The 57,671-nt window shown below is 58.4% G+C and carries 35 protein-coding genes and 12 pseudogenes; 18 read left to right on the plus strand and 29 right to left on the minus strand.

What is annotated here, in order from left to right; genetic code table 11:
* Positions 1–284, plus strand: a pseudogene (locus VSR68_RS39355) (DDE-type integrase/transposase/recombinase); the annotation flags it as partial.
* 115 nt (positions 285–399) lie between these two features.
* Here the strand turns inward: VSR68_RS39355 and VSR68_RS42965 are convergent.
* Positions 400–573, minus strand: a pseudogene (locus tag VSR68_RS42965) (IS6 family transposase); the annotation flags it as partial.
* A gap of 431 nt (positions 574–1,004) precedes the next feature.
* On the opposite strand from VSR68_RS42965, the gene VSR68_RS39360 reads away from it, so the two are divergent.
* Together VSR68_RS39360 and VSR68_RS39365 are read left to right on the plus strand one after the other, a co-directional pair.
* Positions 1,005–2,276, plus strand: coding sequence for an acyl-CoA dehydrogenase family protein (locus VSR68_RS39360; protein ID WP_342944912.1), 1,272 nt, complete (start codon positions 1,005–1,007; stop codon positions 2,274–2,276).
* 234 nt (positions 2,277–2,510) lie between these two features.
* Positions 2,511–3,536: an aldo/keto reductase gene (locus tag VSR68_RS39365; protein WP_342937565.1), complete on the plus strand. Its 1,026-nt coding sequence runs from the start codon at positions 2,511–2,513 to the stop codon at positions 3,534–3,536.
* A gap of 1,002 nt (positions 3,537–4,538) precedes the next feature.
* Here VSR68_RS39365 and VSR68_RS39370 read toward each other — a convergent pair.
* Positions 4,539–5,338, minus strand: a pseudogene (locus VSR68_RS39370) (IS5 family transposase); the annotation flags it as partial.
* Between the two features lie 885 nt (positions 5,339–6,223).
* Between VSR68_RS39370 and VSR68_RS39375 the strand changes: the two are divergent.
* A complete protein-coding gene (locus VSR68_RS39375; protein WP_342944913.1) occupies positions 6,224–7,039 on the plus strand; it encodes a class I SAM-dependent methyltransferase in 816 nt (271 codons plus the stop codon).
* Positions 7,040–7,096: 57 nt separating this feature from the next.
* Here the strand turns inward: VSR68_RS39375 and VSR68_RS39380 are convergent.
* Positions 7,097–7,324: pseudogene (locus VSR68_RS39380) on the minus strand (IS256 family transposase); the annotation flags it as partial.
* Here VSR68_RS39380 and VSR68_RS39385 point away from each other — a divergent pair.
* A pseudogene (locus VSR68_RS39385) lies at positions 7,314–7,510 on the plus strand (HU family DNA-binding protein); the annotation flags it as partial. The pseudogenes VSR68_RS39380 and VSR68_RS39385 overlap by 11 nt on opposite strands.
* 587 nt (positions 7,511–8,097) lie before the next feature.
* Here the strand turns inward: VSR68_RS39385 and VSR68_RS42970 are convergent.
* From VSR68_RS42970 to VSR68_RS39395, 3 genes and pseudogenes are all read right to left on the minus strand, one after another.
* Positions 8,098–8,209 (minus strand): annotated as a pseudogene (locus VSR68_RS42970) (IS6 family transposase); the annotation flags it as partial.
* Between the two features lie 47 nt (positions 8,210–8,256).
* Positions 8,257–10,464, minus strand: coding sequence for a type II secretion system secretin GspD (gspD, locus tag VSR68_RS39390; RefSeq protein WP_342944914.1), 2,208 nt, complete (start codon positions 10,462–10,464; stop codon positions 8,257–8,259).
* A gap of 1,203 nt (positions 10,465–11,667) precedes the next feature.
* Positions 11,668–11,844: a DDE-type integrase/transposase/recombinase gene (locus tag VSR68_RS39395; RefSeq protein ID WP_342944915.1), complete on the minus strand. Its 177-nt coding sequence runs from the start codon at positions 11,842–11,844 to the stop codon at positions 11,668–11,670.
* An 886-nt stretch (positions 11,845–12,730) separates the two neighbouring features.
* Here VSR68_RS39395 and VSR68_RS39400 point away from each other — a divergent pair.
* From VSR68_RS39400 to VSR68_RS39420, 5 genes and pseudogenes are all read left to right on the plus strand, one after another.
* Positions 12,731–13,139: pseudogene (locus VSR68_RS39400) on the plus strand (transposase); the annotation flags it as partial.
* Positions 13,140–13,398: 259 nt separating this feature from the next.
* A complete protein-coding gene (locus tag VSR68_RS39405; protein WP_342944916.1) occupies positions 13,399–14,412 on the plus strand; it encodes an IS110 family transposase in 1,014 nt (337 codons plus the stop codon).
* 424 nt (positions 14,413–14,836) lie between these two features.
* Positions 14,837–15,046 (plus strand): hypothetical protein, encoded by a 210-nt coding sequence (locus tag VSR68_RS39410; RefSeq protein ID WP_342937689.1) that lies wholly within the window; start codon positions 14,837–14,839, stop codon positions 15,044–15,046.
* 3 nt (positions 15,047–15,049) lie between these two features.
* A pseudogene (locus VSR68_RS39415) lies at positions 15,050–15,250 on the plus strand (transposase); the annotation flags it as partial.
* A gap of 1,484 nt (positions 15,251–16,734) precedes the next feature.
* On the plus strand, positions 16,735–18,423 hold the full coding sequence (locus VSR68_RS39420) for an NAD(P)/FAD-dependent oxidoreductase (protein ID WP_342937690.1): 1,689 nt from the start codon (positions 16,735–16,737) through the stop codon (positions 18,421–18,423).
* Positions 18,424–18,727: 304 nt separating this feature from the next.
* Here the strand turns inward: VSR68_RS39420 and VSR68_RS39425 are convergent, their stop codons facing one another.
* From VSR68_RS39425 to VSR68_RS39460, 9 genes and pseudogenes are all read right to left on the minus strand, one after another.
* Positions 18,728–19,108 carry a hypothetical protein gene (locus tag VSR68_RS39425; RefSeq protein WP_342944917.1) on the minus strand — a complete coding sequence of 127 codons (381 nt, stop codon included), beginning with the start codon at positions 19,106–19,108 and terminating at the stop codon, positions 18,728–18,730.
* A 134-nt stretch (positions 19,109–19,242) separates the two neighbouring features.
* Positions 19,243–20,277, minus strand: a complete 1,035-nt coding sequence (locus VSR68_RS39430; RefSeq protein WP_342944918.1) for an IS630 family transposase — start codon at positions 20,275–20,277, stop codon at positions 19,243–19,245.
* 1,010 nt (positions 20,278–21,287) lie between these two features.
* Positions 21,288–21,500: pseudogene (locus tag VSR68_RS39435) on the minus strand (IS6 family transposase); the annotation flags it as partial.
* Between the two features lie 192 nt (positions 21,501–21,692).
* A pseudogene (locus tag VSR68_RS42975) lies at positions 21,693–22,083 on the minus strand (transposase); the annotation flags it as partial.
* A 207-nt stretch (positions 22,084–22,290) separates the two neighbouring features.
* Positions 22,291–23,277, minus strand: a complete 987-nt coding sequence (locus VSR68_RS39440; RefSeq protein WP_090872363.1) for an aromatic/alkene monooxygenase hydroxylase subunit beta — start codon at positions 23,275–23,277, stop codon at positions 22,291–22,293.
* A 12-nt stretch (positions 23,278–23,289) separates the two neighbouring features.
* Positions 23,290–23,604: an MmoB/DmpM family protein gene (locus tag VSR68_RS39445; protein WP_090872397.1), complete on the minus strand. Its 315-nt coding sequence runs from the start codon at positions 23,602–23,604 to the stop codon at positions 23,290–23,292.
* Positions 23,605–23,623: 19 nt separating this feature from the next.
* Positions 23,624–23,959: a Rieske 2Fe-2S domain-containing protein gene (locus VSR68_RS39450; protein WP_028371286.1), complete on the minus strand. Its 336-nt coding sequence runs from the start codon at positions 23,957–23,959 to the stop codon at positions 23,624–23,626.
* Between the two features lie 7 nt (positions 23,960–23,966).
* Positions 23,967–24,227 carry a toluene-4-monooxygenase system B family protein gene (locus VSR68_RS39455; RefSeq protein ID WP_015004451.1) on the minus strand — a complete coding sequence of 87 codons (261 nt, stop codon included), beginning with the start codon at positions 24,225–24,227 and terminating at the stop codon, positions 23,967–23,969.
* Between the two features lie 24 nt (positions 24,228–24,251).
* On the minus strand, positions 24,252–25,754 hold the full coding sequence (locus VSR68_RS39460) for a toluene monooxygenase (RefSeq protein ID WP_342944919.1): 1,503 nt from the start codon (positions 25,752–25,754) through the stop codon (positions 24,252–24,254).
* A 705-nt stretch (positions 25,755–26,459) separates the two neighbouring features.
* Here VSR68_RS39460 and VSR68_RS39465 point away from each other — a divergent pair.
* Complete coding sequence (locus VSR68_RS39465; RefSeq protein WP_342937468.1) at positions 26,460–27,134, plus strand: sel1 repeat family protein; 675 nt, start codon at positions 26,460–26,462, stop codon at positions 27,132–27,134.
* 36 nt (positions 27,135–27,170) lie between these two features.
* Here VSR68_RS39465 and VSR68_RS39470 read toward each other — a convergent pair.
* Positions 27,171–27,391, minus strand: a pseudogene (locus VSR68_RS39470) (hypothetical protein).
* 205 nt (positions 27,392–27,596) lie between these two features.
* Between VSR68_RS39470 and VSR68_RS39475 the strand changes: the two are divergent.
* Positions 27,597–28,991, plus strand: a complete 1,395-nt coding sequence (locus tag VSR68_RS39475) for a hypothetical protein (RefSeq protein ID WP_342944920.1) — start codon at positions 27,597–27,599, stop codon at positions 28,989–28,991.
* A 582-nt stretch (positions 28,992–29,573) separates the two neighbouring features.
* Here the strand turns inward: VSR68_RS39475 and VSR68_RS39480 are convergent.
* The 11 genes from VSR68_RS39480 to VSR68_RS39530 form a co-directional block, all read right to left on the minus strand.
* Positions 29,574–32,735 (minus strand): AAA family ATPase, encoded by a 3,162-nt coding sequence (locus tag VSR68_RS39480; RefSeq protein ID WP_342944921.1) that lies wholly within the window; start codon positions 32,733–32,735, stop codon positions 29,574–29,576.
* The gene (locus tag VSR68_RS39485) at positions 32,732–33,379 is read right to left on the minus strand and encodes an ABC-three component system middle component 1 (RefSeq protein WP_342944922.1); all 648 of its coding nucleotides are present in this window, start codon (positions 33,377–33,379) and stop codon (positions 32,732–32,734) included. The genes VSR68_RS39480 and VSR68_RS39485 overlap by 4 nt, the downstream gene beginning before the upstream one ends.
* Positions 33,366–35,789 carry an ABC-three component system protein gene (locus VSR68_RS39490; protein ID WP_342944923.1) on the minus strand — a complete coding sequence of 808 codons (2,424 nt, stop codon included), beginning with the start codon at positions 35,787–35,789 and terminating at the stop codon, positions 33,366–33,368. The genes VSR68_RS39485 and VSR68_RS39490 overlap by 14 nt, the downstream gene beginning before the upstream one ends.
* 949 nt (positions 35,790–36,738) lie before the next feature.
* Positions 36,739–36,939: a hypothetical protein gene (locus tag VSR68_RS39495; protein ID WP_342937461.1), complete on the minus strand. Its 201-nt coding sequence runs from the start codon at positions 36,937–36,939 to the stop codon at positions 36,739–36,741.
* Positions 36,940–37,261: 322 nt separating this feature from the next.
* Positions 37,262–40,723, minus strand: coding sequence for an ATP-binding protein (locus VSR68_RS39500; RefSeq protein ID WP_342944924.1), 3,462 nt, complete (start codon positions 40,721–40,723; stop codon positions 37,262–37,264).
* A 3-nt stretch (positions 40,724–40,726) separates the two neighbouring features.
* Positions 40,727–41,983 (minus strand): DNA repair exonuclease, encoded by a 1,257-nt coding sequence (locus tag VSR68_RS39505; RefSeq protein ID WP_342937459.1) that lies wholly within the window; start codon positions 41,981–41,983, stop codon positions 40,727–40,729.
* A 535-nt stretch (positions 41,984–42,518) separates the two neighbouring features.
* Positions 42,519–42,779, minus strand: a complete 261-nt coding sequence (locus VSR68_RS39510; RefSeq protein WP_090872349.1) for a hypothetical protein — start codon at positions 42,777–42,779, stop codon at positions 42,519–42,521.
* Between the two features lie 15 nt (positions 42,780–42,794).
* The gene (locus VSR68_RS39515) at positions 42,795–43,112 is read right to left on the minus strand and encodes a hypothetical protein (RefSeq protein WP_090872347.1); all 318 of its coding nucleotides are present in this window, start codon (positions 43,110–43,112) and stop codon (positions 42,795–42,797) included.
* 1,328 nt (positions 43,113–44,440) lie between these two features.
* A complete protein-coding gene (locus tag VSR68_RS39520; RefSeq protein WP_342944925.1) occupies positions 44,441–46,375 on the minus strand; it encodes a helix-hairpin-helix domain-containing protein in 1,935 nt (644 codons plus the stop codon).
* Positions 46,375–47,145: a PP2C family serine/threonine-protein phosphatase gene (locus VSR68_RS39525; protein ID WP_342944926.1), complete on the minus strand. Its 771-nt coding sequence runs from the start codon at positions 47,143–47,145 to the stop codon at positions 46,375–46,377. Before VSR68_RS39525 ends, VSR68_RS39520 begins: the two co-directional genes overlap by 1 nt.
* A complete protein-coding gene (locus VSR68_RS39530; protein ID WP_090872341.1) occupies positions 47,142–47,822 on the minus strand; it encodes a vWA domain-containing protein in 681 nt (226 codons plus the stop codon). Before VSR68_RS39530 ends, VSR68_RS39525 begins: the two co-directional genes overlap by 4 nt.
* Before the next feature lie 473 nt (positions 47,823–48,295).
* Here VSR68_RS39530 and VSR68_RS39535 point away from each other — a divergent pair, with 473 nt between their 5' ends.
* The 3 genes from VSR68_RS39535 (at position 48,296) to VSR68_RS39545 (ending at position 51,284) form a co-directional block, all read left to right on the plus strand.
* Positions 48,296–48,859, plus strand: coding sequence for a hypothetical protein (locus tag VSR68_RS39535; RefSeq protein ID WP_342944927.1), 564 nt, complete (start codon positions 48,296–48,298; stop codon positions 48,857–48,859).
* A gap of 391 nt (positions 48,860–49,250) precedes the next feature.
* A complete protein-coding gene (locus VSR68_RS39540; protein WP_342944928.1) occupies positions 49,251–49,865 on the plus strand; it encodes a hypothetical protein in 615 nt (204 codons plus the stop codon).
* A 345-nt stretch (positions 49,866–50,210) separates the two neighbouring features.
* Positions 50,211–51,284, plus strand: a complete 1,074-nt coding sequence (locus VSR68_RS39545; RefSeq protein ID WP_342944929.1) for an IS110 family transposase — start codon at positions 50,211–50,213, stop codon at positions 51,282–51,284.
* A gap of 329 nt (positions 51,285–51,613) precedes the next feature.
* Here the strand turns inward: VSR68_RS39545 and VSR68_RS39550 are convergent, their stop codons facing one another.
* Both VSR68_RS39550 and VSR68_RS39555 read right to left on the minus strand, forming a co-directional pair.
* Positions 51,614–52,633 carry an IS110 family transposase gene (locus tag VSR68_RS39550; RefSeq protein WP_342944930.1) on the minus strand — a complete coding sequence of 340 codons (1,020 nt, stop codon included), beginning with the start codon at positions 52,631–52,633 and terminating at the stop codon, positions 51,614–51,616.
* A gap of 442 nt (positions 52,634–53,075) precedes the next feature.
* The gene (locus tag VSR68_RS39555) at positions 53,076–53,747 is read right to left on the minus strand and encodes a hypothetical protein (RefSeq protein WP_342944931.1); all 672 of its coding nucleotides are present in this window, start codon (positions 53,745–53,747) and stop codon (positions 53,076–53,078) included.
* A 266-nt stretch (positions 53,748–54,013) separates the two neighbouring features.
* On the opposite strand from VSR68_RS39555, the pseudogene VSR68_RS39560 reads away from it, so the two are divergent.
* From VSR68_RS39560 to VSR68_RS39570, 3 genes and pseudogenes are all read left to right on the plus strand, one after another.
* Positions 54,014–55,186 (plus strand): annotated as a pseudogene (locus VSR68_RS39560) (D-amino acid dehydrogenase); the annotation flags it as partial.
* A gap of 98 nt (positions 55,187–55,284) precedes the next feature.
* Positions 55,285–56,355, plus strand: coding sequence for an alanine racemase (gene alr / locus VSR68_RS39565; protein WP_342944932.1), 1,071 nt, complete (start codon positions 55,285–55,287; stop codon positions 56,353–56,355).
* A gap of 182 nt (positions 56,356–56,537) precedes the next feature.
* Positions 56,538–57,494 carry a LysR substrate-binding domain-containing protein gene (locus VSR68_RS39570; RefSeq protein WP_342944933.1) on the plus strand — a complete coding sequence of 319 codons (957 nt, stop codon included), beginning with the start codon at positions 56,538–56,540 and terminating at the stop codon, positions 57,492–57,494.
* The last annotated feature ends 177 nt before the right edge of the window (positions 57,495–57,671 follow it).

Here is a 57,671-nt window from a genome sequence, read left to right on the forward strand (position 1 = left end):
CCTTTTTCAGGAAGGCAATCAGACTTCAGGGCCAGCCACCGAAGACCATCACGCTTGATGGCTATGCAGCCTCGCACCGCGCCGTGCGCGAGATGAAGGCCGATGGCTTGCTGCCTGAGGACACGAAAGTCCGATCCTCGAAATATCTCAATAATCTGGTCGGGCAGGATCACCGCAACATCAAGTCCCGGACGAAAGTCATGCTCGGCTTCAAACGTTTCAGGAACGCAGCGATCACGCTCTCAGATATTGAGTTGGTACATCGTATTCGCAAGGGCCAATTCGGCCTCGCGAAGCTCGGCCTCAAAGATACCACTGCGCCCGCAGCCTGGGAGGCCGCCCTGTCTGCTTCATTAGACATCCTCTATATAACAACAATCTCGTGCAGACCGCCTATTTGCACCAGAGCCTTGCGCACCGACTCGTAGGTGACACACTCACCCCGCGCTCGAGCAGCAGTTCCCTCAATGTCGCGCAGGCTCAGGGGTTGAGCCGGTGATACCAGTGTACCGCGAAGCTGATGACCGCTGCCGGAAAACGAAAACCGTGATCGGGCGACTCGATCTTCTTCATGCCCACATTTTACTGCACGCATCAACTTGACATTGCCCTTGACAGATCCCCTTGCATGGGTCGAACCGAAGACAGGGTCCCGACCTGTCCGTGCGGCCTTCGGGCGCCTCGTACCAACATCAATATATTTGATGCTCTTCTTCTGGCAGCGATACTCGACCGCGTGGCATCATCAAGTCCATGCACAGAGTAAAGAGGATGCTTTACGGCGGGCTGCTGACCGCTATGCTAAAGGGGGTTGCCGCACAGCCTGCTGCCGCAGGCGACTATTGCACGTACCAGAGAATGAAGAAGCTTCTCCGTCCCGAGGCTGCGGCGGAAGCCGCGTGTGCCGCGCGATCAAAATAGCGACGTAAGGCGCGCAACTAACCACCGCCGCACTGCATCTGTCACAGGCAGACGGCATGTGCACTCCTTAAATAATTAGACACATGCAGAAACTGATGAAGCAAAGTGATGCTTTACACGGGCCAAATCGTCCGGCGCACAGGGGACATCAAACGGCAACTCAACCTCCGTCTGGCAAAGAGAGCCCGGGGCGTTCGGCTGTTGCAGCCGGGCGGATCCTCGACGCGATTCGCGATCTTGCTCCTGCCGTTGTCGCGCGTGCAGCCGAGATCGAAGCGGAACGCCGCATGCCGTCCGACCTTATCGAGAAGTTGCGATTGATCGGAGTGTTCCGCATGTTCGCGCCGCACAGCCGTGGCGGACTAGAGCTAGATTTACCTTGGGGAATGGAGGTGATCAGCGCGTTGGCTCGGATCGACGGCTCAGTCGGCTGGACCGCGATGATCGGCAGTTCATCTGCCATTATCAGTCCTCGATTGCCGAGACAGACTTACGATCTGATGTACCAGGACAAGTCGGACCTCATCATAGCTGGTGTCACCACGCCAGGAGGCACCGCCGAGAGAGTGGCAGGTGGGTGGCGGGTCAGCGGCCGTTGGCCGTTCGCCAGTTGTTGCCACAACGCCGACTGGATGATGGCTCTCTGTGTCATGTCGGAAGCCGGAAAACCACTCTTTGGACCGGCAGGGGATGCCGGCCCACCGTTGGTCCGGTGTGTCGCCTTGCCGGCATCGGCTTGGCAGATTGAAGACACTTGGCACGCCTCCGGCCTCAGAGGTACCGGCAGTCACCACATAGCCCTTCAGAACGTACTCGCGCCGGAGACCAATTTCTTCGACTTTCCAGCTGGAGCATCATGCGAACCGGGACCACTATATCAAGCTTGGCGGCACCTTCAGTCGGTGCTTCTCGGAGCTGTCTGCGTGGGCATCGCCGAGGGTGCGTTATCGGATGTTACCGACCTCGCCCGCAGCGGCCGGCAACAACTTCGAGCGCCGGCTCCTATGCGCAACTCAGAAATGGTCCAGGCCGAGTTGGGTCGAATTGAAGCAGATGTGCGTGCAGCGCGGGCGGCCATGCAGGTTCAGGCGGAGAGTCATTGGCGGCACGCCTTGGCCGACACGCTGAATGGCCAGGCTCTGTACACCCAGGGCATACAGACCGGAATCTGGATTGCGACGATCTGTGCCAGCGCAGCACATGCCTGCTTTACCCTTGCCGGCGGTGCCGCAGTGTATGAATCTTCACCTCTTCAGCGGCGGCTGCGCGATCTGCAGGCGGCGGCGCAACACGCCATGGTCCAGCAGCGGCACTATGCTGAAGCTGGCCGTCTGCTGCTGGAACGGGTCGTATGAACATCAAGATCGGACACATGGCCATAGAGCGGGGCGGGAACCGCAGGAAGCTTAGAAGTGTCGTGCGTACCACGCGCCTTCCGCATCGTTATGCTCGGCGGATTCTATGCGCACCAACCTGCAGATCGGCCTCCTATATGCTTAGTTTTCCGATCGGAATAGTCCGTTCCGGTTTAGCCGCTTCGCAACCATAGCGGGACCGCACCATGATGACTGTTATAAGGCATAGTAAAGATGCAGAGATTCCAGCTTGCTCCAAACTACGAGATCTCGCGTGTGATCCACGGGGGCTGGCAACTCGCGAGCGGCCACTGCACGGCCCGAAGCGAAGACCCCGTAGCCGACTTGGTGGCCTTCGCGGATGCGGGAATAACCACCTTCGACTGTGCCGACATCTATACCGGGGTCGAAGAGCTGATCGGCCATTTCAGAAGGCGCTATCGCGATCTGCGCGGGGAGCAGGCGCTCACCCGGATCAAGGTCCATACCAAATTTGTGCCGCACTTCGGCATACTGCCGCGCATCAGCAAGTCTTATGTCGAGAGGGTGATCGACCAGTCGCTGCGACGCCTCAACCAGGAGCGGCTCGACCTCGTACAACTCCACTGGTGGGAATACCGAGAGCCTCGTTGGCTCGAGGCAGCGCTGTGGCTCGACGATCTTCGGCGCACCGGCAAGATTGATAAGATCGGCGGCACGAATTTCGACACTTACCATATGCTGGAGATCGTGAATGCAGGCGTGCCGCTTTCCTGCATGCAGGTGCAGTATTCGCTACTCGACCGCCGTCCGGCGCGGCGAATGGCTGCGGCGGCGGTCGAGTACGGTATCCCGCTCCTGTGCTATGGCACCGTGGCTGGCGGCTTCCTCGGCGACAGATGGTTCGGCGCACCGGAACCGACAGAGCAGCTTGAGAACCGTTCGTTGGTCAAATACAAGCGGATTATCGACGACGTCGGCGGCTGGGACCTGTTCCAGGCCCTTCTGACCATCCTTCGCCAGATCGCGGACCGGCACGGGACCGACATCGCCACGGTCGCCAGCGCTGCGATGCTCGAACGACCGGGTGTGGCGGCCGTCATCATCGGCGCGCGCGACCGCTCTCATCTGACCTCGAACGTCGCCATCTCCGGTCTCGCCCTGACCGCCAAGGATCTCGACCTCATCACCGGAATGCTGGCGGAAGCGAAGGAGCTTGAGGGGGATGTCTATGGGCTGGAGCGAGACGACCACAATGGAAATCGCACCCGCAAATCGTGATTAACTTCAATCAAGGCCGGCACCCGGATGTAAGTTGGAGAAAGTTGAGTGAAAAACTTCTTATCTTCTAAGAGGCCAGTTCAAGTGCGACGCGTGTCGCCGTCCGCCGGACGTAAATCGGCAGCGTAGTGGATGACAAAGCTCTTCTCTGCCTTGTCACATTCAACAACCCGAATATCGGAGATTGAAGCTGTGACCTGCTGTACGACCAGCAGTTGCCTAGTCGGACGTGCGCGATCGGTAACGGTCGGGTTCGAAGCTCCGGCGACAACGTACCCTCTCTCTGGGCGATTCACCCGGGCGACCGGGCAGGGATCGACACTGCCAGCAGCCGTGCGGTGTGGGGGCCAGGCAAGTTTCGCATGCACAACATATGTGAACTGTCGAATGAAACCTCGTTAGCCTCAAAGAGCCAAAGCTGCTGAAAGGCTCTGACCAAAACGGTGAGTGGCCGGTTGCATCTCTTTGAACTGGGTGCACGTCGTCGAAGCGCCATCGGGGAATAGACAGGTGCTAAACGGATAGGCCCGGAAGTGTTCGGGTCGGCAGGGATGGGAACGCGGAAACCCCGATTCTCCGCCACCGCTCCGGTTTATTGGGGCGTCGGCAGGTGGACCGTAAGGAACACTGTTGGGGAAGCGGGAGTGAGAACGCGCAAGAAGCGAAGGGTTGCCTGTAATGGGTGACATAGGGGTTCAAGATTTGCCCCAACCTGAAAGGGTGCTGACGTGCGCGTGGTGCGGCTGTCGTTGGCCCACGTCAGGGATTCATCAAAGGGAAGCTTGTGAGAGACCGGTTGGGCTACGGTTCAGCGCCCTTCTCCCGCGGTGGGAGGAATCGACGATCTGACGTTAGCGAAGGTTGTGTGTGCACAAACACAACCGGCATCGACGTGATGCTTAATGCCGTGCGCGAGCCGTATGCGGGGAAACTCGCACGTACGGTTCTTCGGGGGCCGCGTTTCTGGAAGGGAGCGCGGCCACCCTCTAAAGCCGACACCGCTCGTTTGAATATGTTCCAGCAGACGAGCGAGCAAGCAAATTTGAGGAGTGCCTCGTGAATGTCGCTACGACGATCGAATCGGATACGAAGACGCCGGAAGTTATGGAGCCACGAGTGAGTCCGTTCTACTACCCAGCGGAATTTGCCCAGACCACTGCCATGTTCAGTTCGACGTCGTGCGATCACCGGTCTGATGCCACGATTACGCAAGCGCTGGCGATGTGTGTCGGAGTCGTAGCCGCGATCGCCGTAAATGATCTTGGGCTTGCGAAGTGGTCTGCCGCGCGTGCCGCGAATCTGGTGGATGGCGTCGACCAATGGCAGCAATTGGGTGACGTCGTGACAGTTTGCGCCGGTCAATGTCACACTGACCGGCACACCGTTGGCGTCTACGAGAATGTGGTGCTTCGAACCTGGTCGGGCACGATCCGTCGGGTTTGGCCCGGTTTTTCGCGCACCCCAACAGCTCGCACGGAGGAAGAATCGACGGCAGCATACGAAAGGTCCAGTTGCCCGGATTCGCGCAGCTTGTCGAGCAGCAGCGCATGCAGCCTGCTCCAGACGCCCGCCTTCTGCCATGCGTCCAGACGACGCCAGCAGGTCGCGCCCGAGCCAAACCCCAGTGCGGTCGGCAAGTGGTTCCATCGCATCCCGGTGCGTAACACGAACAGGACGCCATTGAGCGCTGCCCGGTCCAACACACGAGGTCGGCCTCGACGTTCGTTGTTTCGACGCTTCGGCTTCGGCAATAACGGTTCGATCAGTGTCCACAATTCGTTGTCAATGATCGGCGCCTGCATCCCCTCGGTCTCCGTTGTCTGGACGGCAGAGGTTAACATCGCGCCAGGAAAGTAAACAGCCCCTCACAGCGATTTTTTTGAACTGGCCTCTAAGCTAGCCTGCGGCATTTTCGTTCATTTGGACGAGGACGGTAGCGTCATTGGACGATAATACCCGGGTCGCCTCAGGTTGGCAGAAGCCTGTGGCCGGCTCGGCTTTTACGCTTCCCACCTGGCAGAACACCATTGTTCGCCGCATGGAAGGGGGCTCATCGCCGAACCTGTTCTTGTCGAGCGTCGCACAGAGCACCGGGAAACTTCGTCTCTGCCCCTTGGTCATGCTGCTTAGCCTTCATCATCCGCACAAATATCGCATCTGTTGGACCCGCGTCGTTTGTCCGCAAGATTACTGACGCGTACCGTGCCGAGGAACGATACAACACAGCACCGACGGCCAACCATCAGTTGTTGGATTGCTTCGGATGATTGTGGTCGGCCAATCTGCAAGCCATGCATATTCGCTCGCGGCATCAGTTTTCGAGCCAGGGCTTAAAAGCTTCAACTAATTGTACGACCCAATGCAATTCCCCTTCCCCCAAATCTGCCCCCTGACCTTAGACGCAGCAATAGAGAGTGGATTGTGCGTAGTAGGAACAGCGTCTCCTGTGCGACGAACTCTGCTTGATCAACTGGAGCAGGCAGGGGGCCAATTATCTTCTTTGCCAGATCGCGTTTGGCGATCTGTCCTTGGATGCCTCACTTTTCACAGCAATGACCAACTAATCCGAATTGATGGGCCGAACTGCGTAAATGTGAACGTCCCCGAACTGGGCAACACTAGGGCGTGAGCGCTGCAACAATGCAGTAGCACTCAATCGAAATGAAGCACTCTCAAGGAGAGAAAAAATGGGTTACATCATAAAAACAGATGACAATGCCAGACTAAGACTCGGCATCCAAAGCCGGTTATACGAACAGTCAAGTGTTGACCTTATCAGCCGAGCCGGCACGCTCCGCGGCGGGAAAATCCTTGAAGTTGGCTGCGGCAGTGGCGCGATGACACTGCATCTGGCACGCGCAGCCGGACCTCAAGGAACGGTAACGGCTATAGATAGCAGTCAGGCGCAGCTAGATGCATCCCGCCAATTCGTAACAGAAAGTGGTTTCGAGAATGTTACATTTTTGGAAGGGGACGTTAATTGTCTGGATCATTTGGATAACTCATATGACCTAGTCTATTGTCGGATGGTGCTCCATCATGTGGCGGATGCAGATCATGCAATCCGTGAAATGGTGAATGTCCTCGGCCCAGATGGCCATTTGCTATGCGAGGAACCGGTGATTCATGACGGATCATTCTCGTTTCCACCGTCCGAAGCGATCGATGAGTTTATAAGAATCTTAAGATCTTGTTTTCGCATGAGTAACCGTGATTATAAAATCGCCTTCCGTATGGAGACTGTGATAAGGAATCTCGGTCTGGAAATTGAACATGGCCGCTTGTATCATCCGTTACTGAATTCACCCGAGGAGAAATTGCTTTACGCGATGAGCTTGAGGGACCTCGCGCCTCAGATGATCAAAAACGGGATAATCGACCCCTCGTCAGTTTCTGCCCTGCATGAGAGACTATCGGATCTGGCGAATTCTGAGACGACAATGACTTGGGCGAGGATGCACAGCGTTTTGGCACGGAAGCCTCATGATATAGAGCCGCACTGATCAAATGCTGGAGCTAGCGTCAAGAGTGGTGTATGGGCAGCCTGATGGCCGTCGGTTTCAAGCGGCGGGTTTCTGCTGACCCGATCGATCGTCTCGCACCGGTTCGCCGTCCTCGAAGGGGATGCCTTCGAGGAACAGCTTGATTTTTTCCGGGCCGTTGATGCGGCGCCAGGTTTTCTCCGCCTCTTCAATCAGCTTGAATGCCAGACCACGGGACTTCGGCAGCGACACGCAGTTGCGCGTACGCGTCGTGCGATGACGTACCGTCGCGAACGTCGGCTGGATCCACAAGGAGGGCGCTGGTGAGTTCACGCTGTCAGGTTTTCTGAAGATCAGCATTCAGCAGGTACCGGTGAGGAAGCGCCGTTTCGGTAAAAGGCCGTTTGCCGGCGAAGAGCGCTGTTCGAGGCAAAGCCAGCAAGGATTCGGATCAAGGCGCGTGCGCTGAAAAAACTGAAGGACGCCTCGGCTCAAAGTAGACTTCGTGCCTGTTGCCTTCAGGAGGCTCCTGACAGGTGCCAGCTGGCTTTGCCTTTATACAAGTTCGCGACTTGCTCGTTGGGCGTGTCGGTCCCCGCAGTTACCCTTTTCCCCGAATTTCGACTTCGAGCCGATTCTCGCTGCACGACCGGCAGCTCGCACAAGCCATAACCACTCAGGCAGGCCTTCTTCCATCTGCAGTCATCTGGCAGACTCGTAGCGAACGCGCTTTCCAGCCAGGAAGAGTTCGACACGCCTCGCATCGGACACCATCAACGTCTGCGTATCAAAGCCCGCCTGGGGATTTTACGAAAGCCGACGGCGTTATAGCCTCGGTGGTATTTATATCGATACAATTTACCGGATCGGCGTTTGCGCTTAGGCATCTGGTGCGGAATCGAAGGCTTGCGTCGAACCACAGCCTAAATGCCGCTACCTAATGTTGATGAACCTGTGTGTCTGCAACGAGACACGCCATGCTTAGCTGTGCGCCGCCTTCATGCAGATGCCTATGGTACAGGACGACAGACTCAACGGCTGCAACCAGATCGGTGTGCCGCGCGCGTGATGGATCGGGTCAACTCCTCGATGTCGCGAAGGACTCAGGCTGAACCGATACCACCGGACCGCGCAGCCGGTGACGATGGCAGGAAAGCGGTGAACGTGATAAAAGGCGTTTGCTTTCTTCACCGTTTCATTCTACCGTCGCGTTCTACCAACATGACAAAGCCGTCGGCCTAGTTGCGGCGCATCTGGTCGAGATCGAACAGATTCAGGGGCGAACCGCCCTGACTCGGGCCGACCGGCTTTGGCGGCACCATCGGATCGTCGTTGTCCTTCATCAGGTTGTTGTCCTGATGGTACGCGCCCTGCACACCTTGGATATAGTCATAGCGGTTCGATGTGACAGCCTGCGCCGTATCACGATCGTTGATGATGACGGGACGCAGGAACACCATCAGATTCGTCTTCGTGCGGCTCTTCTCCTCCGAACGGAACAACTGGCCGAGCCACGGGATGTCGCCGAGCAGCGGCACCTTGCTGTTGCCGTTCGAGTACTTGTCCTCCATCAGGCCGCCGAGCACGATGATCTCGCCATCGTCGGACAGCACCGTCGACTGCACCGAGCGCGTGGAGATCGTCACGCCGCCCGGATTGTTCGTCGACGTCGGATCGACGGACGAATCTTCCGAATATATTTGCAGTTTGATGATGCCGCCATCGGTGATCTGCGGCTTCACGTGCAGCACGATGCCGACGTCCTGTCGGTCGAACGTGTTGAACGCTGTTACGGACGTCGCGGCGTTTGCGGTCGGCGTCGCATACGAACCCGTCACGACGGGGACGCTCGAGCCGACGACGATCTTCGCTTCCTCGTTGTCGAGCGTGATCAGGTTAGGCGTTGACAGGATGTTCGCGTCGCTCGACTGCGACAGCGCCTGCAACAGGCCGCCCAGACCGAACACATTCCCGAAGCGGTGCAGCAGCCCGATGTTCACGCCGTTGTTCAGCAGATTCGTGCCCGTCGTCGCGAGCGCCGCGGCCGGGTTGTTCGCGATGATCGCGCCCTGCGCGGTCAGGTTCACGATGCCCTGACTACCGTTCGAATTGAAGTTCGAACTGCCGTAAAGACCGTTGTTGCCGCCATTCGACAGCAGCGCACCCTGCCACTGGATGCCGAGATTCGCGCTCGACGTCGCCGACAGCTCGACGATCAGCGCCTCGATATACACCTGTGCCCGACGCGAATCGAGCTGGTCGATCACGCTGCGCAGGTTGCGGTAGACGGGGTCGGACGCGGTGATGATCAGCGAGTTCGTCGCCGCATCGGCCTGGATCATGCCGCCGGGCTGGTTCTCTTCGCCGTCGCCTTCTTTTTCGCCGAGGAACGCAGCCTCCTTGTTGCCCTGGCCGCCATAGGTGCCGCCGCCGCCGAGCGGATTGCCGCCCATCGAGGACGACGAGCCGCCGAGCGAGCCGCCCGGCAGCGGGGGCTGGCCCGAGGTGCCCGTCGACGAGCTCGCGTTGCCCTGGTTGAACGCGTTCGCGGCATTGGCGCCGCCCGACGACGACGTTTCGCTGCCGCCCTTGCCGAGCATGCCGCGCAGCGTCTTCGCAAGACGCACGGCGTCCGCGTTGCGCAGCTGCACGACGTGGATGTTGCCGGGCTGTCCGGTGGCTGCATCCAGCTGCTTCGCGAGCGATTTCGCCGCCGCGAGGCGCGCCGCGTTCGACGCGCGCAGCAGCAGCGAATTTGTACGCGGGTCGGCCTGCACGGAGACCTTCAGCGCCGCGTCCGTATTGCCGATCGAGCCGGGGTCGAGCATCTTCGACATCTGTGCCGCGACGTCGAGCGCATTCCCGTTCTTCAGCTGCACGACCTGCACCTGCTGGCCGGCTGCCGTATCGACGCCCGCAATGATCTGCGCGATGCGGCGCACGTTATCCGCGTAGTCGGTGACGACGATCGTGTTGTTCGACGGATACGCGGCGACCGTGTTGTTCGGCGAGATGAGCGGACGCAGCACGGGCAGCAGGTTGTTCGCCGATTCGTTCTTCAGCTGGAACACCTGCGTGACAACCTGATCGCCGCGCGCCGCGGGCGCATTGCCGACGTAGGTCGGCACGCCTTGCAGTTTCGCATCCGCTTCGGGCACGACCTTCAGCACGCCGTGATCCTGCACCAGCGAAAAGCCCTGCATCCGCAACGCGGACTGCAAGGTCTTCAGCGCCTGATCTTCCGGAACAGGATTCTCTGAGACGAGATCCAACTGCCCCTTCACGCGCGGGTCGACGATGATCGTCTTACCCGTCGCCGCGCCAATCGCCTTGGCCACCTGATCAATGTCGGCGTTGACGAAGTTGAGCGTCACCTGTGCGTGTGCAGTGTGCGCGGTGATCACTCCAGTCAGCAGCAACGCCGTTGCAATGCGAAGTAAAGCCATACGATTTATTCTCTTGATGTATAGAGTGAATGCCCATTCGGCGGCAGTCGATTCCAAGCGCGCAGCGCTTACAGGCGCATTGTCACGTTGCCGCGGTGGTTGCCTAAAAATGCGTCGATTAAGAAGTCGGAACGCTGCGCGTTGGATTTTTCAGTCTCAGGCGAGTTTTCGCGACATCGAAGAATTAATGTTCGAACGCCAGGTTTCGACATACGCGCCCGTGCTCGATCGCGTTGGTCGGGTGCTGCCTCGACCACGTGCCCCGCCGCGAAGAAGTGCGGCTCGGGGCCGAGGATCTTTTCAGTGACGGCAAGCACGCGCCGACCGAGCGGGCCGACGTAGTCATCAGCGACGTCGAGAGCCCCCGCGGGCCATCGAATAGCGTGCCGATCCGCTTCATCATCACGATCTAAGTGGCCCAGCCGAGCGCCGAGCCGATCGGAAATGCCAGCGCGGGATGTTCAGGCGGCACTGTCAGGTTGCTGGAGGGGTGTCGGTAGACTGAAGCAATGAAGAGGACCGAATCGCCCTATCATGGCCACGTCAACCGTTGCACAACTAGCCGTGCTCGATAGCTGATTCAGCAAGTCCTTGTCGAGACCCTGAAAAGTGTCGGAACTGCAGGCGTGCCAAGATACTGCCATCTTATAGTATGGCGCGAGCTTGGCATCGACGCCTGAATCACACGACGCGAGCGTGGCATCGGTGCGTGAGCTACCGTCCGAGCCACTGTACCCATAGAACCCGACTGCACTTAGAGCAATCCAGAAAGTTCCAATGTGTCTTGCTATCTTCAGCATCTTCGCTATCCGATCAATCATTAGCCATCCAAATCTAACATCGTCTTTCAAGCAGCGTAAAAGCTGCCATCGTATTTTAATCTTGCATCTGGCCAACTAAATTGATTAGCGTCAATTGTTAGAGTCGTAATAGTAAATTAATTTCTAGTCCTTTATGATCGGTATAAATATATTTTGCCTCTACTTAAACAAAACGCACTTCATATCACGCATGAGCTAAGGTCAGCACCTGTCCATCACACACGAGGCGAGGCTGTGTCGCGATAGTAGAACCAGGCCACGCATGCCCCGCTACAATGAGGATGACTTACGGCACCAGATCTTACGCGATCGGTCGATCGCTATGCGGGTCAGGCCGCCCGGGAACAACGGGCACCGATATTCTTACTGTCGGAGTGATGGATCACGCCCCCTCGGGTCGTCGCTGCAGCAGCGTCATGTCCAGTGCGCGCAACATGAGTTCCGTGTACAGATCGTTCGACATCGCCCAGCCGACGATGCGGCGGCTGAACACGTCGATCACCGCCGCCAGATAGAGAAATCCTTTATCGGTCGGGATGTAGGTGGCCTCCGCGACCACGGCACGTTCGCGGCACCGGAACTGAAGTCCCGATGTACCAGATCGGGCGCATGAGCCTGGCATAATGCCGGCAAAGGAAACCGGACGATGACAAAAAGAACCCCGGCGCACTCACTCAGCGGCGTTCAAGGCGAACGTGGCATTGGCCGCTGTCCGAGGCGGCCATACCGCCTGACTGCGCGGCCATTCGGTGCTCTTCGCCACGGCGGTGGATATCATCAACTCGTTGAATGCTGCGTACGTGCATAGCCTTTCCAGCAGCCTAGTGCCTGCAGCGCCTTGCGATCGAGCAATTCCCCCCAACTTTCTTGAATTCGGGTATCAGGGTACGCAATTCGCAAATATCGCTCTACGCTTTTCTACGAAGAACCTTAAAAAAATCACTGGGATAGCACAAACAAAATTTTATATTAGAAGGGGAGTTGATTGGTGGCATGATGATGCCCAAATCGGGTCGGAGTGCTGGAACCGCTTGAAGCTGGCACGCACAAGGTTCTTCACCACCACGCAAGAATCCGGTTTCCTGTCATCTGTATATGTTCCCAAAGCTGCAAACAAACGGGGTGAACGCGGTCAAGGTACCATAGCAACAGCGGCTTGCAGCCAGCGCTGCTCAGCGAAGGCTAGCCCTGCCGAGCGTTGTGCGGACGAATACGTATAGGAAGGTCTGCAAAGTCCTGGCGTTGAAGCAGCGCGAATTAGTTGAGAAGATGAGTGATGTCGCAGCTGGGTCTTGGTCTGGATCTGTCAATCAAGCGCGCGCGCAAGAGGGAATTTCTCGGTGAGATGCGGCGTGTTGTGCCTTGGTCGAAGCTGATTGCGCTGATCCATCCGCACTATCCGACGAGCAAAACCGGACGACCGCCTTGCCCGATCACGACGATGCGACGCCGACTCCGGACTGGTTCATACAGTCATTGGAACGGCGGCCAATGTGCACGACATCACCGTTGCCCAGGCGTTGCTGCACGGCAAGGAGACGGATGTCTACGCTGACGCCGGGTATCAGGGAATCGAAAAGCATTGTGAGGCAGACGCAGCTCGTTGACATGTTGCGATGGGATCGGGCAAGCGCAGACTACTGGACCTGAGTGATCCTATGGACGCGATACACGATGGAGCGGCTCAAGGCCGGCATCCGTGCGAAGGTTGAGCACCCGTTTCGCGTCATTAAGCGGCAGTTCGGCTATGCGAAGACCCGCTATCGTGGTTCGATGGAAAATACTGCCCAGATCACCACGTTGTTCGCTTTGAGCAATTTGTGGATGGCGCGCAGAGCTTTGCGAAACGCTTAAGATCGGGCCGGTGCGGCGATATGATTCACCGGCACAGCCCCTGACAGGTACTCGCACCGGGGCGATCTCCGCACCGTCACCATTCAGACTGCGATGAGTGTGGAAGATCACCGCTATGAAAACGACTTCTGGAGATGGTATGGACGCCTCCCCCCGGAAACGGGCCGTCGTGACGATGGCGAAGCGAAATCGATAAGGCTCGAGCATCCACGTGTGCGAAAGTGGAAATACTCGTCACCATACTCTGAGGAGAATCGAAATGAAGCTCACGATCATTGGGATGGACATCGCCAAGCAGGTGTTCCAACTTCATGTGCTCGATCCCCGAAGCGGCCAGATCGAACGGTTCAAACTCAAGCGTGCCCACGTGCTCGAGTTTTTTGCCGGGCGCGCACCTTCGATTGTTGTCATGGAAGCGTGTGGCAGTGCCCATGACTGGGCCAGACGACTGCAAGCCCTTGGTCATCAGGCGAAGCTGATATCTGCCCGATCAGTGCGGCCCTTTGTGTTGCGAAACAAGACTGACGCGGCCGATGCGCGAGCAATCTGCACTGCCGCGCAGCAGCCGGAGGCGCGTTTCGTCGCCATCAAGAGCGAAGAGCAGCAAACAGTTCTGGCAATACATCGGGTGCGCGCGCAGTTGATGAAGTTCCGCATTATGCAAACCAACGCGTTGCGCGGCCTGCTGTACGAGTTCGGAGAAGTACTGCCTGAGAGCCATCGGGCGTTCAGCAAGGCATTCCCTGCCGCGCTTGCACGCGCCGCTGAACGGCCGCCGGCCATACTCATCGACAGCCTGAGGGAGCAATGGGCTCGTGCACAAGACATCGATCGGCAAATCGCCGTTCTTGAGAGACGTCTTGCGATCCTGTTTCGTGATAACCCGAACTGTCAGAAGGTTGGTGATATTCCTGGCGTTGGACTTCTGACCGCTACGGCAACAGTTGCCGCTGTTGGCGACTCACGCACGTTCAAGTCCGGTCGCGAGTTTGCCGCGTGGCTGGGTCTCGTGCCACGGCAGACCGGAACCGGCGGACGGGTCCGGCAGATGGGCCTGAGCAAGCGCGGCGACACCTATTTGCACACGCTACTGATGCACGGTGCCCGTTCGGTGATCATCCAGGGCAAACGTTCGCCCTGGATTGACGGCTTGCTCAAGCGTAGACCTTTTAACGTGGCGGTTGCCGCCGTCGCCAACAAGCTGGCGAGGACCATCTGGGCGGTGCTGATCAGGCCGCAGGGTTATCAGGTTCCGCCGTGCGCTACCGCATAGATTTCACGACCCAACGATTCGCGACACTTCCATTTTCCCTCAAGGAGCGCAAGCACGTGCTGCCTGATGGCTAACAGGTTGGACCGGGGCGAGGAAAACCCGATAAGGAAGATGAACCATATTGCGTTCGATTTGCAGATGAGGACCTCGCCAGCGAATTCCATTATGGCCAGCAGGTCATACCGGCCTGCGCAAACGGGCCGGACACAAGCGTGCTGCCTTTACCTGCCAGCCAATATCGCAACATTGTTTGCAATCCGGGAGGCGTCCATATAAGACCTTCCTTAACGCTCGCTGCTGACGACGCACATCGAAAATTGTTGCTGCCAAACCGCCAGATCGCCGTAGACGGCGTATCGAGCAGAAGCCGAGTCGTGAAGTCCCTCGGACAAGAGCGCTCTAGCGCTAGACAATAGGAGGTGAAATGAAACTCGACATCGAGACGTTCCGGCAATTGCGCCATCTTGCTCCGGTCATCGACGACGTACTGAACGCAGGAGAGGTCGAGCACGCGGACCAAGCTCTGAACCTCGCGGCATTATCACAACTTTGTTTGGAGTTATTCGACGCCTATCGCAGCATACACCGCGAGGAGGCGCAAGCTGGCCCCGACATAACCAGACTCGACCTTTAGCCGCGGGTCGCGTCCTTGCGCAAGCAACGCGAGGAAGTTGTCAGCGAAGTTGAACGCTTAGTGCACGCACACCCTCTTTGGCCTGTCCTGACCAGCGAGCCGGGAGTCGGCGTCAGGACCGCCGCCAGACTCCTCACTCAAGTCGCTCACAAACCGTTAGCCTCAGCCGCACATCTGGCTCCCTACGCCGGCCTCGCCCCGGTCAAGGCCGAGCCAGCGGCCTTGTTTGGCCTGTGGCGGCCGACGTACTACCAGGGCCCTAAGCGGCCTTCGAGCGTGAAGGCCTCGCCGGCCTGTTACCCCGCCCACGTGGTCCGACGTCAGCACACAAGGTCACAGACGAAGTTATGCGATTCATGGAGCAACACCGGCACGCTGGCAGCCCACTGCAAGCGCATGTTCTGGCTGCGCTAGTGCAGACCAGTCTCGGTGTCAGCGTCCACCCACGCAGTATCGAACGCGCGATGGCGCTTAAAAAGAACGATGAGTCATGCGGTCGCGTCCATGCTGGTGAGGCAATGTTGCCTTGCGATGCGCTTGAGCTCTGCGAAGGCTTGCGTGCCGTAGCGCCTTGTGAGCGACGGATCACGGATGGTATGGGCGCGATCATCTTCCATGGCATGTGGCGAGGGCTTGTTGTGTTGGCGACGACACGCACCGCGCCAACGGTGAAGCTGCAGCCGGCGCCGACCGCGCTGCCTGCGGCGGCGCACGATCGCCAGCGCTCATGGCATCTTCGATCAGTCATGTTGATGCCCTCATCTATTTCTTGCGGGGCGATAGCGAGATGGTCCCGCACGCCTGATTTGAGTTCCTGCAGCGCAGCGATGCTCTCTGCGGTGTCCGGAAACAGGAACCGCGTGTCATGCGGGGTCGCGCTCTACCTTGATGACGCCGCTGTGGAAGCATTGCGCGACATCGGCAAATGGTCAACCCATCCAAAGATGTGGCGCGCACGCATTGATCTGGCATCGTGCAGTAGACGAAGCCGCTGCCGGATAACCCGTACCTTACTTGCTGACACATGGCTGCATTGTGCCAATCTGTGTCCCTCCTGTGTCCGTATCGCGGCGATCGTCGCATCGTCGAGGCCTTGCTGCGCGAGTTCAAGCAGACGGGTCTGAGTTTCGGCGCCCGGGAGAGCGTCGATATGGCTTGCACCCCGGGGTTCAACTTCCAGTTGGGTGATTTCGCCACCTCGCCATACAACACGGATTGTGATCCGGTCACGCGTGACGCGATGCAGGATCACTTTGTCAATAAGGGAACGCAGCAAAGCCTTCTCGCGTCGCGATTGACTTCCGTTCGCTGCCCGATTTCCGGTAGCCGAGCACCGAGCGCAAGGAAGTCATTTTGATCTTCATCATTCAGCGCCTCCGGCTTGCATGCCTCAGGATAGTCCACACTTAACTTAACGCTGGGACTTTTGCAGAGATTCCCGGTGCTTCTAATCACGCTATACCTCGCATTGACTTGCTACGAATATCAATTTTATTTGTTTGATATGGCCGCGCCCGGTTTGATATGGTACGTATTCGGGCTATTCAAGATGAGCATTAGTGTTGCCGACGAGTAATACAGCCATCTACAAACGGAACAAGGATCATCCATCTCTTCTGTCAACGATCAACACCTATTTACGACGATCTTCCGTTCCAAAGCATACTCAATGCAACAGGAGTTAACCCATGCAGGACTGCATCGCATCTTCACAAATCTCATCACCAACTATTGACCTGTTGTATGACTACGCCCCCTTCCTCGATCGTTGCGAGTCTGAAGGGAGCATCGGCTCGTTGTCGCCACGCACCTCCTCCCCGCGCGTTGCCATCGTTGGCGCAGGGATCAGCGGTCTAGTGGCTGCCACGGAACTGATGCGGGCAGGTGTGGACGATGTTACGCTATTTGAAGCCCGTGATCGGATTGGAGGAAGAATATGGTCGCAGTCATTCGATCCGCGGTATCCGCATCTTATTGCTGAAATGGGCGCAATGCGTTTTCCTCCGAGTGCGACCGGCCTATTCCATTACCTGAACAAACATCGCATTTCCACGGCAGAGACTTTCCCGGATCCAGGAATAGTCGATACCGATTTACATTATCGCGGTACTCGCCATACGTGGCTCGCAGGCGAGCCCCCGCCGCCATTATTTGCAGTCGTTTACGAAGGCTGGAGAGCATTTTTGCATGAAGGATGCGTGCTCAACGACAGATCTCTTGTTGCGCCGCTAGCAATCACGAGCATGTTGAAGTCACATCGGCTCCAGGAGGCGCGTGCAGCATGGCAGGCGTGGCTAGACGTGTTTCGTGACAGTTCTTTCTACGCCGCCATTGTTGCGATCTTCACCGGTTCTCACCCTCCAGGAGGTGTCCGTTGGGAGAGGCCCTATGACTTTGAACTGTTTGGTTCTTTGGGCATCGGATCCGGGGGGTTCCTGCCTGTTTATCAAGCGGGATTCACTGAAATACTGCGCTTGGTCATCAACGGCTACCTGGACGATCAGCGCCTCATTTCCTGCGGAATCTCGACGTTAGCCGAGCGACTTGCCGCACAAAAGATCGGTGAAAGCACCGTCGGTGAACGGGTTCGCTTCAGTAGCGTCGGCCGCATTCACAAAGAAGATGGAAAGATAAAGCTGATAACCGATCAAGACGAGTCGTTGGCTTTTGACCGCGTGATCGTCACGAGCAACACGAGGGCAATGCAAATGGTCCACTGCCTGACCGACGACGAAACTTTTCTAAATCGCGACGTGTCACGCGCCGTCAGGGAATCACATCTTACCGGATCATCGAAGTTGTTCATGCTCACGCGCGACAAGTTCTGGATCAAAAATGATCTGCCGGTCACCATTCAGTCCGACGGTTTTGCTCGAGGGGTGTATTGTCTTGATTACGAACCCAACAAGCCGGACGGTCAAGGGGTGGTTCTGCTCAGCTACACGTGGGAAGATGACGCCCACAAGCTACTGACCGTCCCTGACAAAAGGCAGCGGTGCGAGTATTTTATCGACGACCTTGCCACATTTCATCCAGAACTTGCGCGCCATCTAGTTCCTGCCGATGGTGACTATGAGCGTAATGTCCTGCATCATGACTGGCTGACTGACCCGCACTCGTCGGGTGCCTTTAAGCTCAACTATCCAGGCGAGGATGTTTATTCGCAGCGCCTCTTCTTCCAGTTCAGGACCGCGAATGATCCGGCAACTGATAGCGGCCTCTATCTAGCCGGATGTGGCTGTTCTTTCACTGGTGGGTGGATTGAGGGAGCCGTGCAGACAGCCGTGAACAGCGCCTGTGCCGTAATACGCAGCACGGGAGGAAGGCTTGTGTCGGGCAATCCTCTTGATGAAGTCTGCAGCGCGTATAGCTATTGATCTCGCGCCTGATGACTCTCTTAGGAGAATCACGTGCACGAAGCGTCAACCGCTAGATGACGCGATCACAACCCTACGCCGTTCTGCAGTCGATAGAACCGTAACCCGGTCCTCCACCGGCGTGCAAGGCCCAAGACCGCAACTCACAGCCTAACTTGCCCTATGAATAAAGAGGAATCGCCATGCAGTACTAGTAAAGGTATTGCCCGCATTTCGTTTTATGGAATAAAGCTCTCTTCTGCGCGTGGAAGTTTTATGAAACTTTTATTTATCGCTCTCTCAGTTCTCGCAATCACTGCCTATCTTACTGGACATTTTCCAATTGCGACAAACTCATACTCCCTAAATGGCACCGACATAAACGGGGATCAACTACATGAATAAGCATAACGGATATTCTTAAACGCGTCTTCCGTGAGCATGTACGCCACACTGACTTAAGTATCGATCTCCCTCCAACGTCTTGCGGCGCTTGCCGCGCGCACCTTAAGCAGGGCCGACGGCGTATGATCTGCCGCCTTAGCGACAACAACATCCACAGGCAACAGCGACGGCACCTCCGGTGCTCGCTTCGGCGTTGCGCCCTCAGGAAGCGTGGCAAACCGTACTCTCCTGCCAGATAAAGCCGTCTCCATTTGAACAACAGGTTCGCATTGACGTCGTTGCAGCGCGCGATCAACGCCACCGACGCGCCCGGTTCGAACGACTGTTCAACGCTAGGTCGTCCTGACCGTCACTTTAATGTCGGTGTTCCATGCTACTGACCTCGCCGCGGCACTGCTTCATTCTGACAGAGCCTTCGATAAACTTTCTTTTTACTCACACGTCAGAAATATAGCGGACAGATTGATGCCTAAAAAAGGATCGAACAAGGCTCGGATCGCGCCTGATTTGTGAAAGCTGCTCGTGAATTTTTGAGCCCAACTTTTCACCTTTTTGAAGCGGGCGTCGCGCGACGCCGGTCCGCTTGACGTGACTCCACACCAGTTCATCTGGATTTAGGTCCGGTGCATAACCGGGCAGGAAATGCAAAGTCAACTTGCCCTGCGTACTAGCGACATAGTCCTTAACGACGGCTTTCTTATGCGCTGGCAATCCGTCGACGATCAAATGAACCGGTTTTTTCCGATTGAACATCAACTTCTTGAGCAGTTCCACGAACAACTCGCCGCTAAGCGCCCCGTCATACGTTGCAAACCAGAAAGCCCCCTTCGAATTGACAGCGGACGCGGCGCTCATACTTTGCCGTTCGCCGGGCCGCTCGACCACCGGCGTCTCACCGCGCGGCGCCCACGTCCTGCCATGTACCGAGTCGGCACGGAAGCCCGATTCGTCCCAGAAAAAGATATCCGCCTTCTGCTCACGAGCCTGCCTGGCAATGCTCGGATAGGTGTCTCGCTGCCAACGCTCGATCGCTTCCGGGTCACGCTGATAAGCACGCTGCAACGGCTTTTGCGGCGTCAGGTTCAGACGCGCGAGCATCGCACCGATCGAAGCCAGGCTCAGCGTGACGTCGAATTTCTGTCGTACCAGTTCACGAACCAGGTTGCGCGTCCACAAGCCAAAATCAAACCCGTATTGCATTGGATTCTTGCCATTAACCCAGCGCATTACCCGCTGTTCCTGCGTCGCAGTGAGCGTACGTGGTCGACCTGTGCCCTTGGTCGATCGCAGCGCTCGCACACCACGACCACGGCCTCGCGCCTGCGCCCTGATCTTGTACGCCCACGAGCGATGCATTCCAAACGACGCGGCAACATCATTTGGATGCTCGCCTTCGACCATACGCTGAACTGCAAGAGTACGCATCTCTTCGAGCGTGTTGTGAGCCAGGCTCCGGCCATCTCGTTTCATGGGCGACGCTCTCAATAGCAATCGCTCAAGCATAGGTCATCTGTCCGCAAAATTCCTGACTTATGAGTAAAGTACTCTTTCGTCGGGCTGCACAGCAACGCAAGAAACAACTTCCTGCTCAGGGAACGGAATGGAACTGCTGATCCAGAGCGCCGGTTCGGTAATAACGCGTAGCGCGACACCTTTAGTAGACGCCGCGATAACATGTCGACTGTCATTTCTTGCGGGTCTTGCCTGTGGTTCGTGAGGGTTTGATTTCGTGTTCACGCTTCATTACCTTCCGCTTCGATTGCCCCGCGACAGCAAATGCAATAGTTGCGCCAACGCCACGAGACACAGGATACGTATCTTCCGACACATTGTTGATCGGGCTGGTTGATGGCCGTCCACCCTCCAAAACGCGCTTGTGGGATCTTCTGCCAAGTATCTTTTGTGGGATTGCTGATGTTGCATATCCGACAATGTTGGATGTGCAACACCTCGGATTGCCGCGACGCGATGGCGGATTAAGGCGGCGAATTTGACTGGTGTTGCAACGACCGGTTAGATCCGCCCAATTCGTATCAATTCGATACGCGAGCCGTTTGGCCGAAGCAGGCACTAAAGCGCTCGGTGAGCACAGTGCGGCGATTCCACAATAACGCGCTGGACGAAACGATTAATGATCTTTAAGGACGAAGTCATTCGTCGCCGTTAGATCTGCAAACTGCCGAACTTTCCACTCCTGAAGGAGTTGAGCAGGAACTTTCCGACCGAGTTCAGACGGCAACTCGGTGTGCCGCAGTAATGCGGCTGCGGTGATTCACCCCTGCATTTGTGAAGTCACACAATGCCGAAAGCTAAGAAGGCACTGCAGGGCGTCGCTACGGTGCTCGAACGCTTGCACTACCCGGTGGATGTGCCCGTGCGCTCCGCCGCAATCTCAAGATTTCTCGCCGCAGCCGCAAAAGAAGGCTTTGTCAACTTGAAACAGACAATTCGATCTATGTAGAGAAGGTACGGATTCGCTATTAATGTGCCTGTGAGCCGTTTTTCACGTCCGTCCAGTCCTGTCGTGCGAGCAGACGCACCTTCAGTTCGGTGCGATGGCGTCCGGCATTCCCGCCGAGTGTCGCGGCAAAGCAAAGTGCTGTCGGATAGGAGCGAAGGTCGAGAAAACTGCTGTGTGCGTCGCGCTCGCGAAAGCCCTGCATCTGGCGTTCGCGCCTGCGCGTGGGCTGATGGTAAGCGGCCGGGCAACTCATCTTGAAGTCCGGTAAAGCACTTGGGAGTATCGTGTCTACCTAAACGTTACCGGCGCCCCATCTTTTTGCGGCGCTCACCATGGTATGCTGACCTGCGGACATTGCGGGCGCGTCGACCTTTGATCATCACGTGTTCCTTGCGGGCCGGGCGAACGGTACTGCCCCGGAACTTCACCGAGCCGCAGGCCTGAGCGAGGCCCGAGCTGGAATCCAGCCGTGCTCCAGGTAGAGCCCGTAGCGCGATGGCGAGACGCCGCGCCAACGCGACGATGCCCACCCGTCGCATGCGTTTGCCGTTGCCGGCAAAGCGCCGGTTATACGGCTGTACCACTGGGTCATAAGGCTGTCGGGCTGCAGGCGCAGCCAGGGCCACGCCAGTTCGATGAGCATCGTACGCGCTCGCGGGGTTGCCGGCCTCGCTGATGCCCTGTTCGATATCCCTGTCCCCGCTGTGGTACGGCGTGGGTGTGAGTCAGAGCCCCCCGGCGACCTCGCGTCGGTTGGCGAAACGTCGCCAGCCAAACCCTTCCTTGAACAGCACCCAAGCGCCGTTGGGACCGATCGACGAAATGCACTGGTTCGATTATGGCGATCCCGAAACGGCCTGAATACGCCGGTCGGTGAAAGACCCTATCGAGCACACCCTTCTTCTTCAATGTTTGAGCATAACAGACCGCCTTACTGCGACAAAAACCACCACCGCCCCCGATCGTTATTTGCTGTTTCACTATGTGCTTCCGATGTTTCATGGGCCGGCTTGTGCCAACACTCATATACCGATGGCGCGCCTGAACTCACGCGCGGCCGCTTTCGCGCGCGCGCTGGCATCCGGTGCGTCGGGGAGGGCGGCACACCAGGCCGCGATAGCTTCGTCGGCGAGCGGTTCCCACTTGCTCACCCAGGCCGTCAGCACGGTGCGGTTGCTTTCCTGCTCGAGCGCCATGCGAACGAGCTCGGCGGCCCAATGCCGATGCCGCTGGGCGTCGATCAGCTGCGCATCGGTGATGAGGCCGAGCAGCGTATCGCCGTTGCGCCGCGCCGCCACGCCGAGGCTTCGCAAGACCGTCTCTTCCACGGCCGGACGCGCGACGAGGTTCAGCGCTACGAAGCTCTCCGCCCAGTCCCATGCGGTGAGTGCGTGCTCGACTAGTTTGCGCCAGCCCTGCCATGCCGGATCGTTTTCCCAGTAGTGCCGCTCGTCGGTGCCGAAGCCGAGGTCGCCGAACGTCTGCGACAGCTCCCTGGTGCGATACGCCGTGTGCGTGAGCCAGCGCAGCGAGTCCGCTGTCTGGTAAGCGGCGCAGTTCGAGATCGTGGAGGCGGGCGCCATCTGGGTCAGATAAGCCGAGCTCATTTGCAGCGCATGGAACAGGAAGCGCGCGGGCGTGTAGTGGCGCGCGAGCGTACCCGCCCAGGTCCGTGCGAGCATGGTGTCGTGCCCGCGTGCGGAGAACTGGTCCAGCAGCCCGAAGACATACGTTTCCTGCCCGTCCTGGAGCAGGTTGTAGGTGCGGTAGACGAGTTCGTCCGGATCGCGGAACGCATTCCAGTCGGGATGAGTCAGCGGCGATGCATTTCGGTTTCGCTTGAACCATTGCGCCATTTCGAAGTTCGGGTCCAGCTCGAACGGCGCATCGGGATTGTCGGTCGTGTAGTGCAGATTGGTCGAGACGATCTCGTACTCGCTTGGCTTACGCCGCCGGGCCGCCAGATGGCTCCAGGTTTTCAGTGGCTTGAGGACTACGGGTTGCGTCATGCTCGTCTCCAGCTAAAGCGTCTTTTCGTAGTAAAAGCGCACATAGTCGTCGGTCGTCTCGATGCGGCCCGCAAACGCGCTGAGATTGACTTCGAGCTCGGACATCCTGAACGGCCGGCCCAGTGTTTCCTCGAGCGTCGCGCGGCGGAGGATCAGTTCGCCGTCCGCGTCGATGCGCACATAGGCGAGCTTGTCGTCCACGCGAATTGCCTTGCCGGGGTTGTCCACATGCGCGGCTTCGATGACGCCGGCTGTAATGCTGCTCGCGCGAAGCACGGGACCCACGCGGTTGTTGCGGTACGCTTCGGCGGTGTTGTCGATGGTCACGTTGTGTTCCCCTGCGGACTCAGGAATGGGCAAAGAATGGTTCGACGCCTTCGACCGCAATCAGAACATCGTCGCCTTCGAGTCTCACGGCGTATTCGGCGAGACGGCAGTCACCCGGATTGATGCCTTTGCCGGTGCTTGCGTCAAAGGTCCACTGATGCGCGCGGCACATCAGCACGCGGCCGTCGAATTTTCCTTCGACGAGTGGAATGTCCTGGTGCGGGCAAATGCCCTGAAAGGCGCGCGGCTCGCCGCCTTCGGGGCGTACCAGCACGATCACGTGGCCATCCACTTCCACTTCGGTCATCTCGCCTTCCCACAGGTCGTCGAGGGTGCAAACTTTCTGGAACAACATGCTGGCCTCAGTCGTCGCAAAAGATGAATTCGAGCGTTTCCATCGGCTTGATGTCTGTCTCGGCGAGTTTCGCGTCGCGCGGATAGAACTGCTCGCCGTCTTGGCGGCGCACGCGGATCACCTTGTCCGGTCGAGGCGCTACTCGCCGGCCCACCGAATGGTGAGCCGCTGCGGCGGCGACCTCGTCCATCGAGTTGTCCGTATCCACGGCCACGAGCTGCAATACGAAGTCATACTGAAAATTGGAAATCACAGGGAAAAGAGCCATGTCGTCCTCCATTGAATCGCCGCTTCACGGCTTTTTTTCGTAACGCTTGTCGCGGTACGTTTCGACCCACGCGTAGTGGTGCGCGTCGTCGCCGATTTCGCCCGGTGCGAGCCCCATGTACTTCAACGCGCCCGTCAGGTCAGGCGGCTGGATCTGCCCGGCCAAGAAGCGATCGACGAGCGTGAGGTGATCGCGGTAGCGAACGGGGTCCTGCTGGAACACCCAGCGATCGATTTTCGAGTTGAAGTGATATGTGCGGCCGTTGTAGTCGAGTGGATAGTCCTTCACATTCCAGCCATTGCCAGGGATCGCGCAAATGGGCAGCTGGCTCATGTTGCAGATGATCGGCAGCGTCTCCGGAACAGTGAGTTCGGGCTTGCCGGCGAGCAGGTTATCGATGATGACGTCCCACGCCTTGCCGAACGTGTCGTTCCAGCCGGGATATTTTTCTTCGAGCCAGTCGCGGCACTCAGGCGTCATGCCGGCAGCAGGATTCCACCAGACAGTAGGCCGCCAGAACCAGATACTCAATTGATAGGCGTGGTGCTGGTAGTCGACCTCGTTGATCATCTGCGCCCAGTACCACGGCAGGTCGAGTCCGAGGTCGATCAGCGTGCGTTCGAACTGGCCTACGATCCACTCCCGCATGAATTCCTTGAACGACTGTTTGCGGTGCACGGGCGGCGTGGCGTAATCCATCGACGAGCCCGTGAGCAGGCAGAACAGACGCCAAGCGCGCGCGATGGCGATGTCAACGAGCTTTTGGGCCTGCTCTTTGCGGCCGTTGGCGATCAGGATCTGCAATGCGGGGCCGCCGATTTGCGCATGGCGCGACTCGTCAGTCTGAATGCTGGAGATCAGGCTTGCAAAGGTGAAGTCGCCCGCTTCGGCAGCATCGGCCGCGAGGCCGAGAAACTGCATGTTGGTAAAACCCGTTTCGAACGCGAAGGTGAGCATGACCGCGATTTCGATTGCACTGCGCGACATGAACAGATCATCGAACGCGCTGCGCGCGGCAATCGCACCCCACTCGTTAGTGTGGTACGCCTTGTGGGCCCAATCGAACTGGCGATCCTTGGGGCAGTAGTCGTGAGGAAAGTAGAGCTGCAACTGGCCATGACGGTTCTCGTCGAGCATGCCGAAGGTGGCCATGTTGCGCATGCCGGGCGCACGGCCGAAACGTGCCATTCGGGCCTCCGCGCTCATCGCCGCATATTCGCCGAGCGCAATTGCACCGTAGTGCGCCTTCAGAATGGACAGCCAGCCCGGATCGGCGTCCTCGAACATGCGGCTGCGCTCAAGCGCGCCCTTCACCGAGTAGGCGCCGGCGTCTTTCTCGCGCTGCACGCGCACATACTCGGGATATGACGTCTTGTATGGCTCGTCGTAGGTTTCCCAGCTCGCCATGGGAATGCCTTGTGCCCCAGACATGAGATCGGGAAAGAGCTCCGACTCCGCCACATAGCTTGAAGTCCAGTTGGTGGCACGTGCAATGTCATACCATGCCGCTCGTTCCAGTAACGCCATCGTGATGTCCCCCTGCTGGAATGGACAATGTGTCGCCCGGCACGATATGCACTGCGCCGGGCGACCCTTGAACGCAAGGTCAATGCCAATGCGCGGTGTTTCTTTCTTGGCGGCTGCGGCGAAAAATCTATGAATCGCGGCGAAGCGAACGTGGAACACGAGATTGCGCACGCTTGGCGAGTAGGACGCGCAGCGCCCCACGCACAGCAGGGCCGCATCCGCTGGGTGATGACAGCGTTTGAGCACCGTAGCGACGCTCGGAGGCAGTATCTTCTTCGGTTTCGCCGTTGTTTAATCGTCAAATGCGGCTGTGAATCTTACCCCAGCGCCTTACTGCGACACGAGCTTCGAGATGGTAAGCTTGACAGTTTCGCGGTTTCACGAAATGAGTGACTTCGGCCGTAAAGGCCGTTAATCGCCGTTTCGCCAAGCGCGGCCCCACGCTGCCCGCCAAGTGCTCAATGAGCATCGAGTTGATATGCGTTGGGCGGAGTTAGGCGGCTTGCCGCATAAGCTAAATCCGCCTCCTTAATTCGCCTTGTCACGGCAACTGCAGTGTTGCATATCCGACATTGTCGGATATGCAACACTTCCCCAGCGCACGAACGTGATACTTAGAAGAGGCCAGTTCAAAAAAATCCCTTGTGAGCTGTTTACGGCCGCGTCGTCATCAGGCTTAGCTAGACGCGCGAATGTGCATTGCGAATGGAAAATGGTGAGCTACAATGGGGTGCGTTCTTCACCAAAGGGTCGCTCACCATGCAGATGGAAAGCTGGGTTGGCACAATCGAGCGTGAATGGCATCAGTTGCGTCGCGCTGACCCCTCTCTTGATGTTGAGAAATTCTCCCGTCATGTCCTCGCTGCTAACAAGACGGGATTCCTGTCACCCGAGTCGCTCGCCGCGATCGCGAACGCGCTCCTGACCAGCACACTGGATGGCGCGGCTTGTCTGGGCCGCTGGTTACTCGAGCGCATCGGGGTGAACCGTCATCCGGCCTGGCGGGTAGCGATGGCCATTTCCTTGGTTACGGCCACAGGAGGTGAGGCGGACTTCGAGACCGGGAACGCGATTCTCGACGATGTGATGAAAGATGAAACCGCGGACAGTCGTCTGCGCGGCATGTCCGCTGCCGCGCTGGCCGATAGTGCACGGCTCGGGCGGGGTATGCATGTTGATGTGAGCCGTGCGCGATCGCTCTACGAGCAGGCCATTGAACTGGGCCACAAGGCCGCGGCACATAATCTCGGGCTTTTCTGGGAAGGCCTGTGGGGCGCGGACGACAACGGATTCATTCCGGATCGCACAAAGGCCATGCAGAGCTATCGACGCGGTGGCGACGACAAATGTTGCCAACGCCGCCTGGAAGCGCTGCGTTGAGTTCCTGCCGCCCGCCAGTCGTGCGGCTGGCAGATTTCAGGCGGCGCCCGACGGATATTTCGCATTATTAATAAAGGCAAGGTTGCGGAGAAGCGACTCTCCGTCCTCCGTGATGCGAGGGCGCACTGCTCCGCCCGCACGTCGCTCCAGTGCAACAAGCTGGCTTCAAGCAACGCACCAAGCTCTTCCCGATCAGCAATGTGATCGGCGGAGTCCTTGACCAGCATCAATGTTGCGAATTCGTGGGCGCTCAACACGGGATGCTCCTGACGCAAAGAGAGAAACGCCGGTCGCCAGGTTTTACGGCGACGGGCGCTGCATGACGCCCACGACCGTTGGCTGACTACCGAGGGCGAGGAGCTTAATCCCAAAATGTGACAGCATGAGGACGGCGTCGAATCCCGACATCGCCTCGTCTATAATCAGCATGTCCAGAATCAACGTCGCATGGAGCCGTATTTTATGAGTCAAGCCCGCGGGCGATATGCGGGATCCCGGCGCAACGGCCAACGCCAACCTTACCACGAGAAAAAGCCTCCACCCCAACGGCCGGGACCTCCGTATGTGAAGGCGCCGCCCCGAGACCCCGCCCAGACTGCCTCCATCTTCAAAACACGATCGTTTCAGTTTCTGGTCGATGCGGTAGGCGCAGAGAATATCGCCATTGCACTCGAATCGAGCATGACGCGCGTGGCCGAACTGATGAAAGGCGAGCGGTTCACGCCCGAGACCGCCTTTCACATGGAAACCACGCTCGGGTTACCGCACGGCTTTTTTGACCAGCCCAATCCTGCGCTCGCGGCCGAGACCATCGCCCGTCTGAAGTCACCGCTCGACTTCGTCCAGATCGATGAAGGATTCGACGCAGAGGCCGAAGCACTTGAGCCGGCTCCTGCCCGGACCGCCGACCAGCAACCAGTTCCTGAGGATAGTTTGTCCGAGGAAGCGCAAATGCCAAAGAAAGTAGCTGGCGGTTCGCCGAGAACCGTCAAGAATAGTCGAAGCGGAAAGCCCGAACAGCCCAAACCAGGAGTGCCGGTTAAAGCTTCGCGTCCGACAAACAAGCCGCCTAAAACGCCGCAACAGCAGCCGCTAGCATTGAGCGACAGCGCCGAGGTGGAAAATATGCGACGCGCCAACCTCCACCTTCTCACCAGTCGCAACGGATCGAAAGTCAGACTCGGCGTGGTCATGGAGATGAGTGGATTCAACATCGCCGATCGTCTACATGGCAAGAAGCGCATGGACAGTTTGGAAACAAACCGGTTCACGGAGCGACTCGGATTGCCAGTTGGCTGGTTAGACAGTCCGCGCACGGAAGCCGACATTCCAGAGTCAGTGTCGCGTCTGCTTACGCCTGCTCCACGCGGTCGCGCATCCGTTCAACAACATGAGTCGCCTGCGCCAGCAACGAACGATGGTGTACGGGGGAATCTCGTCGACGGGAAAGTGCGCACGAGGCGCGTGCGTGCGACCGCCCTGGATGCATCGGAAAGCCCCGCACCTGTTTCGGCGGACGTCGCGGAAGACACGGAGACGATCGTCGTCAGCCCGCGAGCTGATGTCAATGATTCCTCCGAGGACCTTGCCAGCCGTTCATTCGATGAAAAGGATGAAGCGGTGCCGGCAGCCACATCTGCACCCTCCGGGTCGATGCCCGAATCGTTGCCCGTCTCCGCGCACCCGCAGCAAAGTCCGGCTCCACTCCCCTTCGCCACCGTGACCAGCCTGGACAATCTCCACGGTATTGCACCGATAGCAGAAGCATTGATCAAGACGCTGGCGGGTAAGGCACGCACGGGTCGGCTGGACGAATTGAAAGCCCTGGAGCTTTTACAGCAGGCGGTCCTGTTGTAGGTCGTTGGCGGCGTCGATCGGCCGATCCGTCGTGAGCGCCAGGCCGTCTGGATTTGCGCCGAATTGCATGATGCCCCAGTGAGACGGGAAACGGTGGTCACCGTGACGCAAGAATTTGCACGACCATCAGATGATGCAGCCGCGGACGCCCGGAACGACGCCATTTGCTGGCAGGACTCTCGAGCCGTCCGCGTTCATCGGGCGCAAGCGGCTCGACGTTTGCCGGTTATGTGTCTGTTGTTGTCTGTCTGCCATGTCATGTTGTCAAGCCCGCCAGCGGGTTTTATGTCAAGCCCGGGCGTTTGTCCCCCTCCATTATGTCGTTCTGCCCCGCGAAGCAGCCGATCAACAAACACTTGTCGGCCTTCGCGAACGTTCGGCGGCAAGGAACGGTGCGTCAGCTGAAAATCGGTTTACCGCAATTCGCTAACGGACGTTGGACAACTGTACTGCTCACGTCAATGAATGAGTCGCTCCGACCCGTTGGTGCCAGTCGAAACATCGCAGTTTAGAGGGCAGGTACCCTATCTGCCACCAAGCCCCCTCCGGTCAGACCGATGGGAGGGAGGGGCACATCGCGTCTCAATCCTTCCTGCGTATTTGCGCGTCGGAATCCGGCAGAGTTCGGATCACATCGTCGTGACGCTCGTGCTCTTCCACAGGACGATCCACGACCACTTCACTATCTACACCGTCGGTTCCTCGCCCAAGCAAATGCAGCGTCGTGCACGGTATCTTTGCAGCTGAAAATTTTCTGCGCAGAAAATCGGCCTGAGCGCGATCGTGTGTCGTGAGGAATATCTGATATTTCCTCGCCAAAACCAGATTCGCAATCATGTCTGAAAACGCTGCCGCATGGACAACATCATTGTGTTGCAGAGGATCGTCCATGATGAGCGCAGACCATCGAGACCACGGAAACGTCAAGTTCGCGGCGCAAAGCATGCTGACTGCGAGCGCGGCCATCTGCCCTTCACTATGAACGAATTGGGGGTTAAGATTGTTCGCCTTTGGGTCGCCGCCGGGTCCTGCTACGGTCAACTGCTCGACTTTTCCCTTTCCAATCTTAAAGCCCAGTCCAACCCCAGGATCGCTGAGAATCGAGCGGTTCAACTTGTTCATCAAGTCGCTCATAGGCGCGAGGAATTGCCTGTTGAACGCCTCAACCCGACGCGTCACCTCTGTATTGGTATCAGCTGCAATGCGTTTCGCCACTGCGATAGCTTCTGACCTGCGCTGAAGCTCTGCTTGCTTTTGAACCACAGCACTGCGAATTCCTTCGCGATCCATTGCAGCATCCGCCTTACCCAGAGACCCACGCAACGCTTCCAGCGTAGCTCTGTGTAGCGTTTGCCGTTTCCAGGCGGACATGCCACTCCTCAACGTCTCCACACGCTTAACGACTCCCTCAAAGTCCGACCTCATTTTTGGCAACTCCAAGCCGCATGCTTGCACGACCTCGCCATCGATCTCCCTGCTAGGCAATGCCAACGTCTGCCACTCGCTTTGAAAGTGTCGCAGCTGACGAACAAAATCCTCCCGCTGCTCACCCAGTGACTTCACCTTCGCAGCGTGTTGCGCAGTTCTGAGGTCGAGTGCAACAACCTCGTCTTGAGCAGTTCCGACGGTTGCGCGTGCGGAGACGACATCCTCCGCACGCGCACGTTCGGCATCCGAGCGTTCGCTTCGCAACGCACGCAGAGCATCAGCGTCAATATTGCGGAAAACTCCAGCTGCCTCAGCAAGTCCCCCCAGACTATGCTCAAGTATCTCCAGCTTGCGGCCATTCTCGGAGACAGCTGACTGTCGATCGTCAACTAGCTGACGCGCCGATCTCCAAGTACGATCCGCTTCTGACCAAGCACGCGAAGCGCCGTCGACTCCCCCTATGACCGGCAAATGTAGTCTGCGCTCCGTCAAGCTCTGAGCACGTGTCAATACTTCACGACGCACTTCACATTGCTCACGGAGTCCTGCCAGACTTAACGGCTCATCAGATGAGGCCAGACCTACGCGCGCCAAGGCCAGCCGGAATGACTCATCTGCCCGCTCGCAGTCTTCACGCAACGCCTTCCTTTCACTTTCCTTCGAAATGAGTTCTGCTAGCAGTTGGTCTGCAGCTCCAACTCTCATTGAGGCATCGTTGCGTCGTATTTCAATCGAAGCAACTGACGGCGCGAGGCCTTCTATCGCATTGGACACACGTTCACGCAGGACCGATGCCGAGTCGAACTTGGTGGCGCAAACAGGACACTTACACGCGTCTTCCGCAAGGTTCGCCGCTATTGTTGCGACGGCACCTGCAAGTTCGTCGTATGACGACCGAGCCCGATTCAAATTCTCGGTTAGTTGCGCTAACTCAGCCGACTCCCTTTTTTGCTTGGAACGTGCCTTTTCTATCTGCTCCTGTAGACCTAGATTTTCACGATCGAATACTTCCGCCTTCGACAGGACCGTTTGTCTCACTCGCGAAGCATCTTCAGCGTCGCCAATGAGCTTTAGTCTCTGTGAAAGCGTTCCAACTTCGTTTCTGCACTGTAAACCCCGGGCATTCAGACGATCGGCAAGCGCTTTGCGACGCTCCGATCTCTTACGCTCGTCTTCGGCCTTTCTCAGCGTCTCCGTGGCCAGCCCAAGATTCGATTCCAACGTTGGACGTGTTTCGCGCAATCCTGCGGCCTTCTCACACGCTTCCTCAAAGCGCAAAAGAGCAGCAATCGCTTCCTGCGCTTTGACATGGTGCCGAGTTTGCTCGTCCAGTTTTCCGCGGGCCTGTTCGAGCCGCTCCGCAGTCGCTATGCGAGCTTGGCGAATCGCGTCCGACACTTGGCCGGCCGCATCGATGGCACCATCGACAGCGGCAATACCCACATTGATACGTTGGCGTTCACCGTCAAGAACGCGTCCGCGTTCGATTGCGACCGCACGTAGCCGAATACCTTCTTCGACAAGCGTTCCTAGCGCGCTCAAATCGTCCGAGAGTGTGTCATGAGTGAGCGAACCCTCAGGTCTTAAACTGAGGTTCAGTTGAACGCCAATGGCGGTCAGCGCGTCACGTAAGACCAGCGCTTCCACCATAGCCATTTCTTCGCTCAAGGCCCCATCAAGTCGCGCAGCTTCCCACTGTTCGTCCTCAAGACTGAGCATGCGCTCGAGTTCATCAACGTTTCGCTTTAGCTCCGCCATTTGACGTTCAAATGCTCGGGCCGGCAAGCTCGCACCGTGCCCATGCAAAGCTTTTGCAATGTCGGTCGCGCGCTGACTCTGCGCGGGTTCTGCAAGGTAGTCCCAACGTTCCTTGGCATCTCGATGCGTCAGACGGGTCAGTGTTGATTGGCCGAGAAAATGCGTCAGCGAAAGGTAACGCTCGAGATGCTTTATCTCCTTCCTCCATGCTGGAGACTGAAGGAAGCTCGTCACGTCCGTGACGCCAGTTGTGTCAAGCCCGACTAGTCTCCGGCGGATTAGATGCTCATCATTGAACCGTAGGGCAATCTCGGTCGGCCGATCTTCAGGTGCATTCCAGCGCCGCAGATAGCCCTGCTCGATGGCTCCCTTTGACTCGGGGAACTGGTTGATCCGATTCGTCAAGGCCCATTCAATCGCATCGAACAACGACGATTTACCTAGCCCGTTGGCACCATGTACGAGCAGCACACCTGGTCCTGTGTGCAGATCCACAGCCAGTTTCTTGAACCCACGAAATTCTGAGAGCTCAATGCGGCTCAAATAGAGTGGCATCATCCCCCCGTCTCCATAACTCCGATCAGACGTTCGACCATCGCGTCCGGGTCGTCGCTGTAATTGTCTGCAATGTCAACCCACGCCCGCGCCGCCGCGGCACTCAGGCCCTTTTCTTGGAGAACACGTTCAACGAGTTCCGCGTTGTCGTCAAGCGCTGCGTCCCGGCGTGCGCTGGCCAGGGCCCAAGGCTCTGACAGAAACGTCCGACCTCGAAAATCTTCGAACGACTTGTCAAGATCGTCGACATTCGGTAGCCAGACGAGTTTGCGGCAGACAGCTTCGTCCCGCTCTATGCGATCTATCTGCTTGCGCCAGTCCACTCCGGATGGAGGCTGAACTGCGACGAACAGTATGTGCGCATCGATAACCTCTTCGCTGCTCAAATATGAGCGAGCAATGATCATCTGGTTATGAACCGCACGTAGTTCGGAAAGCATAGTCTCATTGGGCCACAGATGTATCTCCGTCACGAGCACCGGAAACCGTCCAAGAGTTAGACCGAAAATGTGATCTGGAAGTCGAACATCGACATCTCCGTCACGTCCGCGAAAATGTCGCGACGTCAGCTTCGTGGCAACCCTCGCTTTCCAGTCAATCTCAGCAGCAACGTTGGTGAGGCGTTTGCGCATTTCATCGAGATGCATCTTGTTCCCTCAAGTTGATGTCTTGGCGCTCTCGCCAGTTGTCAAACTCACGCTTGACTGCCTCCTGCCACGCCCCAACGCCTGTATGCATCAGTTCACGCCATCGCCTTGCCGCCGTGATTACAACTGGCAGCTCGCGCGTGGGCCGATCCAATGTATTCGGGCGATCGCCGCCGTCTTTCACCGACCCTTTATTCAGGAACATGTCCTCTCTAGCTCCGGCAAGGATCAACGCATCAACATTCCACTTTTCTGCGTCCTCGACGTCGCTAACGGGAATTCCATTGATGAGTGTGCATCCAGAGCCAAGACACACAGCTTCGTTATCCACACCGAAACTCAAATTCCCAGGAGCACATTCGGCAGGCGCGAGACTTTCGCCTGAATGTGTCGCTAGCATCAGTACCAACGCAGCAATGAGGTCTGGAATACACGCTCTGTCTCCGTCCCAAGGATCCAGTCCCGCTGGCTCTACTTTGAACAGCAAGCGCAGAAAGCTGGCCTGAAGTTGCCTATCAGCCGTCAGGGCGGCCTTCCAGTTCCCCCAAGTCACGCCGATAGCGCCTGCAATTGATGGGTGAACGGCTCCGAGACCAGTACATACACCATCTTTGACCACCCCCTGCACGCCGGCATCCAACGCCTTCATTAGCGTAGCGTCAACCATAGCGGACAGCGATCCGGCCTCTGGCAGATCGAGCGCCGGATGCGGATTCAAAGTCTCCGTAATTCTCGAAATTGCGTCGAATCTACCCTGCCAGCCTTCAAAGAAACTCTCCAGAACGGCAACTTGTATTTGGCCCTGGCTCGCGCGAACAAGTCTCCGCAAGACAGTAAGGTATTTTTCGAGACTCTTGGGCGGGAGAGCGAAGACGAGTGTTACAAGCGTCGGCAACTTATCGATCTTCCTCGCCAAGTCGAGAAGATCGGTCGGCCCCTGCTGTATCGGCTTATGAAGAGCGGCGTCCCAGGATACTAATAGCTCTTTCTGCCACGCCTTCGCTTGAACCTGCCGGGCCGTCTTGGTTTGAATGTCAGTGCATGCGTCCGTGTATAACTTATCGAAGAATTCAAACGTCTCGACGGCCAACTGCGGCGGCTCGGCTAACGTTCCGTCATCTCTGATCAGTTCGGCATGGTGCTTACGGTAGTCATCGAAAAAAATTCCAAGCGGGCTGTAGCGCACCGCGGTGTTCGGTCCATGGCGAAGCACTACGTCGTCAACAGTAGCCGAAAACACGGCGGTGTCGGCTACAACTCCGCTCACGGTGAACTTAGCGTCGCTCTTTTGGACATCGCTGACGTTTCCGGCGCTGAGCGTGAAAATTCCGGGCAAAGTCTTCGCCGCCTCGAGAATTGCGTAGGCCATTACCTGATTAAGGCGTGAGGCCTTGCCCTTCCCAAAGACAGTCTGAGCATTGAAAGTCACTTGACGATCGGTACGCAATCTTTTCGCGTAATATTCGATCACGCCCCAATCCTGCATTACCGGAAGCAGACTTGTCTTGAATTCTGGTTCCAAATCGCCGCCCGGTTGTTTAACTCGCGAATCGGCTTCAATGGCGGCCCTAGCAAGCCGGTCCTTCCCAAAATTCTTCAGAAAATCGGTAGTAAAAGCGAAGTGTTCAAAATCTTCAACGAGGCAAGCCATCATGTCTGTCAGGCCACCGTCACCGCTTCCGCTGATGAAATAACTCTTGTTAGTGAGTTCAACAGATACAGCACTCGGGCCAAGGTCCCGCCAGTAGTCTATCGATCGAGCACTGCCACAGATCTTCTCTTCGCCAAAACCCATTGCCACTATCACGACGTTATAGCTTTGGGAAATCTCGCCGGCGTCAGATTTAAGATGAAGTCTCCATTCGCCGTCCTCGCTACCAATCCTAGTGACGGCGTGACTGACCTTGACATTAACCTTCTCTGGTCGATGCGCCGTGAACTCTGTCACCAGCTGATCGCGAATTTTTCCCGCCTCGTCAGCCTTCCAAGCGAGAAAAGGCAATACTGCGTGGCTATTCAAAGACCCACACAATGGCCACTCGTATATGTGAGGATGAAGGAAGCGCGTCGATTTGCTCTGCAGATGAAACAAACCTGTCGTACTTTCGATCAGGTCGACTCGACAGCCGAGCAGTCCACATCCGAATGCGGCGGTTATACCAGCAGCACCTCCGCCCACAACAGCGACTCGCGGCGAATCGCTAAAGCGATCTTGGCTATACAATGCGTGCACAAGTCTAAGTGCACGCACTTGCTGGGAGAAAAAGGTGATCCGGCGGTCTAATGGACCCAGAAAGAACAAATCACGTGCGCTCGGCGATTCGCTCAAGGTCAGCCACTTGTTGTAATCGGCTGGCGAAATTGACATGAATTCAGCTATTAACTGGGCTGCCAAACTTTTCGCCGCCATCCCCGAACTGCACTGTACGGCTGAGTTGTGGCAACTACGTGCCCGATTTCTTAAGGAAAACAGTGGTGCACAATTATCGCAGATAATGACCTTACGTTACGCACTTTTCTTGGTGGTCCCACAGAGACTTTATCGCGCGGGTGTCGCGCCTATCGTTCGTGACGATGCCCGTCTTTGCTCCTCGTTCAACTCGCGGCGAGCGGACAACTGAATTACTCGCTACGCATATCCCATCGCTAGCCGGGTGAACACAGATGGTCATCTCATTTATCCGAAACCGACCGACCTATGGATTAGGCTATCCCGCGTTGATCGGCCCCCCGTTAGCTTTGGCCGACAACTTGCCAGCGAGGAGACCGCGCGAATGGCCGTTCAAGCTTGCAACCGACCATAGCCCTTGCATTGGCTCGAACGGCGGCAGTGGGTCAGGTCGGGAGGACTCGTTCACCAATAAGGAAATCCGACGCTCGCCGACACCGGGTCGCGAATGTCGGCGAAGCAGTCCTAGAACGGCCACACGCTCCCGATCAGCCAACGTCGGCTTTAGGTCGACGACCTGCCCGTCGTCCCGCCGCTTTTGGTCGCGGAAATTTCCTATCGTGATCTGAACAGTGTGCGCGTTTGACGCGCGACGCAAGCCGTGAAGAGCCAAGGCACTCGCGCTCGCATAAAGCAGCGTTTTTGCGGGATTCTGAGTGGACAAGCGCCAGCTTGCCCACTCTCACGGCCCCGCCCACGGGCCGGCCGCGAATGCCTTGGCGACAAGGTGCTCGCGTTTGCATCAGGCAGCGTTGTTTGAGTGAGACCCAACGCAGCCACGCCCACCGACTACCGCGAACACCTTGACGAGGTAAGTCTGCGAACAATTATCGAATTCAGGACCGATCGCTCAATGCGTAAAACCCTGCCGAAGCAGGGTTCTGATACTTCACGCCGAGGCCGTGGATTATTATGCGGCCTTCTTGTGCGTCACATGGTGACTCACTTTATGAATGTGCTTCGTCGACTTGTGTGCGGGCGCCGGCGTCGTGGCGGTCGTGGCCGGAGCCGTAGCCGTGGCTGCTGGTGCGGTCGCCGCGGGTGCGGATGCCTGGGCGAACGCGACAGTAGCAAACAGGGATGTAATCAAGGCGGCAGCAAGCTTCTTCATTTGAAGTCTCCAGTGGTAAGGCGACGATTCATTGCGTCGTCCACTGCCATAACGCGTGGGGATTGGTTTCGTTGACGTCAGGTAAGAGGTTTTGTGAGCTTGTTCCGACACCACTGCACCTTCGACGTCATTGAATCTCCTTGCCTCTGACCGACCGCCGATACGACCACGCCAGCGGCGATCATGGCCGCGGATCGTCATGCTCATCGGTGCTGTACTTCAACGCGGGTTCCACCATGGGAAGTGGCGATGTCCACCCTGGACACGCAAAAGCGGCACTACTTGCCGGAATATTCGTTGCGTTGCTGGATGGCGAGAACCGCTAACCGAGATATCGCACGTTCGCCGAAGCGCCAAACACCTCGTTGATGATCTCGACCAGGTGATCGTGGTGACTGAGAAAGATCACCTGCATGCGCGTGGCCAGTCCCGCCAGCACGCGAAGCCCTGCCTTCGCACGCCTGTCGTCGAAATTGATGAACAGGTCATCGGCAACGAAAGGCAGCGCGGAACCACGCTCGCAATGCAGTTCGAGCGCGGCAAGACGTAACGCCAGATAGAGCTGGTCACGCGTCCCCTCACTCATGCCACTGATCTCCACGCGTTTGCCGCCCGCACGCACGGCGGCCAGTGCCAGCGGCTGGCTATCGTAGTCGACCGAAAGACGTTCGAACGCACCGAGCGTCAGCTCCGAAAAGATTGCGCTCGCGCGTGCCAGCATGGGCCCCTGACGACGCTCCCGATACCGGTCGACGGCCCAGCGCAGCAACGTGGACGCCGTCTCGACCTTGATGAAGCGTTCGGCCGCTTCGGCCATGGTGGCGAGCGCCTCCTGGCGTTTTGCTTCTGCAATCGCGGCATTCGCGCCGCCCGAGATCGCCGCCAGTTGCTGACGCGCCTCGGCCACCCTGGTCGCCATCTCGGCACGTGCGTTGACCGAGTCCGTCAGCGCGACGCCCACGCTCAGCAGATCGGCCTGGACCGTCTCCAGATCGGTCGCGTCGACTTCCTCGGCGAGTTCTTCGATGCTCAGTCCGTCGCCATCGTTGACGAGACTCCTGTGCGCCTGCCCGATGGCCTCCGCCAGTTCGCGCTTGCGGTCCGAACGCGCGATCAGCGGACGCAGCAGGTCAGGCTTGTCGACGGCCGCAAGCGCATAGAGCGGACGCAGTTGCGCTGTCGCCTCATCCACCTCCGCACGGGCGAGGCGAACGCGCTCCGACACGTCCCCCAGTTCGTTCGTCAGGCGCTGGGATTCGGCCTGCACGGCCCGCGCCGACGACAGACGTCGCGAGAGTTCGATCGAAATGGTCTTCGCATCCGCTTCCGGCATTGACACGCCGAACTTGACCGCGAGCCTGCTGGCATCTGCGGAAAAGTCCGCCAGGGCGGCGCGCATCGGATCGATCTGCGCGTTGCGGATAGCTGCGATTTCATCGAGCTGTTCGCGAACCGTCCTGGCGATTCCGAGCGCAGCCTCGGTCGCGGCATCCGAATCCGCGACGGCAGACAGACCCGCTTTCGTCATGGCGGCGGCCCATTGATCCTTCCAGTGACCGTGGGCATCGTCGTGCACGTCCGCCTCTCGACGCAAGCTCGCAACTTCGGCCCGAGCCGCTTCGATCTGCCCGGCGAGCACGCGCCGCGTCGTCACCGCCTGCCCGCGTTCGCTCACGTAGCGCTCGGCCATCGTGCACAAGTCTTCGAGCTCGGCCGGCAACGGGCCGCTCAGCCCCGCCTGGACGAGACAACCGGCGAGCCGTGCCCGACACGATTGGACCTCCGCGCGCTCGCGTTCGAGTTCATCCGTGCTCTTTTCGAGCGCTGTGGCGGCCTGCAGCGCGCTTTCGCGGCGCGTGATCCATGAGGCGATATCGTCGAGCGCCATGCCGTCCAGCTCCTGTTCGGATACGACCGACGCCCAGACTGCGTTGAAGCGCGCGAGGGCCTCTTCTGCCTCGGCAACGCGCTGGCCATGGCGCAGGGCTGTTTGCTTCGTTTCGAAAACCCGCTGTTTCAGGTTCGACAGTTCCGTCGCTTCCGTGACCGAGCCGACCTGCCGGTCGGACAGATCGTCCGCCACCGTCATTGCGGCTTCGAATTGCGGCGCGCCGTCCGCCACCGACACCGCGCCATCCCTGATCGCCGCCCATGCCGCGTCGCGGACCCCGCGCGCCTGCACAACGACCTCACCCGTCACGATCTGATGCGCCTGCTCGAACGAATCGTGTTCGGCAACGGCCAGACGTTCGCCCTCGCGTGCTTCATCGAGTCGGTCGCGTGCGCGCATGAGACGCGAGATGAGATCGTCGCGCTCGGCACGCAACGACGCGACACGTTCCGTCGATGGCAAGGTCATCGACTTCAGCTCCGGCAACGGACGGCTCCATTTGCCGAGCGCCGCAAGACTCGCATCCAGCGTGCGCTGTGCGTCGGTGGCGGCATCCGTCAACCGGCGCTGCGCGAGGTCGTTTTCCCTGTATCGTTGCCCGGAACGCAGTGCGGCCTGGACATCGTCGGGAACTTCCCCAGCGGGCAGGCTCTCCAGCTTGCGGCCAAGGTCGGCGATCTCTGCAAGCTTCTTTTCTAACGCCTGCTGTGCGCTGACGACCGACTGCTCAAGCTTGCCGCGGTCGCGCATCAGGCTCTCGACCGTATGCAACGCGAGCGCCGAGGGCACGCTATTACGCGCCGCCAGTTCGTCCCGGGGCCATTCGAGTTGCGCGCAGGCATCGGCGACCTGACGCACGAGCAACGACACCTGCTGCTCGAGGCGCGCGATGTCCGCTTCATGATCACCGCATCGGTGACGCGTACTTTCCAGCGCCTCAATTTCGCTCTGGAACCCTAGCGCGGCCTGATCGATGTCCTTGTTGTCGAGCGTGCCTTGCAGTTCGCCCGCGCGCCGCAGATGCACTTCGAGCGCGCTGTCGGCTGCCGCCAGTTTTCTCAACGCGCCTTGCAGCGTGGCGTCGGCATCGTGCGGCAGATCGATCACCTCGCCCAGCGTGTGCAGCTCGGCGGTCTTCTCCCGCCACACGGCAAGATGGTGCGTGACGCGGCGAATGCGCTCCAGGCGGCTGCGTTTCAGTTCCAGCTCGCCATGCCGGCGCTCTGCGGATTGCTTGCCTTCCAGCGCGTCGTCGACCGTCTCCTGCGCAGCCCGCCAGGCGGACGTCCGGACCATTGCAGCTCTCAGTTCGGCGCTCGCGTCATCGAGTTCCTTCTGCCCGACGTAATAGGCGCGCTCGCCTGACTTGCGTTTGCTCCACAGGCGGTCGGCCTCTTGCGCGAGCCGTTCCCGCACGGGACCCAGACTCGAGATGCCTGCCGCCGACTGGAATAGCACCTGCCCCACGTCGCTGGACGCATCAAGAATGCTCTGCCCGCCTTTGATCAGCGACGTGTGATCGAGGCAGAACATCTGTTCGAAGAACGCCTTGTCGGCCTCTCCGAGAAACGGAAAGAGCGCGTCCCCCGCGAGCGGCTCGCCCGTCGGCGCGGACAGGGACGCCTTTCTCGCCTTCGACCGATGAAACGCCAGCGACTGATCCGAATGCTCGATCACCGCGCCCAGCCGCAGTTCGCTCTGAGGATGAATGAAATCCAGCGGCGAGCTGTGCGGCATGCCGAACAGCAGTTCGGTAATCGCCGTCTTGATCGTGGACTTGCCGGCTTCGTTGGGTCCGACGAGAAAGTGAAAATCGTGCGACGAGCGGGGAAACGCCACCGCTTCATCGGAGAACTTGCCGTAGCGGATCAGTTCGAGCTTGCCAATGCGCATGGTTCAGTTCGCCTTCGCCACCTGTTCAACCAGCCCGGCGCGCACTGCACGCACCAGTCCCGTCAGTTCGCCGTTGCGCACATCGAAGAGCGCCGGCACCATCTCCTGCAGTTCGTGAGGCGAATGCGTCGCCAGCCCGATCAGCCGCTCTTTCAGCATCGCGAGAAACTCCGGATCGGACTCGGCTTCGACGAGCAGGTTATGCAGATCTACGATGGCATCCGCGCGATCGAGCACGGCATTGCTATCGCCGAGCGGGCTCGTCTCGATGCGTACTTTCTCCAGCCACAGACGGTCGTGGCTGAGACCCGCGATCTGCGCAAGCACTTCGGCGCGCAATTGCGGCTCGAGTCCGAACAGGTCGCCATGCGCCGCAGTCATTCCCGTGACCGTCACGCGGACGGCATGCGGCACCGTCGCCGACGCCGATTCCGCGAGCATCTCCAGATGGATACCAACCGCGCGCGCGACATCGTTGAGCGTCGCGCAAGCCGAGGCATCGACCTCCACCGCTTCCCAACGCAGCACATCGACGAAGAGGCGCTCGATTTCGATCTCGCCCGAATCGTCCACCGTCACCATCACGGCGCCGCGACGCCCGGTCTCGCGGATATTGCGGCCTTGCAGATTGCCCGGGAATACGACCGTCGACCGGTCCTGCCACATCGCAAACTCGTGCACGTGCCCGAGCGCCCAGTAGTGATAGCCCTTGCCATGCAGTTCCGCCAGTGAGCACGGCGCATAGCTCGCGTGGGCCGCATTGCCTTCGAGCGCCGTGTGCAGCACGCCGATATTGAAGTAGCCGGAAACAGGCGGCGGGTAGCCCGTGACGAGGTTTGCGGTAGTCTCCCGTTCCTTGAAGCTGTGCCCGTGCAACGCGACCTTCAGCGCGTCGATCTTGAACGTCTCCGCCTTGCGTGTCGAGAACGTGCGGACGTTCTCGGGCAGTTGCAGTTGCTTCGTCATCTCGCTTTCGGCGTCGTGATTGCCGAACAGGACGAACACGGGAATCTCCGCGCGTCGCAGCCGGCCCATCTCCCTGCAGAAAAAGATGCCCGTGTTGTGGTCGCGCCAGGTGCCGTCGTACAGGTCGCCCGCGATCACCATGAAGTCGACAGATTCGTCGATGGCGATCGTCACCAGCGACGAGAACGCCTCGCGCGTCGAATTGCGCAGCATCGCCGCGGGCGCGTCCGCATAGGCACTCAGGCCGTGAAGCGGACTGTCGAGATGAATATCCGCTGCATGGATAAACCGCATGTTCACTCCCCGATTGAACGATTAGCCGCCGACGTGCACAGCCGTGGCCCGCCGATGCCGGACGTCGATTCTAAGCGAAACGCTAGCTGGTCTATGAAACCGGACGGACCGCGAGCAAGAGATCGATCGGGTAAGGATTTCGGACGCACGGGGCGCGCGAACAACTGGAGTCCCTGAACTCGGCGCCTGTGTTAGCGGTCGGGAGACTTACCGTCTTTTTCCAGCCGCTGCGCCGAATCCAGGTGATGCCCCCCTCATTCGCAGACCGGTTCAAGAGAGAGAGAGAAGCTCGCCAACCGAATCCGGGTACTTGCGCGTGTGTTCAGAACTTCATACTGAAAATCGTTCAAACGTCCGCATCGATCGACGGGATTCTGGCGTCCGCGGACCCGAAATTCCCGTCCGGCCGCACGTGCGTGAGCAGAGGCTCGACGCCTCCATCCAGCAGTCGCGCGTGCAGTCGACAAGCACCATCATTGCGTTCGCTGATGCGCCGAAGATCCCGTCAGGAACGGTATGCCGACGGAAGAGCGTTCTATACGTCCCGCCCGCAGTAGCGGCAAACATTGGCGTCCTGCTTGATGAATTCCGCGCAATGTCGGCACTTCTTCATCCCATCGGCGAGTTGCTGCCGCTCGATACCTGCCTGATTCGACTTCATCAACAAGGAATGTGGAAGCGCCACGATGAAAATTGCGGCGCCATAAATCCACCATGCGCCAAACGAACGCCCTTTGCCTTTTGCAATTGCTGCCGGAATCAAACCAATCAGCGCTGCCACCACCAGAAATCCCATGCTCCGCTCCCCGTCTTAACGTTCGTAGGTTTTCCCGTCAGTCGAAATCTCGTAAAGCCACTGGCTATATGGAAGTCGCATCAGAATGGTCGACTTTTCGAAGACCGTGCCCATCACCACAGCACGACAGAGAAGGCTAACGCCACCCTGAATGCGCTCGCACATTGCGTCAGCGCTGTCTACAAATCTGGTGGAACTCAACCTGCCGATCACAACGGTCCGCCCTTCGGGTAACGCGCCGATCGGTGGAACAATAAACAGAGTGATCTGACTGCACGCCACGGCGGCAGCAGCCACAACTATCGCCAGAACTATCAGCCATGTCTTTGTCATCGAATTCGCCAGGGGATTTAATCAAAGTTATCGGCGCCGAGCCTCGAAATCTTGAGACTTGCGGCTCAGACGTTGCGCGTCTGGTGAGCCTCACCCGTCAGTGATGCTCTCTGTCACGAACTGATGGAAGGGTTGGAGCAGTCGGTACATCAGGTTCGGGGCTTTGCGCTACGTCACTAGCGACTTCGGGAGCTACCGCAGGCGCTGCAAGCGTTACGTTCGCCTGCGCCTGAGGACCGCCGGATAACTTTGTGCTCCCTGTCTGTGCAGTATCTGTTGACGGTTTTTCGTCACCGGCGCTCGATGCCGCCGCACCGGACAGATTTGCGTCATTGAGAGTCGGCTCAGGCGCACTGGCGGCAGTGACCGGCTCGACCGCCTGCACTTCAGGAGCGCCCGTCGCCCGAACGTCGGCCGCAGGATGCGACTCCTTCTTGCCTCCAAAAATGGCCATCGCCGCGAGGAATACCACAACTGCTCCGATCCCCGCACCTGCCTTCTTCGTATCAGTGCTTCTGCATTCAGGGCACCGCACTGACAGTGATCGCCCCTTCGGATACCACGTGTGACCGCACGAACCGCATTTGTTGAGCGGCCGCTTTGTAGCGCGCGTTGTCATTTTCCCCGATGCCTCTCAGTCTTGTATTTTGTTGGTGCCGCTTAACATCATTGGCCGCAGCTCATTCCCATATCCTGGTAGCCGTAGTTGCACTCATAGCGATTTCCATCTCCCGCGAGGTGAGCATTTGCCGGAATGAAAACAGGCGCGCAGCGGTCCACCGTAAAGTGGTACCCGAAATTGCATACCCATCCCGACGCGGTGTTTGCTGGATGAGCATTAACGGGAACGACAACCTGCGAACACTCGTCATTTGCGCGCACATATCCCATGTCACAAGCCCAACCGCCATATCCACCAATGCGATGCGCATGCAGCGGCATTGCTGGCATGACGCAGCCAGTCGGGTCGCGCTGGTATCCAGGAGGGCAAGCCGATGTCACCGCCCGTGTGCCTGTAGTCGGTGAATATGAGCCAGGGCAGCCTAGCCTGTCGACGCCTGGTGGACATGAACCTGGCTGTGGCGAGCCTGTCGGGTTGCCGCTTCCCGCTGTCGTATTCGTCGGTACGTTGGACGTTGTCGGCGCTGTAGCGCGAATCGGGTTATATGTAACCTCGGGAACGGCCGCTACAGGTTTTCCGTGAAATGCGGACAGAAAGAAGGCCAGCGAATCAGGCTGGCCAGCTGGTGCCTGCGCGAACGCACACTGCATTTGCATCAGAAGGCAGAAAGCCGTCGCCAAAGCGCGAAGGCAAAGGGTTCGCGTTCTCATATCCTTTTCAACGCTGCCAGATCTGCCTCGGCCTGTGCCAAAGCCAGAGATGCTGTATCGAGACGAAGCTTGACAGTACCTCGCACGCCAACAGCTGCGGCGTGCAACTGCTGCAACTGAATCAGGCCGTCCCGCAGCGCCCTCTCCAATTGCATTCGCTCGTTGGCAAGGCGCGCGTTAAGCGCGTTGACGTCCTGCTGGGGCACGCCGCGGCTCGCGTCAAACACGAAGCGTTTCTCGACGCTCTGCCTCCAACTGACGAGTCTGCCCGCCAGTGCGTCGCCAAATCCCTGAACACGCATAACCGAGTGATAGCTGACGTCGCGCGCTGTCTCGATATTGAATGATGCCAACGCGGTTACTCGCGCGGGCCCTATTCCATCAATATCGGCATCGGAAATCAGGAATCTGTCGAGAAACACTTCCAGCTGTCGCTCACGTACTCTGGCATGAAGATCCTGCATGCCCCGCTGGTATTCGGCAGGTAATCCATCAATGCGTGCTTTAGCCGCAACCAGTCGGCCATAAAGTTCCGTAATACGCGGGTCCTGGGTCAGCTTGTTGTACTCTTCGAGTTCCGAGTCGAATACCTTCTTCGCCGCTATGGCAGCACCGCCGAGGGTGACAAGCCTCCCGCCAACGGGATGCTTGACCACCGCGATAATCGCACCACCGACAATCAGGCTTATGAACCACAACGTGGGCTGATTAAGAGTTATGAGAAATGCTCCGACAGACACGGCCGATACCTTTAGCCTGTACAGGAGACGAGCATTCTTGCCAACTTGCTGGAGCTGACCGGTCACAACATGCTGTGGGGCGGTATAGGCGGGAAGCTGTGGCAACCCGGCTAGCGACTGGATCCGTGCCCATATCGTGCCGAGGTCACCGGTCGCGGTCGAACCATTGCCCGTACCACCCGCGCTCTGTGAAAGGAACGCCGGTCGTCCCGCGCGTTCGCGTTCACACCAGGGACACTGCGCGAGATGCGACGGATATTTGTGATTCGATGCCTGTGCGCAGGTGCGCAACGAGACATGTAAGCCGTCCACGAGCTTTATCCATTCGCTTGCGCCTGGCCGTCCCGACGACACACCTTCTTCGGTGAAAGCGCGCTGGAATGCCCGCCCGATTTCTGGAGCGAAAAAAGAAAGGTTGATGGCGTCGGGAGGCGTGTCCACCTGCCGTTGCTTGCGATCTGGACCGTATGCAAACCGGTAAACAGCAATCGCCTCTTCGAGAGGGAGATCATTCCCGCCAAGCGGGACACCCGAATACGGATGTCTCCCCAGCAACAGGAGCTGGAATATCAGCACTGCCAGACCGAAATTGTCGTGATTCCTGGTGCGCTCCTTGCCTCTGAGCGAACTGACATTCTGCAATTCTGGCGGCGTGAACAGCTTCACGCCGACGTCGCAGGAATATCGCCGGCTGCCCTCAACGATCTGAAACGAGTCACAGTCGATCAGCTTCACGGTGCCGTTACGACCCACGAGAAAATTGTTCTCGTTGACATCGCCGACCACGTGGCCGTGCGCATGTACCGCGTCAAAAGCCGCAGCAACATTGCGAGCCACATGAACGAGGAACGCATAGTCGACAGCAGGAAAAATCTGTTTGCGACTGGCCGGACTGGAGAGATTGTGGATCGGTTCGAATCCCTCGATTTTGGCCATTACAAAGCCGGCGACGACCCCACCGGCCTGCGTCAGGACCTTGGTAGGCCAGGCAGAAATCTGATGCAGGTACGTGCTACCGATGCGGGCCATCGCACGCAGCTTGTCCTGCTTGTCTTCAGGCAAAGCGGCGTGATACACCTTCGCGACGCTGTGCCGGCCAAGGCTGCTGGACTCGAAGACACTACCCTCGCCTCCTCGCCCCAGCTCCTTGCCAAGAACAACCGCGCGGCCCGCCTCGTCATGCAGTTGCATCACACTTCCGCCTCTCGCACTGCCGAAACCAGAACCAGAGTTTTGTCGTCGTCGGTTCGTGAGTTCACCGGTTCGCTGTTCAAAAACGTTGCAAGCGAGCCTGACAACTCGTCGCACGCTTCCACGGAAGCGGTCCGAAGCACAGCAAACATGGAGTCAAAGAACGGCGCATGTACGGTCTTGCTCGCAAACACCAACGCAAGGCGCTGCAAGCCATCCGTCATCAACGCCAGCTCCTCCGGCCTATCGTCAATCCGATACTGAAGATGAGCCTGCGCATCCTGGTCAGTGATGAAGAACGTTGTGTTCGCGTATTCTCCGCCGTCAGGCCAGAAAACACACTCCAGCATCCCGGAGCGTCGCGCGACGATCGCACCATCACCAATCTGGAAGTAAAGCGCCTTTTCAGGACCGACAACGGCTCCGACCACGGTACACGCAAAGTCCCTCATCGAACTACCGCCTTCTGTCGCCCGATCGTGAATCGCGATGCGAACAGCATCGACGAGCGCTTGCGGTTCAATCGAGAGGATGCCATCCGGGGAATGTGCCAAGAGGTCGGTCAGAGCACGCGCCGCTGTTTCACACGTGAGCTCCGCGCCAACTTGAGCGAAGCGGGCACTGCCCGCTCCATCGGATGCGATAGCAATGAGGTATCTGGCATCGTTTTGACCCGATGCCTCCACGACCACGCTGCTGTCCTGACATGGAAGTTCGAGCTTCGAATGCGACGTACCGACAACCGAGGCGCCGATGTAGCGCCAGCTCACACAACCGCCCAGCCCGTAGGTGCTTTGAGCGCGACCTCAGTACCAGGCGTTGATTGCGAAACCGACCCTAGCGAACCCGACAACCACTGGAAAAGCTCCCTGAATTTCAGGCCGCTAAGGCTGAGCGGTTCTCGTGTCGAAATCTGACGCAGGACGCCCATGTCCGCCTGGTTGACGCCGACCGCAAAGAAAGCAAACTTCTTCGCCGCCTCTCCTTCCCTCACACGCGCCGCCGCAGCTTTCCATTCGTCTGTCGGCGCGCCGTCCGTAATCAGGAATATCCACGGGCGATAATAGGAAATGCCGTTGGCCCGATATTCGGCCTTTCGCGATTCAAGTGCGTCGATGGCAAGGTTTATGGCCGCGCCCATCGGCGTATCACCGCCGGCCGCAAGGATGGGTGGAATGAAGCTGTGAGCAGTGTGAAACGCCGTGTCTATTGTGACCGGCCCGAATGAAATAACGGTGGTTTCGACCCGCTTGGCCGCAAGTCCATCGGAAAGCAGATCCTGCCGGAATTCGGCAAGACCCGCATTCAGTTCATCAATCGGCTGGCCAGCCATCGAACCGGAACGGTCAAGCAATAACACGCAAGGACAACGCGGTTCTGGATTATCTGCAAAACTGTCTGCACCGAACGCCAGCTGTCTGGCGAACGGATTTTCGTTCTCGGTCATGGTCTTCTCGCTACGCTACGGTGTACACTCGTCCCGCTTGGCGCATTTTATTTTTGCATTTTGATAATAGCAGCGTAAAAACCATGCAGGCAAGTAAAACTCCAGCGTACGTTGCTCTTGTTCTTGCCGTGGTGGCGGGTACTGCTTTGTCATCGAAGAGTCATCCGTCAAAACCGCCAGTCGTCGCTGTTGAGGATAAGCCAGCCGCTTCCTTATTGCCCGCTTCATCGCCAGTTCCCCTTCCCCCTGAAAAAGTGACTTGGCAGCCAACGACGCTGAGCTGGCAAAACGTTCGGCTAAAACTGGAAGCACCTTCTAGCGAGGGTCTAACGCCAACGTGCCATACACCCGTCGGAGCGGAAGACGAAGTCGGCATATGCTATCTGGCTATTCCGACGCCGCAACCCGTCGTCTGGAGAGTCGGAACAGTCACACAGCGAGACCGGTTCGTGCCAGCCCGCTGGTTTGCTGACATGCAAACCGAAATCAAGACCACAATGCCGGCGCAGCAGATTGCCGACAGGGTGAACGCCGACCTGCTATCGACCTCCTCCATCTCGCTATCCAATGTCACCCTGATGAACCCGGCAAAATTGAAGGACGGAATCGCGATCGCCGGACAGGCAACTTACCGGCCGAATCAGGCATCGACCGACGTGGTCACGATGACATGCATTGCCGCTTTCATTCTTGCGGCCAACCGGCCTACCCAAGTGCTGTATTGCGCATCTAGCCCAGACGATGCGGAAGGCGACGCATTGCGCCTGATTGCATCGCTGCGCAAGCTCAATCCCTCTTCAGAGCTACCGAGAAACTCCTTGCAGGCGATGGAGCGCACCACCTACCAGAAATACCTCAAGACCCATGGCGGGCCGGCAGCCAATCCAAACGTTGTGCAAACGGAAATAGAACACTACGCGGCGACCACTGCAGATTGCCAAAGCTACGGCGCGATTTCGCAGGAGCGTTACGCATGTCATGAACAGCATGCCAAGGCACGCATGGATCAGCTTGGCACGTTAGCGTCGTCGGGCTAGCGCGTTTCCTGTTCGGAGTTCAGGGCGCGTCGCCTCGACCGGTAGTGTCTATACGGGCGAATTCGTTGCCGCAGCGTTCACCCATGCTGGACGCTCTCCAGGGATATAGCGTGCGATCAGTGTGACCTATGGTTGCACGGGCATCAGAACGCAGATTCGAGTGCCAGACACGAAACGGACACCTGCTTTTCGACGCTCGAGCGCGAATCCAGCGCTGAAATCGCAGGATTCTGGCCTGAGCGTGAAGAGGGTTGGCGCGACTTGCATGGAGGTTGACGACTAATCACAATGCCGGTTAAAAAGGTGTTGGGCGCGCAGTTCGCATCTGAAAAGCTAAAGATTTGCTAAAAGCGGCCGGTAAGCAAACGGGTCAACTAACGGGGACTACAAATTGAAAACCGTATCTGTCGCGATTCTGACGGCGGCTTTCCTGCTTGGCTGTCAACAAAAGTCCAATAGCGACCCCTCGGCATCTGTCACTCCAAAAACAAATGCAGCGTCCGCGCCGGCGGTAGCGGCTAGCATCGCTGCGCCGGAAGCGAAGCCTGAGCCGTTGGTGAAAGCCGCACCAGAACCCGACCCGTCACCGTGGACCTACTCGGAAGATGACGACGAGATGCGCGGTACGACTACGCGATTCGCGGTCAACACTTCGCTCAACGCGATCAATCTCGAATTCCCTTATCAGGGTGGATCCTCAGTCCGAATCTATCTCCGCAAGAAGGGAAAGGGACGCCAGGAAGCATTCTTTGTTCTGGATAAAGGACAGGTCACGTGCGGTTTTGAGGGATGCTATATCGCTGTCAAATTCGACAATGGTCCCGTCACCAGGATCAGCGCTAGCGAATCGACAGGAGGCAAAAACGACGCGATATTCATCGACAATGCTGTGCAGTTCCAGCAGAAGCTCCTGCATGCCAGCAAACTGATTGTCGAAATCCCGATCTACGAGGCTGGTCGTCAGCAGTTCAAGTTCGACGTTTCCCAGTTGAAATGGCCCAAATAACCAGAACGTAGAGAGGCATGTGGATCACTGCAGTGATTCGCATCTTTGCGGTCACGTCCGCAGTCGAATCGCTTGCTGCATACTCAGGCCAGTCGTTCACGTTAATCGGTATCAGCAGATATGTCGTGGCCGTTAAGTTGGAGGAATGACCTAAAAAACAGCGAGCAGCTTTGCTTTCTGCTGATCGAATCCGGCTTGGCTCACCTCTTTCGAGCAGCTTAAGGAGCTCGGGGTATTCGTCCTTTCCGTGCATTTTCTGAATTGGTAAGGACTTTCCCGATCTCGTGGCATAGCGATATGCCAGGATGGTTGGTGCTGGGCAACCCATCTGAGAAGGGGAAAGTCATGGACAAGATTACTCGTATCGGCGTGGATCTGGCGAAGAACCTCATCCAGTTACACGGCGTCGACAGCACGGAGCGCGTGGTGCTCAGGAAAGCAATCTCGCGGCAGAAGTTTCTCGAATGGTTTGCCAACCTCGAGCCGTGCCTGGTCGCAATGGAAGCGTGCAGCGCAGCCCACTACTGGGCGCGCAAGCTGCGCGCGCTCGGCCATGAAGTCCGCCTGATCGCGCCGCAGTTCGCCGCACCGTACCGCAAAGGCGGTCAGCACGTGAAGAACGACATGCTCGATGCCGAGGCCATTTGCGAGGCCGCGGGTCGGCCGCACATGCGCTTTGTGCCAGTCAAAACGGCAGACCAGCAAAACGTCCTCCTCGTGCACACGATGCGCACCGGTTTCGTCGAGGAGCGCACGGCGCTGGTCAACCGGCTGCGCGGCGAGCTGGTCGAGTTCGGTGTGTTCCTGCCGCAAGGCATCGACGCATTCCGTGCCCGCTTCGTCGAGGCACTGGAGGACGGGGCCACTGAACTAAGCGGTGCCGCGCGCACTGCGCTGCTGCGAGGTTGGGACCATATTCGAGCCCTTGATCACCAGATCACGTGGTGCGACGTGCAAATCGCCGCGCATGTGAAGCACGACAGTAACGCGCAGCGCGTGATGGCGGTCATCGGCATCGGGCCGCTCACCGCGTCGGCCGCGGTGTCGAGCGTCGGCGACGCTCACCTCTTCAAGAACGGTCGGCAATTCGCCGCCTGGCTCGGCACGGTGCCCAAACAGGCGAGCAGTGGTGGCAAGACCCGGCTGGGCCGCATCACCAGACAGGGCAACACGTATCTGCGCACGCTGCTGTTTCAGGGCGCGCGCTCCGCCGTGACGAGTGCCCATCGACGAACCGACCGGCTGTCGCGCTGGATCGTTCAGCTCCAAGCACGGGTGGGCTGGTATCGAACGCTGGTAGCCGTCGCGAACAAGCACGCACGAATCCTGTGGGCGATTCTCGCCAGGGGCGAACGCTTCGATCCGTCGTATGTACCGACCCGCCCACGCGCCGCTGGCCGCGACACCGCAACCGCATGACCGGACCGACGACTGACGAAACGTAAAGGCCGTAGACCCAAACAGGGAAACTCCGCACCCTATAAGCGTACATGGACCCCCGCCTATGAGCAAGATCGGTTTGCATTTTGAAGGTCCCGACTGCGTCCGTACATCCGGCTTCTGATGTGCCTGCTATGGGCACGAGCCATCATGGAAGTTTGCGCGCTTGCCCCTCATCGGCCTTCTGGCTTCGTACTGCAGCCGCCGCATATATCAGGATCTGCAAGCGCCGGTCCGACCGGTTCGCCATGCTCACCGCTTCTTGCGCAATCGCAAAGAGGCTGAAAGTACTTCAGATGTTACAGGTGCTACACCGTCTTGAAGCTATCATTGCTCGTCAATATCGCCCAGGCGATGCGTGCCGTCTTGTTCGCCAGAGCGATTGCCGCGACACTCATGTGACGGCGTTGCATCACGGCTTTGATCCATCGGCTATGCCGGTCATCACGGCGATTCACGAAACGCATCACTGCGCGCGCACCTTGTACAAGCAGAGTCCGGAGATAGGTATCGCCGCGTTTTGTAATGCCGCCCAGCCTCGACTTGCCGCCGCTTGATCGTTGCGTCGGCGTCAAGCCCAACCATGCCGCGAACTGTCGCCCGTTCTTGAATTGCGAGGGATCTCCAACGCTGCTGAACAATGCGGTGGCTACAAGCGGGCCAATGCCAGGAACCGTAGCAAGTCGCCTGCAACCTTCATTGCGTTTGAATATTTCGGTGATCTCGGTGGCGAGTTCATCAACCCATTGCTGCAGGGCCGCCAGCTGTTCGAGGTACATCGATCCCAGCCGCCGCAGCAGGAGCGTGATCCGGGCATCGCAATCGTTGACGAGTGCAACGATACCTTGCCTCAACTGAGGAATGCCCGTCGGGAAGATGAATCCCTCTTCGGCAAACATGCTACGGATCTGGTTCGACTTCGCGGTTCGTTCGTGGATGAGTCGCTCGCGCATGCGGTGAACAGACTGCAGCGACTGCTGCTCGGCGCTCTTGATGGGCACCGGGTGAATGCCGGGTCGCGAAACAGCTGCGCAAATAGCGGCCGCATCATTTGCATCGTTCTTTCCCCCAACCCGGAATGGTTTCACATACTGCGTTGGCAGCAGCCGTACAGTGTGCCCAAGGAAGGTTAATTCACGCGCCCAGTAATGGGAACCGTGACAGGCCTCGATACCTACCAGACTCGGCTCCAGCTTTGAGAAGAACTTTAACTTTAGTACGTCAGCCCGGCGCAGCTTACGCTGAATGACTGGCGTGCCTCTACGATCGACACCGTGTACCTGGAACACACTTTTTGCAATATCAAGGCCGATGGTCAGCGTAGGCATCTCGAATCTCCCGAAAGTGGCTCCGAAAGTGTGCACCCCGGAGGGGGCGGGAGTCCATGCCATCAGCCTTGTTGGGCACTATCGTTGCCGTGCCCGGGCCCGGATAGTAACCGCGCAGCGGGACTCCATCCAGAATACGGCGAATACATGCGATGTAGCGCCTGGCGGTTTGTCGAGTTCGCCCGCTGCCGGTCTGACCTGTCGCTATCTAGGACGCAACAGGTATGGTGTGCAGTCTGTCTCGCCGCTCAGTACCGATTGGGTCCCTCATGACAACGGGAGTTGAATGGATGAATGAATGAACCCCAAGCTTGCAAAGAAAGGAAAGTCCTTATAGGCGGTTTGCACGGCAAAGCGCTTTCAAATCAACCAGTCGAAAATCCGTCAAAGTGAAAAAACGTGCGGGACCGCTCAGCCTTGCTGCAAGCGGCTTCTTGCGCCTTTACCGCCACAAAATGCACGAAAAGGACAAATACCCCATATTCAAACGCGTCACTGGACATGCGCTGGCCAACGTCACGCGGCCAGGGCAGCCCCCGAACCATTCGAACGCACGCCGGTGGCAGGCCAGCCACGTTTCGACAGTCTGATCCAGCACGATCTCGGCATACTGGTGCCGGGACCAGCACAGGGTCATCACGAAGATCCACGTCTTGAGCGCAGTGCCGGACTCGTGCGTCAGTACGGGCCCGGCGCCGAAGTCGACCTGAACCGGGGCAAAATCGAGAATCGTCGTCGCCCTGACACCGCGCTCGGCCTTCAGATGCAGCAGGAAGCGGCGCACAGCCGAATAGCTGCCGGTATAACCGTGGTTGCGTTCGAGCGCGCTGAAGATCGTCGTACCTTGTACGCCGGCGTCGAACCAGCCGCGCACGACGTCGCGAAACGGTTCAAGGGAGGAAATGCAGCTGCGCGCCACCCTCGGGTCGCGCCCAAAGATACCGGCCAGCTCCGCGTCATCCGGCAACGGCCGCCCGGGATCGAGCCAGCCATGAGCGAGCGCGACCTGCCGTACAGTCTTGAGTTTGCTGCGTCCCATCAGGCGGGCGCCCGCAATGTCGCGGTCGGAATCGCCCTGACGCATGCGCGCCAGGACCTGTCGATACTCAAACATTTCGAAACTCCTTCTACTCATCGGCCCTCCGGGCAAAGACGCCGAAGGTACCGGGTTACGGAAGTTCGAAATGCGTTTCGAGCTGCAGCCCGACATAACCACAAGCCCGTCAAGTGGCCCGGTTACGCCGATCCTGAGATGGCTCCAATACGCCGATCATCGAGTGGCTCCATTGTGCCGATCATGCACTGGCTCGATTACGGCGATCATCCAGTGGCTCGATTACGCCGATCATGAAATGGCTCTAATACGCCGATCCGTGACACTTTGCGAATGCAGGACAGATTTCGCCAGGATATGCCGCCCCATGGGCGGCGCCCGGCGTACCTCTGAAGGCAGTGAAGTGGATGTTCCAGAAGCACGCGCCGCTGGCTATCAGACCGGACGATGAGGACAAGCAGTTTCAGCTTCAGTGGATGTGGCAGATGCTGCAGAACTGCACCGCTGAGCGCTATGCCATTAACAAGAACCGCATGGTCCGACTCGCAGAATACAGTCGCGATTGCCTCAAGACTTTGCGTGCAGAAACGGGCATCCAGTACGAAGGCCGTACGGGTGGCACGCTGCAGGTATTCCGTACGCAGCAGCAGTTCGAAGGCGCGGCGAAGGACATTGCCGTGCTGAAGGAGGCGAATGTCCCGTACGAGTTGCTAACGGCTAGTGAGCTTGCGAAAGCCGAGCCTGCCCTCGCTGCAACGTCGCATAAGCTGACGGGCGGACTGCGGTTGCCTGGTGACGAGACGAGCGACTGTCAGTTGTTCACGACCCGACTCGCGGCGCTTGCTGAAAAGGCAGGTGTGAACTTCCGTTACAACACGACGGTTGATGGGCTGGTAGTCGAAGGAGGCAAGGTGGTTGGCGTGCGCCATGGCGCCAAGCTGATTCATTCTGACGCGTTCGTCGTCGCATTCGGCTCCTACTCGACGAACTTCCTGTCTGGCCTCGTCAAGATTCCGGTCTACCCCCTCAAAGGATATTCCATCACCGCGCCTATCCTCGACGAGGTGCGCGCGCCCGTCTCAACTGTCCTCGACGAAACCTACAAAATCGCCATCACGCGCTTCGACAAGCGCATTCGCGTGGGCGGTATGGCCGAGATTGTTGGTTTCGACAAGCGCTTGCGCGAGGCTCGTCGTGAGACGCTCGAAATGTGTGTGAACGACTTGTTTCCGGGCGGCGGCGATACGACTCATGCGACCTTCTGGACGGGGCTACGCCCAATGACGCCGGACGGGACTCCGATTGTCGGCCACACCGCTGTGCCTAACCTCTATCTGAATACCGGCCATGGGACGTTGGGCTGGACGATGTCGTGCGGCTCGGCGCAGCTTCTGGCTGACCTTATTTCGGGCCGTAGGCCTGCAATCCAGTTCGATGACCTCAACGACTTCCGATACGAGAAAGAGGCGCCTGTGCCCGAGGATTTTGCACTTAACTAAGCGTTAGCCGTTCGACACGTATGCACCTGTGCGGGTGGCCTTCCGACTCGCCATAGGCCCAAACGCTCTTCGTTCGAAACTCTCTACGAATTCAAGCCATGCCGCGCCCAATTAAAGCTTCCATCCATCCCAACGCTGTCAAACACAACCTCGAGGTCGTCCGAAGAAAGGTTGCGAATTCTCGCGTCTGGGCCGTCGTGAAGGCAAACGCATACGGACACGGAATCGAACGGATTTATAGTGGTCTGGGAGCAGCAAACGGAATCGCACTACTCGACCTCGACGAAGCGGTTCGCGTTCGAGAACTGGGGTGGAAGAAACCTGTTCTTCTGCTCGAAGGCGTGTTCACAAACGATGACGTGAAGACTGCCGAAGAGTTCGGGCTAACGGTCGCCGTGCATTGCGACGAGCAGCGTGCACTGATTGTTGCCGCAAAGCCCCGGCGGCCAATTGACATTTATCTGAAGATGAACTCGGGGATGAACCGACTCGGATTCACGCCGGAAAACTATCGGGCAGCTTGGGAGCGCGCTCGCGCATCTGAAGGCATCGGCTGCGTTACGCTCATGAGCCACTTCGCGAATGCAGACGAAGGCAGCGTCGACTGGCAGCTCAACCAGTTCGATGAGGCGACACGCGATATTCCTGGGGAGCGCAGTCTCTCGAACTCGGCAGCAGCTCTTTGGCATTCGCCAGCTCATCGCGACTGGGTGCGACCTGGAATCGTTCTGTACGGAGCTTCGCCTTCAGGGCAATCCAGGGACATCAAGGACGTTGGGCTGCGTGCCTCCATGACATTGCGCAGCGAACTCATCGGGGTCCAGACGATGCGCGCTGGCGAGACGGTCGGCTATGCGCGAACCTTTCGAGCCGAGGAAGAGATACGAATCGGCGTGGTTGCGTGTGGATACGCAGACGGCTACCCGCGCCATGCGCCGACCGGTACACCAATCTCCGTCGACGGCATCATCACGCGCACCGTCGGCCGCGTTTCAATGGACATGCTCACCGTGGACCTGACGCCCTGCCCCAACGCGAGCATTGGTTCGAGAGTCGAGCTCTGGGGCGAACAAGTCACGATTGATGACGTCGCGTCCGCGTCTGGTACGATTGGATACGAGTTGATGTGCGCGTTAGCGCGCCGGGTTCCGTTGAGCGTGTCACCATAGACAAGCCATTCGAGCTGTCTGTGGGAGAACTGCGAGGCGAACAGCCACAGCAAGAGCCTCCGCCGATCAGCACGGTCTGTGCGGCTCTTGCCGGGCTTCATTTCGCGGTCTTCGCCATGCTTATGCCTGTGCATGCAGTGCCAGTACTTCAAAGTTCATAACACGGTCTCAAGATCCGACAGGTGGAAGCTTTCCGTGCACTTATCCAGCGGCACAAGGTGACGCGCGCGGCGCAGTTGCTGCATATCTCGCAGCCGGCGGTGAGCCGCCTGATCGCGGACTTCGAGGACAGCGTGGGCTTCACGCTGTTCGAGCGTCAGCAGGGACGGCTGGTGCCGACCGCAGAAGCACGCGTGCTATATGAGGAAGTAGAGCGCGCGTTTGTCGGTCTCGACCGCATTGGCCATGCGGCCCAGCAGATACGCGCGATGCGGCGCGGCTCGCTGCGGGTGGCGGGATCGCCCGCCATCGCGCTCGAACTGTTGCCCGCCGTCGTCGCGCAGTTCGTGCAGGCGCATCCGGGCATCGACGTGACCTTGCTCACGCATAGCGCGAGCACCGTCGTGGACATGGTGGCGTCGGGCCGATACGATGTCGGGTTCATCGCCGAAGCGATTCCGCATCCGTCCGTGCGGCGCGAACGGCTGACGGATGCGTCGATGCGCTGCATTCTGCCGCTCACGCACAGGCTTGCGAGAAAGCGAGCGCTTAAGGCCGCCGACCTGGAAGGCGAATCGTTCATCTCCTTCCCGCGCTCGTTCGACGCGCTCACGGCTATCGACCGCGTATTCGTCGAGCACAACGTCCAGCGTCAGATGAGCGTTGAGGCGCAGCTGTCGCAGACCATCGTCGCGCTGGTCGCCAACGGCGCTGGTGTCGCGCTGATCGATCCCGTGACGGCGGCGTACGCGAAAAACCGTGTCGCCGTGCGGCCTTTCCAGCCCGAGATTCGTGACCAGCTATACGCGTCGACGCAGCCGCTGCCGGGCATCGCCGAGCTGTTCTGCGCACGAGCCCGCGAATCCTTGACGCGACTCGTGAGTGCGCACTGCTCATGTCGGCTGTCATCACAAGGAATTAGAAGCCACATCGGGCGCAGGATGTTTGAGTACCCAGTCGATCCGCCCCTCCCTCCATAGTCCTTCGCTCGAGCTTAGGCATGCCGTCGCAATGCGTCCACTCCAACGACAAAGGGAGCGTCGGGCGACCGTTTTAGATCGCCATCCTGATGGATGGCGAGGACGGATTTTGCCGTTTCGCCAACCAGTTTCCGAAGGGTTACAGGCGCGTTCGCGCCCTTGGATATTGACAGGAGA

This window comes from Paraburkholderia phymatum, from assembly GCF_038900715.1.
In the GTDB taxonomy this organism is placed as follows: domain Bacteria; phylum Pseudomonadota; class Gammaproteobacteria; order Burkholderiales; family Burkholderiaceae; genus Paraburkholderia; species Paraburkholderia phymatum_A.

Coding starts and splice junctions, on each gene's coding strand:
- VSR68_RS39420 (WP_342937690.1), top strand. CDS start 16,735: ATGCAGGACTGCATCGCATCTTCACAAATCTCATCACCAACTATTGAC.
- VSR68_RS39520 (WP_342944925.1), bottom strand. CDS start 46,375: ATGCAACTGCATGACGAGGCGGGCCGCGCGGTTGTTCTTGGCAAGGAG.
- VSR68_RS39455 (WP_015004451.1), bottom strand. CDS start 24,227: ATGGCTCTTTTCCCTGTGATTTCCAATTTTCAGTATGACTTCGTATTG.
- VSR68_RS39505 (WP_342937459.1), bottom strand. CDS start 41,983: ATGCGGTTTATCCATGCAGCGGATATTCATCTCGACAGTCCGCTTCAC.
- VSR68_RS39530 (WP_090872341.1), bottom strand. CDS start 47,822: ATGACCGAGAACGAAAATCCGTTCGCCAGACAGCTGGCGTTCGGTGCA.
- gspD (WP_342944914.1), bottom strand. CDS start 10,464: ATGGCTTTACTTCGCATTGCAACGGCGTTGCTGCTGACTGGAGTGATC.
- VSR68_RS39490 (WP_342944923.1), bottom strand. CDS start 35,789: ATGGCGGCGAAAAGTTTGGCAGCCCAGTTAATAGCTGAATTCATGTCA.
- VSR68_RS39475 (WP_342944920.1), top strand. CDS start 27,597: ATGAGTCAAGCCCGCGGGCGATATGCGGGATCCCGGCGCAACGGCCAA.
- VSR68_RS39440 (WP_090872363.1), bottom strand. CDS start 23,277: ATGACGCAACCCGTAGTCCTCAAGCCACTGAAAACCTGGAGCCATCTG.
- VSR68_RS39480 (WP_342944921.1), bottom strand. CDS start 32,735: ATGATGCCACTCTATTTGAGCCGCATTGAGCTCTCAGAATTTCGTGGG.
- VSR68_RS39365 (WP_342937565.1), top strand. CDS start 2,511: ATGCAGAGATTCCAGCTTGCTCCAAACTACGAGATCTCGCGTGTGATC.
- VSR68_RS39405 (WP_342944916.1), top strand. CDS start 13,399: ATGAAGCTCACGATCATTGGGATGGACATCGCCAAGCAGGTGTTCCAA.
- VSR68_RS39535 (WP_342944927.1), top strand. CDS start 48,296: ATGCAAACCGAAATCAAGACCACAATGCCGGCGCAGCAGATTGCCGAC.
- VSR68_RS39465 (WP_342937468.1), top strand. CDS start 26,460: ATGGAAAATGGTGAGCTACAATGGGGTGCGTTCTTCACCAAAGGGTCG.
- VSR68_RS39375 (WP_342944913.1), top strand. CDS start 6,224: ATGGGTTACATCATAAAAACAGATGACAATGCCAGACTAAGACTCGGC.
- VSR68_RS39450 (WP_028371286.1), bottom strand. CDS start 23,959: ATGTTGTTCCAGAAAGTTTGCACCCTCGACGACCTGTGGGAAGGCGAG.
- VSR68_RS39545 (WP_342944929.1), top strand. CDS start 50,211: ATGGACAAGATTACTCGTATCGGCGTGGATCTGGCGAAGAACCTCATC.
- VSR68_RS39500 (WP_342944924.1), bottom strand. CDS start 40,723: ATGCGCATTGGCAAGCTCGAACTGATCCGCTACGGCAAGTTCTCCGAT.
- VSR68_RS39510 (WP_090872349.1), bottom strand. CDS start 42,779: ATGGGATTTCTGGTGGTGGCAGCGCTGATTGGTTTGATTCCGGCAGCA.
- VSR68_RS39495 (WP_342937461.1), bottom strand. CDS start 36,939: ATGAAGAAGCTTGCTGCCGCCTTGATTACATCCCTGTTTGCTACTGTC.
- VSR68_RS39430 (WP_342944918.1), bottom strand. CDS start 20,277: ATGAAACGAGATGGCCGGAGCCTGGCTCACAACACGCTCGAAGAGATG.
- VSR68_RS39555 (WP_342944931.1), bottom strand. CDS start 53,747: ATGTTTGAGTATCGACAGGTCCTGGCGCGCATGCGTCAGGGCGATTCC.
- VSR68_RS39410 (WP_342937689.1), top strand. CDS start 14,837: ATGAAACTCGACATCGAGACGTTCCGGCAATTGCGCCATCTTGCTCCG.
- VSR68_RS39485 (WP_342944922.1), bottom strand. CDS start 33,379: ATGCATCTCGATGAAATGCGCAAACGCCTCACCAACGTTGCTGCTGAG.
- VSR68_RS39550 (WP_342944930.1), bottom strand. CDS start 52,633: ATGCCTACGCTGACCATCGGCCTTGATATTGCAAAAAGTGTGTTCCAG.
- VSR68_RS39360 (WP_342944912.1), top strand. CDS start 1,005: ATGCAGAAACTGATGAAGCAAAGTGATGCTTTACACGGGCCAAATCGT.
- alr (WP_342944932.1), top strand. CDS start 55,285: ATGCCGCGCCCAATTAAAGCTTCCATCCATCCCAACGCTGTCAAACAC.
- VSR68_RS39515 (WP_090872347.1), bottom strand. CDS start 43,112: ATGACAAAGACATGGCTGATAGTTCTGGCGATAGTTGTGGCTGCTGCC.
- VSR68_RS39460 (WP_342944919.1), bottom strand. CDS start 25,754: ATGGCGTTACTGGAACGAGCGGCATGGTATGACATTGCACGTGCCACC.